This window comes from Streptomyces sp. NPDC035033 (assembly GCF_040636735.1).
In the GTDB taxonomy this organism is placed as follows: domain Bacteria; phylum Actinomycetota; class Actinomycetes; order Streptomycetales; family Streptomycetaceae; genus Streptomyces.
Genome location: NZ_JBEZUZ010000002.1, coordinates 115,344 through 172,373, shown reverse-complemented (window position 1 = coordinate 172,373; position 57,030 = coordinate 115,344). Strand labels below are relative to the sequence as shown.

The window sequence follows — 57,030 nt, the reverse complement described above, 5'->3', positions numbered from 1 at the left end:
AGTCGCCGCCCATGCCGCCGTACTCCTCCGGGAACGGCAGGCCGAACAGGCCCATGCGGCCCATCTCGGCGACGATCTCGTACGGGAACTCGTGCCGCTCGTAGTAGTCGCCGATCTTCGGCGCCACCACGTCGTGGGCGAACTGCTCGACGGTGCGGCGCAGTTCCTCGTGCTCGTCGGAGAGCCGGTGGTCGAGGGACATGGTCAGGACTCCTTGTGGGAGAGCGCGCGGACGGTACGGGACGGGCTCGGCCGGCCCAGCTGTTCGGCCATCCACCCGCTCGTGGCGGTGAGGGCGGCCAGGTCGACCCCGGTCTCGATGCCGAGGCCGTCGAGCATCCACACCAGGTCCTCGGTGGCGAGGTTGCCGGTGGCGGACTTGGCGTACGGGCAGCCGCCGAGGCCGCCCGCCGAGGCGTCCACGACGGTCACGCCGTGCCGCAGCGCGGCCAGCGTGTTGGCCAGGGCCTGCCCGTAGGTGTCGTGGAAGTGCACGGCGAGCCGGGAGACGGGCACCCCGGCCTCCGCCAGGCCGGTCAGCAGCGCGCCGACGTGGCCCGGGGTGGCGACGCCGATGGTGTCGCCGAGGCTCAGCTCGTCGCAGCCCATGTCGGCGAGGGCCTTGGTGACGCGGACGACCTGCCCGACGGGGACGGCGCCCTCCCACGGGTCGCCGAAGCACATCGACAGATAGCCGCGGACCTTCAGGCCGGTCTCCGCCGCCCGGACGACGACCGGCTCGAACATGGCGAGCGCCTCGTCGACGGTCCGGTTGAGGTTGGCCTTCGCGAAGGACTCGGTGGCGGAGGCGAAGACGGCGACCTCGCGGGCGCCGAGCGCGAGCGCCCGGTCGAGCCCCCGCTCGTTCGGCACCAGCACCGGCAGGCGTACGGGCAGGTCCCGGACGAGCGGGAACAGCTCCTCGGCGTCGGCCAGTTGGGGCACCCACTTCGGGTGCACGAAGCTGGTCGCCTCGACGGTGGAGAGCCCGGCGGCGGCCAGCCGGCGGATGAACTCCGCCTTCACCCCGGTCGGGACGGCCGTCTTCTCGTTCTGCAGCCCGTCCCGGGGGCCCACCTCGTGGATCCGGACCCGGGCGGGCAGCGCCGGATCGCGGAAGGTCATCGGCAGGGCGGTCATTCCGCTTCCTCCTCGCGGGGGGCGACCACGGCCAGGACCTGGTCCATGGCGACGGCGGTGCCGGGCGTGACGTCCAGCTCGGTGACGGTGCCGGCGTGCGGGGCGGAGATGACGTGCTCCATCTTCATCGCCTCCACCACCAGCAGGCTCTGTCCGGCCTCCACCTCGTCGCCGACCGCCACCTTCACGACGGTGACGGTGCCGGGCATCGGCGCGGCGAGCGTGTCGGCCCCGCCGTGCCGGGCCCCGGAGAGCGCGGCGGCCACCGGGTCGTGGTCCATGACGTGCCAGGAGTCGCCGTCCCGGCCGAGCCAGGCGCCGGCCCGGTGGAAGGCGTGGGTGACCCCGTCGACGGTGACGGTGACGCCGGTGGCCGTGACCCGGGCGTCCGCCGGGGCGGCGACGGTGACGGGGTCGAGCCCGGCGACGCGGACCGGGAAGGCGAGGGGCTTCGGCGCCCCGCCCAGCCGCCAGCCGCTCGGCACGTCGAACGGGTCCGTCCAGCCGTCCCGCGGCCGCGGCGCCAGCTCCGCCCCGCGTACGGCGGCGGCCGCCGCGTACACCTCGTCCGGCACGCCCCGCGGGACCAGCGACTCCGCCTCCCGCTCCACCAGGCCGGTGTCCATGGCGCCGGACACGACGTCCGGGTGGGCCAGGAGGCGGCGCAGGAAGCCCGCGTTGGTGGGGACGCCGAGGGTGACCAGCTCGGCGAGGGCCGCGCGGAGCTTCCGCAGCGCCGTCGGGCGGTCCTGCGCGTGGACGATGACCTTCGACAGCATCGGGTCGTAGAGCGAGGACACCTCGGAGCCTTCGAGGAGGCCCGAGTCGGTCCGTACGCCCCCGCCGTGCGGTTCGGCGAGCGCCAGGACCGTGCCGCCCGAGGGCAGGAAGCCCCGGGACGGGTCCTCGGCGCAGATCCGCGCCTCGACCGCCCAGCCGTCGAGCCGGACGTCCTCCTGGCCGAAGCCGAGCGGTTCGCCGGCCGCGACCCGCAGCTGCCACTCCACCAGGTCCAGGCCCGTGACGAGCTCGGTGACCGGGTGCTCGACCTGGAGGCGGGTGTTCATCTCCATGAAGTAGTACTGGGACGGGTCGCCGCCCGGCACGATGAACTCGACCGTGCCCGCGCCGACGTAGCCGCAGGACCGGGCCGCCTCCACGGCCGCCGCGCCCATCGCCGCCCGGGTCGCCCCGTCGAGGAGGACGCTGGGCGCCTCCTCGATGATCTTCTGGTGGCGGCGCTGGAGGGAGCACTCGCGCTCGCCGAGGTGCACCACGTTCCCGTGGGCGTCCGCGAGGACCTGGATCTCGATGTGCCGGGGCCGGTCGATCCACCGCTCCACGAGGAGCGTGTCGTCGCCGAAGGAGGCCCGCGCCTCCCGGCGGGCCGCCGCGATCTCGTCGTCCAGGACCGCCAGGTCCCGCACCAGGCGCATGCCCTTGCCGCCGCCGCCCGCGCTGGGCTTCAGCAGCACCGGGGCGCCCATCTCCCGCGCGGCCTCGGTGACCCGGGGGTCGGCGTCGCCCGGCACGACGGGCACGCCGGCCGCCTTCACGGTCTCCTTGGCGCGGATCTTGTCGCCCATCAGGGCGATGGCCTCGGCGGACGGGCCGATGAAGACGAGCCCCGCCTCCGCGCAGGCGCGGGCGAAGGCCGCGTTCTCCGCGAGGAAGCCGTAGCCGGGGTGGACGGCCTGCGCGCCGGTGCGGCGGGCCGCCTCCAGCAGGGCCGGGACGGAGAGGTACGACTCCGAGGCCGGCGCGGGCCCGATCCGTACCGCCGTGTCCGCCTCCCGCACGTGCCGGGCGTCGGCGTCGGCGTCGCTGTACACCGCGACCGAGCGGACGCCGAGCGCCCGCAGGGTGCGGATCACGCGGACCGCGATCTCGCCCCGGTTGGCGACGAGGACGGTGTCGAACATCTGCTGCATCGTCAGGGTCCTCACATCCGGAAGACGCCGAACTGGGGGTCCCCCAGGGGCGCGTTGGCACAGGCGGTCAGCGCGAGGCCCAGCACCTGCCGGGTCTCCAGCGGGTCGATGACGCCGTCGTCCCAGAGCCGGGCGGTCGCGTAGTAGGCGCTGCCCTGCGTCTCGTACTGCTCGCGGATCGGCGCCTTGAAGGACTCCTCCTCCTCGGCGCTCCAGGCGTCGCCGAGCTGGTCGCGCTTGACCGTGGCGAGCACGGAGGCGGCCTGCTCGCCGCCCATGACGGAGATCTTGGCGTTGGGCCACATCCACAGGAAGCGGGGGGAGTAGGCCCGGCCGCACATCGAGTAGTTGCCGGCGCCGAAGGAGCCGCCGACGACGACCGTCAGCTTCGGCACGCGCGTGGTGGCGACGGCCGTGACCATCTTCGCGCCGTGCTTGGCGATGCCGCCGTGCTCGTACGCCTTGCCGACCATGAAGCCGGTGATGTTCTGGAGGAAGACCAGCGGGACGCCGCGCTGGTCGCACAGCTCGATGAAGTGCGCGCCCTTCTGGGCGGACTCGGCGAACAGGATGCCGTTGTTGGCGACGATGCCGACCGGGTGGCCGTGGATCCGGGCGAAGCCGGTGACCAGCGTCTGCCCGTACTCGGACTTGAACTCCTGGAAGCGGGAGCCGTCCACCACGCGGGCGATGACCTCGCGCACGTCGTACGGGGTGCGGGAGTCCACCGGCACCGCGCCGTACAGGCCGTACGGGTCGACCTTCGGCTCCTCGGCCGGTTCGACCTTCCACGGCAGCGGGCCCCGCTCGGGCAGGGTCGCCACGATGTTCCGCACGATCCTGAGCGCGTGCGCGTCGTCCTCCGCGAGGTGGTCGGTGACGCCGGAGATCCGCGAGTGGACCTCGCCGCCGCCCAGCTCCTCGGCCGTGACGACCTCGCCGGTCGCCGCCTTCACCAGCGGCGGGCCGCCGAGGAAGATCGTGCCCTGGTTCCGGACGATCACGGCCTCGTCGCTCATCGCCGGGACGTAGGCGCCGCCGGCCGTGCAGGAGCCCATGACGGCCGCGATCTGCGGGATGCCGGCCCCCGACATGCGGGCCTGGTTGTAGAAGATCCGCCCGAAGTGCTCGCGGTCCGGGAAGACCTCGTCCTGCATCGGCAGGAAGGCGCCGCCGGAGTCGACCAGGTAGAGGCAGGGGAGACGATTCTCCAGCGCCACCTCCTGGGCCCGCAGGTGCTTCTTCACCGTCATCGGGTAGTAGGTGCCGCCCTTGACGGTGGCGTCGTTGGCGACGATCACGCACTCGCGGCCGCTGACCCGCCCGATGCCCGCGATGACGCCGGCCGCCGGGGCCTGCCCGCCGTACATGCCGTCCGCCGCCAGCGGCGCCAGCTCCAGGAACGGGGACCCGGGGTCGAGGAGGGTGTCCACCCGGTCGCGCGGCAGCAGCTTCCCGCGCGCGGTGTGCCGCGCCCGGGACTTCTCACCGCCTCCGAGCGCGGCCCCGGCCAGCTTGGCGCGCAGGGTCGCGGCCAGCTCCTGGTGCGCCGCCTCGTTGGCCCGCCAGGCCGGCGAGGCGGGATCCGCCGCACTCGACAGCACAGGTGCCTGCTGCATCGACCGATCTCCCTTGTTCGGTTAATGAGCGTTAACGTACGCCTCTCAGGTTAACGAGCGCTAACCGGGTTGTCTAGAATCGAATCCATGACCACGAGCCCGACCCGGACGGACGCGCCGACCCGCCGCGAGCAGATCCTCAAGGAGGCCGCCCGCCTCTTCGCCGAGCGCGGGTTCCACGGCGTGGGCGTGGACGAGATAGGGGCCGCCGTCGGCATCAGCGGTCCCGGCCTGTACCGCCACTTCCCCGGCAAGGACGCGATGCTCGCGGAGCTCCTCGTCGGCATCAGCGAGCGGCTCCTGGCCGGCGGGCGGCTGCGGGTCGCCGAGGCGGAGGGGGACCCGCGGGCCCTCCTCGGCTCCCTCATCGACGGGCACGTCGACTTCGCGCTCGACGACCGGCCGCTGATCACCCTCCACGACCGGGAGCTCGACCGGCTCAAGGACGAGGACCGCAAGCGGGTCCGGCAGCTCCAGCGGCAGTACGTCGAGCTGTGGGTGGACGTCGTCCGCGCCCTGCACCCCGCGGCCGGCGAACCCGAGGCGCGGGCCGCGGTCCACGCGGTCTTCGGCCTCCTCAACTCCACCCCCCACCTGCGCACCCCGCTGGCCCGCGCCGACCTCGAACTCCTCCTGCGCAACCTGGCCCACGGCGCGCTGAGCGCCCTGGACGCCACGGCCCCCTGAGACACCGCCCCGGCCGGGGCGGGCGCCCGGCAGAATGAGCCCCATGCCGATACTCAGCCGTGACGCCCTCGTCGACCACCTCCTCCGCAGCCGCATCGCGGGGGACGTGGCCACGCCCCGCGAGAACAACCTGGACCACTACCGGAAGCTCGCCAACGGCGACCGGCACTACTGGCTCGGTCTGGAGCTCGGCGACCGGTGGACGGACGAGCAGGACGTGCTGGCCGTGATGGCGGAGCGCTGCGGCGTCGTCGACGACCCCGCCCACCGCGCCGGCCAGGACACCATCGACCCCGAGCTGACCGTCGACGCCCTGGACCGGATGGCCGTCCGGCTGAAGCAGGCCGCCGCCGGGCGGGAGCGGGTGCTGTTCGCGACCGGGCACCCCGGCGCGCTGATCGACGCGCACAGCCGGGTCGCCGCCGCGCTGCGCGCCCAGGGCTGCGACATCGTGCGGATCCCGGGCGGGCTGATCGCCGACGAGGGGTACGTCGTGCAGTTCGCGGACGTCGCCGTCTTCGAGCGCGGCGCCAGCCTCTGGCACACCCACTCGCCGGAGCCGATGAACGCGATCCTCGACGGGCTCCAGGTGCTCGGAGAGCCCGCGCCCGACCTCGTCGTCGCCGACCACGGCTGGGCCGGCCGCGCCGCCCAGCGCGGGATCGACTCCGTCGGCTACGCGGACTGCAACGACCCGGCGCTCTTCCTCGCCGAGGCCGAGGGGACGATGAAGGTGACCGTCCCGCTCGACGACCACGTCGTCGACCCGCGCTTCTACGAGCCGCTGACGGCCTACCTGCTGAACGCCGCCGGGCTCCTCCCCTAGGACGGTCCCGGCGTCGGGTCCAGGTAGACCCGGCGCACCGAGGGGAAGCGGGCCCGCAGCCGCGCCTCCGCCCGCTCGCAGGCCCGCTCCACCTCGGCGGCCGTCACCACGTCCCGGAAGTCGACCTTCGCGGCGACCATCACCTCGCCGGGGCCCTGGATCAGGGTGATCAGGTCCAGGACGCCCACCACGTGCGGGACGGCGAGGAGTTCCTCCCGCACCTCCGCCCGCATCGCGCGCGGCAGCGGGCGGCCGATGAGCAGCTCGGCGTTGGAGCGGCCCAGGACCCAGGCGACGTACACGAGCAGGCAGCCGATGAGGAGGGAGGCGACGCCGTCCCAGACGCCGGAGCCGGTGATCTGGCCGCCGAGCAGGCCGCCGGCGGCGAGCATCAGGCCGGCGAGGGCGGCCGAGTCCTCCAGGACGACCGCCTTGACGGTGGTGTCGGGGGTGAGCCGCAGGTAGCGCGCGAAGGGCGCCCTCATCCGCTCCGCCTCCGCCCGCACCTGCTTGACGCCGGTCCGCAGGGAGAAGGCCTCCAGGACGAAGGAGACGCCGAGGACGACGTAGGAGACGAGGGGGTCGCCGAGCTCCTCGCCGTGGACGAGGGTGTGGACGCCGTCGTAGATCGCGAAGACGGCGCCGCCGACGAAGGTGGCGACGGCCGCGAGCATCGCCCACACGTACCGCTCGCCCGCGTGGCCGACGGGATGGTCCTCGTCGGCCGGCTTCTCGCTCCGCTTGAGCGCGGTGAGCAGCATGACCTCGGTGACGGTGTCGGCGACCGAGTGGGCGGCCTCCGACAGCATCGCGCTCGATCCGCTGACGACGCCGGCGACGGCCTTGGCGACCGCGATCCCGAGGTTCGCGCCCGCCGCCACGATCACCGTGAAGGTGCTCTCACCGTTGTCCGTCCGTGCCTCTGCCATGACATCGGACGGTATGTCCGGTCGTCAGCGCGGGACGCGAACGACACCCTCCTGGATGACGGAGATCGCGAGCCGTCCGTCCCGGGTCCAGATCCGGGCCTGGCCGAGGCCGCGTCCGGCGGAGGAGGACGGCGACTCCTGGTCGTAGAGGAGCCACTCGTCGGCCCGGAAGGGCCGGTGGAACCACATCGCGTGGTCGAGCGAGGCGCCGACCACGTCCCCCACGGCCCAGCCGCCGCGCCCGTGGGCGAGCAGCACCGAGTCGAGCAGCGTCATGTCGGAGACGTACGTGGCGAGCACGACGTGCAGCAGGGGGTCGTCCGCGAGCTTGCCGTTGGTGCGGAACCACACCTGCGAGCGCGGCTCGCGCGGCTCCCCGACCGAGCCCCACGGAGGGGTCTCCGCGTACCGCAGGTCGACGGCGGCGCGGGCCTCGACCAGCCGCCGGGCGACGCCCTCCGGCAGGTGCCGGGGGAGCGTCTCCTCGGCGGTCGGCAGCGTCTCCGGGTCGGGCGCGGCCGGCATCTCCGCCTGGTGGTCGAGCCCGTCCTCGTACGCCTGGAAGGAGGCGGAGAGGTGGAAGATCGGCTGTCCGTGCTGGATCGCGACGACCCGGCGGGTGGTGAAGGACCGCCCGTCCCGGATCCGGTCGACCTCGTAGACGATCGGCGCGCCCGGGTCGCCCGGCACCAGGAAGTAGGCGTGCAGGGAGTGGGCGAGGCGGTCCGGGGGGACGGTCCGGCCCGCCGCCACCAGCGCCTGGGCGGCCACCTGGCCGCCGAAGACGCGGGGGACGATCGCGGACCGGGACTCGCCCCGGAAGATGTCCCGCTCGATCCGCTCCAGGTCGAGCAGGCCGAGCAGGTCATCCAGTGCGGAGGGTGCTTCGGGCACTTACAGGCCCATGCTCTTCGCGATGATCGACTTCATGATCTCGCTGGTGCCGCCGTAGATGCGGTTGACGCGGTTGTCGGCGTACAGGCGGGCGATCGGGTACTCGTTCATGTAGCCGTAGCCGCCGTGCAGCTGGAGGCAGCGGTCGATGACGCGGTGCGCGACCTCGGTGCAGAAGAGCTTGGCGGAGGCGGCCTCGGCCGGGGTCAGCTCGCCGGCGTCCAGGGCCTCCAGGGCGCGGTCGGCGACGGCCTCGGCGGCGTCCACCTCGGCCTGGCAGGCGGCCAGCTCGAACTTGGTGTTCTGGAAGTGCGCGACCGGCTTGCCGAAGACGGTGCGCTCCTGCACGTACTCCTTGGCGAAGCGGACGGCGGCCTTGGCCTGCGCGTAGGCGCCGAAGGCGATGCCCCAGCGCTCGGAGGCGAGGTTGTGGCCGAGGTAGTAGAAGCCCTTGCCCTCCTCGCCGAGCAGGTCCTCGACGGGGACCTTGACGTCGACGAAGGCGAGCTCGGCGGTGTCGGAGGTCTTCAGGCCGAGCTTGTCGAGCTTGCGGCCGATGGAGTAGCCCTCGGACTTGGTGTCGACGGCGAAGAGGGAGATGCCGAAGCGGCGGTCGTCCTCGGACGGGGCCGAGGTGCGGGCGCAGACGATGACGCGGTCGGCGTGGACGCCGCCGGTGATGAAGGTCTTGGCGCCGTTGAGGACGTAGTGGGTGCCGTCCTCGGAGAGCTTGGCGGTGGTCTTCATGCCCGCGACGTCGGAGCCGGTGCCCGGCTCGGTCATGGCGAGCGCCCACATCTCCTCGCCGGAGACGAACTTCGGCAGGTAGCGCTTCTTCTGGTCGTCGGTGGCGAGCATCTTGATGTACGGCAGGGCGAGCAGCACGTGCACGCCGGAACCGCCGAACTGCACGCCGGCGCGGGAGGTCTCCTCGTACAGGACGGCCTCGAACTTGTGGGTGTCGAGACCGGCGCCGCCGAACTCCTCCGGCACGTTGATGCCGAAGATGCCCAGCTCGCCGAGCTTGTAGTAGAAGTCGCGGGGCGCCTGGCCGGCCGCGAACCACTCGTCGTAGACGGGCACGACCTCGGCCTCGATGAAGGCCCGGATGGTCTCCCGGAACGCCTCGTGGTCCTCGTTGAATACGGTACGGCGCACGAGCCGCCTCCTTCGTCGCTGCCAGTTGTCTAAGCGCTTGCTCAGCCTGTCGGGTCGAAGTTACCCAGCGGTCACCCGCCCTGTCCAGACTCCGGCCCTGTGATCCAGGCCCGTCCCACGGAGTCGTACCCGTAGACCGGACGCCCCTCCGTCCCGCTCGTCCGAAAGGGTTCCCCGTCCTCGTCCCCGATCACCTCCGTCCCCCGCCGGCCCTCCGCGCTCCACTCCAGCTCCAGGTACCAGCGGCAGTCGCAGCCCGCCGTCCGCGCCGACACGAGCAGCTCCTCCGGACCGGCGGCGGTGACCGCGTACGGGAAGGCGGGCGCGGGGAGCGTCCGGCCCTCCCCGGAGGCGTCGTACCCGGCCTCCGGACGGGCCACCGGACGCGGCCGGTCCAGGTCCACGGCGAACCGGCGCGGCGTCACCGCCCCGCCGCACCCGTCGTCCATCCGGTACGCCGCCCACGGCGGCGGCGTCCCCCGCTCCACCACCCGCACGTGCAGCCCCTGGAGCACCACCGCCGACGCCCCCTTCCCCTGCACCGAGACCCGCACCAGCGTCTCCCCGCCGTGCACGGCCCCGTGCCGCTCCGCCCACGCCCGCGCGTCCGCCGGGGCCGGCGGGGGCGCGGGCCTCCGCCCCACGAGGTAGGTGTGCCCGCACCCGCCCTGCCAGACGTGCGAGGCGACGGTCCACGTCAGCGGCGGGGGCGGCGGGGCCGCCGCCTCTTCCCGGGGGAGGAGTACGGCTCCGAGGGTCACCGCCCCGACGACCGCCAGCGCCCCGCCGAGCAGGCCCGCCCGCCCCCACCGGCGGCGCCCCGGCCCGGACGGGAGGCCCGGAGGGACGGCCGGCGGCACGGGCGCGGGCTCCGGTGCGGGCGCGGGGACGGGCGGGGCTTGCGGCACGGGCGGGGCTTGCGGCTCCGGCGCGGGCGCGGCGTCCGGCTCCGGCGCGGGCTCCGGCGCCGCCCCGGGGGCCGGGGCCGGGGGCCGGCGGGCCCGGTCCGCGCGGGTCCAGGCGTCCTCCAGGGAGCGGCGCTCCTCCTCGCCGGCCCCGCACAGCAGGGCCAGGCGGTCGACCACGGCGAAGTCCTCCGGGACGGTCGCCCCGGAGCAGTAGCGGTGCAGGGAGGAGGCGCTGACGTTCAGACGCCGGCCGAGCGCCTCGTAACTCCGCCCGTCCCGCGCCTTCAGCGCGCTCACCCGCGCCGCGAACTCCTCGACGTCCGCGTCCCTCGCCATCCCGACCCCCGGTCCTCGGCATCCCACCCCTGTACGTCTTCCCACGTCACCGGGGGTGGGATGGTTCCGGGACGGCGGACGGGCGCGTCGCCGTTGCCCCCGGCGGGCGGCGGCCCGACGCTGGTGGCAGCACCTGACCGAACGACCCACCGGGGGAACGAACCACCATGACCGAGTTCCGTACCGCGCTCGCCGCCACCGCCACCGCCGCCGCCCTGGGCCTCGCGGCCCTCGCCGCCGCCCCGGCGCAGGCCGCCGCCCAGCCCGCCTTCCTCGCCGCCTCCCAGATGCCGCCGTCGTCGACGCCGTGGACCGCCACGCCCGTCTTCAGCGGCGTCCCGGAGAACGGCGGCGTCCTGTGCGCCGAGTACAAGATCCCGGCCCAGAACACCCGCTACCGCGAGTTCAGCACCGAGCTCGACACCAACGGCGTGCAGGTCACCACCGTCGCCCGCACCGAGGCCGACGCGGTGAAGCTGGTCGACACCCTCCGCAAGTCGATCGCCGGCTGCGGCACCCGCCTGGAGCAGCAGAACCCGGGCCTGGAGGCCGTCAGCGCGTACCACGGCAAGCTCGCCGTCGAGGAGGGCGCCTGGGTCTACAGCCTGGACACCGCCGACCCGCAGGTCGGCAACACCGACATCCACCTGTTCTCCGTCGGCCGCGACGGCCGCACCGTCACCCTCGTCCGCTGGGGCCAGATGGGCGACTTCGAGGACGCCCCGCTGACCGCCTTCCGCACCACGACGAAGACGGCCGTGAACAAGCTCTACTGAGCGCGCAGCGCGAACCACAGCTCCATCCGCACGTCCGGGTCGTCCAGGTCGCGGTCGAGGAGGGCCGCGCAGCGGGCGATCCGCTGCCGGACCGTGTTGCGGTGGACGCCGAGCGCGGCGGCCGTGCGGTCCCAGCCGCCGTGCAGGGAGAGCCAGGTCCGCAGGGTCTCCGCCTGCGGCTCGCTGAGCGGGGCGAGCAGCACGCGCGCGTGCGCGGCGGCCTCGTCCGGGTCCACCAGCCCGGCGAGGCCGTTCGCGCGGTGCCGCGCCAGCGGGGTCCGGGTCGCCTCCGCCCGGCGCAGGGCGCGGGCGGCCTGGGCGTCCGCCGCCGGGAGCCCGTCGGGCCCGGCCGGGGCGCTCGCGCCGAGCGTCCAGCCGGGCTGGGCGGTGACCGCCGCGCCCGGCGGCACCAGGAGCCGTACCGTCGGGGCCGCGGCCGTGTCCATCAGGTCCGTGCCCAGCGCCGCCGCCAGGGTCGCCGCCGCGAACGGCGTGCCGTCGCCGCCCCGGGCGTGCACCACCGTCCACGGGCCGGGGGAGAGGGAGGCCGCCGCCTCCGCCGGGGACGCGCCGAGCAGCAGCCGGGTCAGGGCCCCGTCCCGCAGCGCCACGTCGACGGCCCGGTGCGAGGCCGTCAGCAGGGAGAGCAGCACCACCGCCACCCCGGCGACCGTGTGGTCGCCGGGGCCGCGCCGCTCCGTCGCCACCCCGAGGGCGAGCCCGTCGCCGCCGCCGAGCGCGTACGCCGCGAGCCGCAGCCCCCCGCCCTCGCCGCCCGCCGACGCCGGGCCGCCCGGCCGGGGGCCCACCACACCCGCCAGCTCCGCCAGCGCCCGGGCCGCCTCCGGCGGGATCTCGCGGCCCGCCGACGCCGACTCCGTGCCGTCCGCGCCGAAGAGGACCGCCCGGCCGCCGAGCCGGGAGGCGAGCGCCCCGAGGACCGCCGGGACCGGCGCCGGACGGGCGGCCGCCGCCGCCAGCGACTGCTGGGCCTCCGTCACCCGGCGCAGCTCGTGCAGCCGGGCCTCCGCCATCAGCCGCCACAGCGCCCGCGCCACCGCCGTGAACGGCGTCCCGGGAGGCACCTCGACCAGCGGCAGCCCCAGCCGCGCGCACGCCGCCACCAGCTCCGCCGGCACCGTGTCGTACACCGGCGTCACCCCGAAGCCGAGCGCCGCCGCCCCCGCCTCCACCACCCGCTCCGCGAACCGCGCCGGGTCCGTCAGCTGCACGCCCGCCGTCATCAGCAGCTCGCCGCCGAGCAGGTACGGGTACGGGTCCGCCATCTCCGAGGTGTGCACCCAGTGCAGCGCCACGTCGTCCGGCCCGGTGAGCAGCCGCAGCCCCAGCTCCCGGCGGGCCAGCAGTGCGGCCAGCGGCACCGGTGGCGCCGGAGGGGTGGAGCCCGGATCGGAGCGCGTCACGCCTGTGGTCCCTTCGTACATCTTCCGGCCCGACAGTGGAGGAAACGTACACTTCAATGTGGCTTTCGGGCGACTTACGGTCGAGCCGCACCCCGACGACAGCCCAGGAGGCACCGACCATGAGCAGCGACCAGAACACCCCGCGCGGCCCGATCGACTCGTCCCGCGTCCCGCGGTACGCCGGTCCCGCGACGTTCGCGCGGCTGCCGCGGCTCGACGAGGTCGGCACCGCCGACATCGCCGTGGTCGGCGTCCCCTTCGACTCCGGCGTCTCCTACCGCCCCGGCGCCCGCTTCGGCGGCAACGCCATCCGCGAGGCCTCCCGCCTGCTCCGCCCGTACAACCCGGCGCAGGACGCCTCCCCGTTCGCCCTCGCGCAGGTCGCCGACGGCGGTGACATCGCCGTCAACCCGTTCAACATCAACGAGGCCGTCGAGACCGTCGAGGCCGCCGCCGACGAGATCCTCGGCACCGGCGCCCGCATGATGACCCTCGGCGGCGACCACACCATCGCCCTCCCGCTGCTCCGCTCGGTCGCCAAGAAGCACGGCCCCGTCGCCCTGCTCCACTTCGACGCCCACCTGGACACCTGGGACACCTACTTCGGCGCCGAGTACACCCACGGCACCCCGTTCCGCCGCGCCGTCGAGGAGGGCATCCTCGACACCGAGGCCCTCTCCCACGTCGGCACCCGCGGCCCGCTCTACGGCAAGCAGGACCTCACCGACGACGAGAAGATGGGCTTCGGCATCGTCACCTCCGCGGACATCTACCGCCGCGGCGCCGACGAGGTCGCCGACCAGCTCCGCCAGCGCATCGGCGACCGCCCGCTGTACATCTCCATCGACATCGACTGCCTCGACCCGGCCCACGCCCCCGGCACCGGCACCCCCGAGGCGGGCGGCATGACCTCCCGCGAGCTCCTGGAGATCCTGCGCGGCCTCTCCTCCTGCAACCTCGTCTCCGCCGACGTCGTCGAGGTCGCCCCCGCCTACGACCACGCCGAGATCACCGCCGTCGCCGCCTCCCACACGGCGTACGAGCTGACGACGATCATGTCCCGCCAGATCGCGGCGAGCCGCACGGCACAGTAGAGGCCGACGGCGGCCCCGGCGCCGCCCGCCCGCCCCGCCCGGGGCGGGCGGGCGGCACCGGCCGCCGGCCCGCACCCGACCCCGACGCCCAGGGACCCCGACATGACCCACGACCACGACCTGGTCCTGCGCCCGACGCCCGCCCAGACCGAGGCGGCCCTCAACCCGCCCCCGGGGCGGACCGGCGGCGACCTCGTCATCGAGACCCTCGCCGGCCTCGGCGCCACGACGGTCTTCGGGCTCCCCGGCCAGCACGCCCTGGGCATGTTCGACGCCCTGCGCCGCTCGTCGCTGCGGTACGTCGGCCTCCGCGCCGAGAACAACGCGGGCTTCGCCGCCGACGCGTACGGCCGGATCACCGGCGAGGCCGCCCCGCTGCTGCTCTCCACCGGCCCCGGCGCCCTCATGTCGCTCGCCGCGCTCCAGGAGGCCGCCGCGGCCTCCGCGCCGGTCCTCGCCCTCGGCAGCCAGATCCCCGCCGCCGGGCTCGGCGGCGGCCGGCACGGCTACCTCCACGAGCTGCGCGACCAGCAGGCCAGCTTCCGGGACGTCGTGAAGTCCGTCCACACCGCCCGTACGCCCTCCCAGATCCCGTCCGCGATCGCCGCGGCCTGGGAGTCGGCGCTCACCGCCCCGCACGGCCCGGTCTGGGTCGAGATCCCGCAGGACGTGCTCACCGCGGAGACGGCGCTGCCCGTCGTCACGGCGATGGACGCGACCCCCGAGGAGGTCGTCCCGCGCCCCGAGCTGACCGCCCTCGCCGCCCACCTCCTGTCGACGGCCGAGCGCCCGGCGGTCATCGCCGGCGGCGGCGTCGTCCGCTCCGACGCCTCCGGCAAGCTCCGGGCGCTCGCCGAGAAGCTGGACGCGCCCGTCGTCACCACCTTCGGCGGCAAGGGCGCCTTCCCCTGGACGCACCCGCTCTCCCTCCAGTCCTGGCTGGAGGACCGGCACACCACCGACTTCCTGGAGGACGCCGACGTCCTCCTCGTCGTCGGCTCCGGCCTCGGCGAGCTGTCCTCGAACTACCACACCTTCGCCCCGCGCGGCCGGGTGATCCAGATCGAGGCGGACGCCGGCAAGCTGGAGGCCAACCACCCGGCGCTCGGCATCCACGCGGACGCCCGCCTCGCCCTCCAGGCGCTCCTGGAGACGGTGGAGGCCCGGACCGACGAGACCGCCCCGGCCCGGGTCCGCGCGGTCCTGGACAAGATCGCGGCCCGCCTGGACGCCCAGGACCTCGCCCTGGAGCGGCAGGTCGTCGCCTCGGTCCGCGAGGCGCTGCCGTCCCGCGCGCCGAGCTTCTGGGACATGACGATCCTCGCCTACTGGGCGTGGTCCGCCTTCGACGCCCGCCACCCCAACACGATGCACTCCGCGCAGGGCGCCGGCGGCCTCGGCTACGGCTTCCCCGCCGCCCTCGGCGCGGCCGTCGCCGACCCGACGGTCCCGGTCCTCGCGGTCTCCGGCGACGGCGGCGCGATGTACTCGATCGCGGAGCTGGCGACGGCGAAGCAGTACGGCCTCGACGTCACCTGGCTGATCGTCGACGACGGCGGCTACGGCATCCTGCGCGCGTACATGACCGACGCCTTCGGCGAGGCCACCGGCACCGAGCTCGCCCGCCCCGACTTCGTCGCCCTGGCGGAGTCCTTCGGCGTCCCCGCCGTCCGCACCACCCCCGAGACCCTCACGGCCGACCTCTCCGAGGCCCTGGCCACCCCCGGCCCCTCGGTGGTCGTCCTCCCGGCCCTCCTGAAGATGTTCGAACCGACCCACCTCTGACCGGCCCGGGGGAAACCCTTCCGCCCTCCCCTCGAACGGCCCGACCGGGCCGTTCGAGGTCCACGGCGGTCCTAGGACTTCCGTCCGGTCTTTGTTGCGGCGGGATGAAATCGCACGTCGGGCACGTTGTCGCCTTCCGGTAGACCAGGACGGACGGGAGGCGTCACGTGGTGGCGGTGGGGCGGAAACAGGGCGGGACGGAGCGGGAACAGGGGTGGGCCCGGCGGCTGTGGGCGTACGCCTGGCGGTACAAGGCGGACGTCGTGCTCGCGCTGGGGTCGTCGCTCGCCGGCATGGCGCTGCTCGCGCTGGTGCCGCTCATCACCAAGGTGATCATCGACGACGTGATCGGGGCGGGTACGCGGTCCCTCGCCGTGTGGACCGGGCTGCTGCTCGGCGCCGCCGTGCTCGTGTACGTGCTCACGTACATCCGGCGCTACTACGGCGGGCGGCTCGCGCTCGACGTGCAGCGGGACCTGCGGGACGACATGTACGGGACGATCCTGCGGCTCGACGGGCGGCGGCAGGACGAGCTGTCCACCGGGCAGGTCGTCGGGCGGGCCACCAGCGACCTCCAGCTCATCCAGGGCCTGCTCTTCATGCTCCCGATGACGATCGGCAACATCCTGCTGTTCGTCATCTCGCTGGCCGTCATGGCCTGGCTGTCGATCCCGCTGACGCTCGTCGCCCTCGCCGTCGCCCCCGCCCTGTGGTGGATCGCCAAGCGCAGCCGCACCCGGCTCCACCCGGCGACCTGGGCCGCCCAGCAGGAGGCCGCCGGGGTCGCCGGGGTCGTCGACGGGGCCGTCACCGGCGTCCGGGTCGTCAAGGGCTTCGGGCAGGAGGAGCAGGAGACCGGGAAGATCCGGGAGGCCGGGCGGAAGCTGTTCGCCGCGCGGCTGCGGACGATCCGGCTGAACTCCCTCTACACCCCCGCCCTCCAGGCCGTGCCCGCCCTCGGCCAGGTCGCCGTCCTCGCGCTCGGCGGCTGGCTCGCCTACAGGGGCCAGATCACCCTCGGCACCTTCGTCGCCTTCTCCTCCTACCTGGCCTCCCTCGTCGGCCCGGTCCGGATGCTCGCCATGGTCCTCACCGTCGGCCAGCAGGCACGCGCGGGCGTGGAGCGGGTCGTCGAGCTCATCGACACCGAGCCGGCCATCGAGGACGGGACGAAGGAGCTGCCGGCCGACGCCCCCGCCACCGTCGAGTTCGACGACGTGAGCTTCGGCTACGGGGACGGGCAGCCCGTCCTCGACGGGTTCTCGCTGGAGCTGCGGGCCGGCGAGACCGTCGCCCTGGTCGGCTCCTCCGGCTCCGGCAAGTCCACCGTCTCCCTCCTCCTGCCCCGCTTCTACGACGTCTCCCGCGGCGCCGTCCTCGTCGGCGGCCACGACGTCCGCGAGCTGACCCTGGAGTCGCTGCGGGCCGCGATCGGCCTCGTCCCCGAGGACTCCTTCCTCTTCTCCGACACCGTCCGCGCCAACATCGCGTACGGGGTCCCCGACGCCACCGACGAGCAGGTCGAGGCCGCCGCCCGGGCCGCCCGCGCCGACCGCTTCATCGCCGAGCTGCCGGACGGCTACGCCACCAAGGTCGGCGAGCACGGCCTCACCCTCTCCGGCGGGCAGCGCCAGCGCATCGCGCTGGCCCGCGCGATCCTCACCGACCCCCGCCTCCTCGTCCTCGACGACGCCACCTCCGCCGTGGACGCCAAGGTCGAGCACGAGATCCACGAGGCCCTGCGGTCCGTCATGGCGGGCCGCACGACCCTGCTCATCGCCCACCGCCGCTCCACCCTCGGCCTCGCCGACCGGATCGCCGTCCTCGACGGCGGCCGGCTCGCCGACCTCGGCACCCACGAGGAGCTCCAGGAGCGCTCCGCGCTCTACCGGCGCCTCCTCACCGACCCCGACGAGCTGGGCGGGGTCTCGCCCGGCCACCTCCCGACGACCGCCGGGGCCCCCGACGAGGACGCCGGGCTGCGGGCCGAGCTGGACGCCGAGTTCGACGCCGAGCGCGGCATCACCCCCGCCCTGTGGGTGCGCGACGAGGCCGCCGACCGCACGGCCGAGGCCGCCGGAGCCACCCCGGAACTGCTCGCCGCCGTCGCCGCCCTGCCGCCGGCCGCCGACACCCCGGACGTCGACGAGGCCCGCGCGGTGGAGCCCGAGGAGAGCTACGGGCTCCGCCGGCTGCTGCGCGGCTTCGGCGCGCCGCTCCTCATCAGCCTCGGCCTGGTCGCCCTCGACGCCGGCGCCGGCCTGCTGCTCCCGGTCCTCATCCGGCACGGCATCGACGAGGGCGTCAACCGGCTCGCCGTCGGCGCCGTCTGGGCCGCCTCCGCGCTCGCCCTGGTCACCGTCCTCGTGCAGTGGGCGGCGCAGACCGCCGAGACCCGGATGACCGGCCGCACCGGCGAGCGGGTCCTGTACGCGCTCCGCCTGAAGATCTTCGCCCAGCTCCAGCGGCTCGGCCTGGACTACTACGAGCGCGAGCTCACCGGCCGGATCATGACCCGGATGACGACGGACGTCGACGCCATGTCGACCTTCCTCCAGACGGGCCTGGTCACCGCCTTCGTCTCGGTCGTCACCTTCTTCGGGATCATGGTGGCGCTGCTGGTCCTCGACCTCCAGCTGGCCCTGGTCGTCTTCGCGACCCTGCCGGTCCTCGCCCTCGCCACGTACTGGTTCCGGCGCTCCAGCGTGAAGGCGTACGAGCTGGCCCGCGAGCGGATCAGCGTCGTCAACGCCGACCTCCAGGAGTCCGTCGCCGGCCTGCGGATCGTGCAGGCCTTCGGCCGGGAGCGGTCGGGCGCCGCGCGGTTCGCCGAGCGCGGCGGGGCCTACCGGGACGCGCGCGTGCGCGGCCAGTGGCTGATCTCGGTCTACTTCCCGTTCGTCACCCTGCTGTCCTCGGGCGCCGCCGCGGCCGTCATGATCGTCGGCGCGAACCGGATCGAGGCCGGGACGCTCACCACGGGCGCGCTCGTCGCCTACCTGCTCTACATCGACCTCTTCTTCGCCCCCGTCCAGCAGCTCTCCCAGGTCTTCGACGGCTACCAGCAGGCCGCCGTCTCGCTCGGCCGGATGCAGGAGCTGCTCCGGGAGCCGACGTCGACGGCCGCCGCGGCGGAGCCCCGCGAGGTCCTGTCGCTGCGCGGCGAGATCGCCTTCGAGGACGTCTCCTTCGCGTACGGCACCGAGGAGGCCGCCCTCAGCGGGATCGACCTGCGGATCCCCGCCGGGCAGACCGTCGCCTTCGTCGGCGAGACCGGCGCGGGCAAGTCCACCCTGGTCAAGCTGGTCGCCCGGTTCTACGACCCGACCTCGGGCCGGGTCACCGCGGACGGCACCGACCTGCGGGACCTGGACCTCACCTCGTACCGGCACCGGCTCGGCGTCGTCCCGCAGGAGGCGTACCTCTTCGCCGGGACGGTCCGCGACGCCATCGCCTACGGGCGGCCCGGCGCCACCGACGCCGAGGTGGAGGCGGCGGCCCGCGCGGCCGGCGCGCACGACATGATCGCCACCCTGGACGGCGGCTACCTCCACGAGGTCGCCGAGCGCGGCCGGAACCTGTCGGCGGGCCAGCGCCAGCTGATCGCCCTGGCCCGCGCCGAGCTCGTCGACCCGGACGTCCTCCTCCTCGACGAGGCCACGGCCGCCCTGGACCTGGCCACCGAGGCCCAGGTGAACGCCGCCACCGAGCGGCTCGCCGGCCGCCGCACGACCCTGATCGTCGCCCACCGCCTGACCACGGCGGCCCGCGCGGACCGGGTCGTCGTCATGGACCACGGCCGGGTCGCCGAGGACGGCAGCCACGACGAACTCCTCGCCCGCGACGGCCGGTACGCGGCCCTCTGGCGCACCTTCACCGGCGAGGCGGACCCGGAGCCGGAGCAGGAGGAGGAACCGGCCGCGATCTGAGGCCGCGATCTGAGTACGGGGGCTCATGCCCGGGGGCGGCGGCCGGGGTTGGATCGGTGCCATGAACGACCCCGCCCCCGGCCCCGCCCCCGTCCCGGCCCGCACCCTGCGCCGCTGCGCGCTCTGGGCCGGGCTGCTGTTCCTCCCCGCGACGCTGCTCGGCGTGGTCCTCGCCCTCGCCTCCGAGAGCGGCACGGCGTGCGTGATGCGGGGGACCTGCGGGGAGGTCCCCGGCTGGCTCTACGCGAGCACCCTGGCCGTCGCGGGCGGCGCCTGGATCAGGGCGCTCACCGTCCCGGACGGCGCCCCGCCCACCCGCGGCCGCTGGGCCGCCCTGTGGACGCTGATCGGCGCCGAGGTGACCTTCCTCGGCCTCGTCATGGCCTACTTCGCCGGGTGACCCGCGGCACGGAGGCACGCGCGGGGGCAACCGTACGGGCGTCGGAGGCGTCGTAAGCGTGTACGGCCAGAGGGAGAGCGGGGGAGGAACGGCATGTCCGGAGTCAGCGCGGTCCGACGGCTCCTCGCACGCGCGCGCGTGCACCCCGTCGCGTACGGCCTCGTCCTCGTCCTCGCCGCCGGGCTGCTGACGCTGGCCGGGCCGGGCGGGGGCACCGCCGACGCGGCCTCGGCCTGCCGGGGGCGGCCCGCCCGCACGGTCTCCTTCGCCACCGGCGAGCTGCGCCTCTACCGGACCCGGCAGTACGCCTGCGCGCTGGTCCTCGCCAAGCGGCCGGGCGCGCCCCGGCCCATGAAGGTCACGCTCCAGCCGCGCGGCGGCCGGGCCGCCGTCGTGAGCGGGCGCTGGGGCCGGCAGGCCGGGCCGGTGACCGTGCACGCGCTCAACCGCTGCGTCCGCGCCACCGCGTCCGTCTCCGGGCGCTCCACCGCCACCGGCTGGATCCTGTGCTGAGGCAGAGGTAAGGCCCGACCGGGTCTGGCGGCCCGGACGTCGGCCCCGCTAGGTTCGCGGCACCGCTGTGAACCAAGGGGAGGCTGAATTGCGTAAGACGCTGAGGCTGATGCTGTCGATATCGGTGCTCATAGGCACCGTGGGCTCCACCGGGGTGGCCACCGCCACCGCCGCCGACGCGGAGTCCCGCGGCACGGTCGCGGACGCGCCGAGCGCGGACATCAAGGACCGCCTCCTGGCGATCCCCGGGATGTCCCTGATCGAGGAGAAGCCGTACGCCGGTTACCGCTTCTTCGTCCTGAACTACGAGCAGCCGGTCGACCACAAGCGGCCCTGGGCCGGCACGTTCCAACAGCGGATCTCGGTCCTCCACAAGGGCACCGACCGCCCCACCGTCTTCCGGACCAGCGGCTACGGCCTGAGCACCACCCCGAGCCGGTCCGAGCCGACCCGGATCGTCGACGGCAACCAGGTCTCCATGGAGTACCGCTTCTTCACGCCGTCCCGCCCGGCCCCCGCCGACTGGTCCAAGCTCGACATCTGGCAGGCCGCCAGCGACCAGCACCGGATCTTCACCGCCCTGAAGAAGGTCTACGGAGAGAACTGGCTCTCCACCGGCGGCTCCAAGGGCGGCATGACCGCCACCTACTACGAGCGCTTCTACCCGCGCGACATGGACGGCGTCGTCGCCTACGTGGCCCCCAACGACGTGGTGAACAAGGAGGACTCGGCCTACGACCGGTTCTTCGCGAACGTCGGCACGAAGGAGTGCCGCGACCGGCTGAACTCCATGCAGCGCGAGGCCCTGCTCCGCCGCGCCCCGCTCCAGGAGAAGTTCAAGGCGTGGGCGGCGGCCGAGGGCGCCACCTTCAACACGGTCGGCTCGCTCGACAAGGCGTGGGAGGCGACCGTCCTCGACTTCGTCTGGGGCTTCTGGCAGTCCTACGGCGAGGGCGTCTGCGACGCGGTCCCGGACGCGAAGACCGCGAGCGACGACACCGTCTACGAGACGATCGACGCCTACGCCGGCTGGTCCGCCTACACCGACCAGGGCCTGGAGTACTACACGCCGTACTACTACCAGGCGGCCACCGAGCTCGGCTCGCCCACCATCGAGCAGCCGCACCTCGACGGCCTGAGCCGCTACGGCTACCAGCCGGCCTCGAACTTCGTGCCCCGCGAGATCCCGATGAGGTTCAAGCCGTGGGTCATGCGGGACGTCGACGACTGGGTCCGCAAGAACGCGCACCGGATGCTCTTCGTCTACGGCGAGAACGACCCGTGGGGCGCCGAGCCGTTCCGCGTCGACAAGGGCGCCCGGGACAGCTACGTCTACTACGCGCCGGGCGCCAACCACGGCGCCAACGTCGCCGGACTCGTCGAGGCCGAGCGGGAGAAGGCCACCGCCCGCATCCTCGCCTGGGCCGGTGTCGAGGCCCCCGCCGTCGAGGCGGCCCGGCCCCTGGCGCGCTTCGACGCCCGCCTGGACCGGCCGGTGGACGAGGACGTGACGCGGGGTCACGGCCTGCGGCCGTGACCCCCGGTGGGGTGCGGCCCCGCGAGGCGCCGCACCCCGCCCGTCAGGCGTACGAGAGCCCGTACCCGACCGGGTAGAGCGTCACCGCCGGGTCCTCCGCGCTCCTGACCGGCACCGGCAGCCGCCCGCGCGGCGCCGCCCGCCCGGCCAGCACCCGTACGGCCGCCCGGAGTTCGACGTCGGTCCAGGAGTACGCGGCGAGCGCGGCCCGCGGGCCGGGGAGGCGGGCGACGTCGTACGGGTTGCGGAGCGCGACCGTCACCACCGGCACCCCGGTCGCCACGAGCCGCGCCACCAGCGTCCGCTGCGGGCTGGTCGCGGAGACGTTGTACGTGCCCACCACGACCACGTCCTGCCCGGCCGCCGCCGCCACCGCCTCGTCGATCCGGGCGGCGGTCGGGGAGATCCCGGTGGAGAGCACGGTCGGGGCGAAGCCCAGCTCCCGCAGGGCGGCCCCGAGGGTGGCGGTCGGCGGACCCGTCGTCCCGGACGGGGAGGCGGGGTCGGCGCCGACGACCAGGACCTTCCCGTGCGCGGCGGGGGAGAGCGGCAGGAAGCCGTCCTCGTTGACGAGGAGGGTGGTGGTCCGCTCGGCGATCCGGTCGGCCTCGGCGAGGTGCCGGGCGGTGCCGACGGTCGCGGCCACGGCCTCCCGGGTCGTGCACGGCTCGGCGAACAGCCCGCGCCGGGCCTTCAGCCGCAGGATCCGCAGAACCGATTCCTCGATCCGCTCCTCCGTCAGCTCCCCGTCCCGGACCGCCGTCAGGACCGCGTTCCACGCCACGTCCAGCTTCGGCGGGTTGAGCAGCTGGTCCACGCCCGCCCTGAGGGCGAGCACCGGCACCCGGTCGTCGCCGTACTTGGTGCGCACGCCCTGCATGTCGAGGGCGTCGGTCACCACCACCCCGTCGTAGCCGAGCTGTTCGCGGAGGACCCCGGTGAGGATGGGGCGGGAGAGCGTCGCCGGGTCCTCGGACGGGTCGAGCGCCGGGACGACCAGGTGCGCGGTCATGATCGCGTCGATGCCGGCGGCGATCGCGGCCCGGAACGGCGGGGCGTCCAGCTCGCTCCACTGCTCGCGGGTGTGGGTGATGACCGGCAGGCCGTAGTGGCTGTCCACGGCGGTGTCGCCGTGGCCGGGGAAGTGCTTGGCGGTGGCCGCGACCCCGGCGCCCTGGTAGCCGCGGATCTGCGCGGTGACGAGCCGGGAGACCGCGTCGGGGTCGGAGCCGAGGGAGCGGACGCCGATGACCGGGTTGGCCGGGTCGACGTTGACGTCGGCGACCGGGGCGTAGTTCTGCCGGATGCCCAGCGCGGCCAGTTCGGCGCCCGCGATCCGGGCGGCCTTGCGGGTGTCGGCCGGGGAGCCGCCCGCGCCGAGCGCCATCGCGCCCGGCAGGAGGGTGGCGGGTTCGCCGACCCGGCAGACGATGCCGTGCTCCTGGTCGGTGGAGATCAGGACGGGGACCGGGGTGCGGGCGGCGAGCGCGGCGGCCTGGATGCCGTTGGACAGCTCGGCGATCTGGTGCGGGGAGCGGGTGTTGTGGGCCCAGGCGAAGTAGATGACGCCGCCGAGGCGGTAGCGCTCGACCAGTTCGGCGGCGGTGCGGACGCCGAACTCGCGGAGGTTGGCGTCGGCGTCGGCCGGGTCGGGGGCGGTGGCCGAGTGGCCGTACACCCGCGAGACGAAGAGCTGGCCGACCTTCTCCTCCAGCGACATCCGGCCGACGATCCGGCGCAGCCGCTCCTCGGTCCGGGCGTCGGTGGCGTGGGCGGGGGCGACGGCCCCCGTGGCGGCGGCGACCGCGACCGCCGTGACGGCGAGCAGGGCGCGTCGGGTGGGGTGGGGCACTGGTGCTCCTTCCGGCCGTGCGAGCGTGAAAGAAACTTCCAAGGTGAACGGATAGTCTGAAAGTAACTGCCCGGTCAAGGATTCCCGCACGAATCGCCGAGAAGAGAGCTCCGTCCCGGTTCGGACCGCGGCGACCGGCTTCAGGCCCCGCGACCGGCTTCAGGCCCCCGCCGCGATCGACGGCCACGCCTCCTGGAGCGTACGGACCGTCTCCCGGATCGCCGGGCGGCGCGCCGCGCCCGCCCGCCACAGCGCGTGCAGCCGCCGCGCCGGCGCCGGGTCGAGCCGCAGCGGCGCCACCTCCGGCGGCAGCGCCCCGCGCCCGAGCCGGGGGACCAGCGCGATGCCGAGACCGGCCGCGACCAGCGCGACCTGGGTGTGGTTCTCCTCCGCCCGATGGACGATCCGGGGCTCGGCCCCGCTCGCCCGCAGCGTCCGCACCAGCCAGTCGTGGCACACCGTCCCCGGCGGCTGCGAGATCCACCGCTCGTCCGCCAGCTCCTCCCGCCGCACCGACCGCCGCGCCGCCAGCGGGTGCTCCCGGTGCACCAGGATGTCGCAGCCGTCGTCGCCGATCACCGCCTGCTCCACCCCGGGCGGCGCCGGCAGCGGGGCGATGTCCCAGTCGTGCGCCACCGCCAGGTCGAGGACCCCGCGCGCCACCAGGTCCACCGACAGGTGCGGGTCCACCTCGGTCAGCCGGGCGTCCAGACCGGGGTGACGCAGGGCCAGGTCCGCGAGGACCCGGGGCATCAGGCCGCGCGCCGCGCTCGGGAAGCAGCCGATCGCCAGCCGCCCGGCGGGCAGCCCGCGCCGCTCCTCCAGGCGCACCTCCGCCTCCTCCACGATCGCCAGCAACCGCTGTGCCGTGGCGGAGAGTTGGCGGGCCTCGTCGGTGAGGCGGACGCCCCGCCCGCTCCGTTCGAGCAGGGTCGTGCGGGTCTCCCGCTCCAGCTTCGCGATCTGCTGGGAGACCGCCGACGGGGTGTAGCCGAGGGCGGCCGCGGCGGCGCCCACGCTGCCGTGGACGGAGACGGCGTGCAGGGCGCGCAGACGTCCGAGATCGAGCACGGGGAACCTCCGACCACCGGTCCGGATGTAGCGGTGCTTCATCCAACCATGAAGGAATCCGTGCTGGTGCTACACGGTCGGGGCCCGTCATGCTCACCACCATGCGCCCCGCACACATCGCCCTCGCCGCGCTCGTCGCCGCGGTCTGGGGGGTCAACTTCGTCGTCATCGAGATCGGGCTCGACCACTTCCCCCCGCTGCTCTTCTCCGCCCTCCGCTTCCTCGTCGCCGCCCTCCCCGCCGTCTTCCTCGTCGGCCGCCCCAAGGTCGCCTGGAAGTGGATCGTCGCCGTCGGACTCGCCCTGGGCGTCGCCAAGTTCGGCCTCCTCTTCACCGGCATGGACCTCGGCGCCCCCGCCGGGCTCTCCTCCCTCGTCCTCCAGGTGCAGGCCGTCTTCACCGCCCTCCTCGCCTTCGCCGTCCTCGGCGAGCGCCCCGGCCGGCTCACCGTCCTCGGCATGGGCGTGGCCCTCGCGGGCATCGGCGTCGCCGCCGTCGACGAGGGCGCCTCGGGCCCGGTCACCGGCTTCGTCCTGGTCGTCGCGGCCGCCGCCTGCTGGGGCGTCTCCAACGTCCTCACCCGCAAGGCCGCCCCGCCCGACCCGCTCAACTGGATGGTCTGGGTCAGCACCGTGCCCGTCCTGCCGCTGCTCGCCCTCTCCCTCCTCCTGGAGGGCCCCGAGCGGGACCTGGCGGCGCTGCGCGCCCTCGACTGGACCGGCGCCGGCGTCATCCTCTACGTCGCCTGGATCACCACCGTCTTCGGCTTCGGGGCCTGGGGCTGGCTGCTCCGCCGCCACCCCGCCTCCTCCGTCGCCCCCTTCTCCCTCCTCGTCCCCGTCTTCGGCATGTCCTCGGCCGCCCTCTTCCTCGGCGAGCCGGTCGGCCCCCTGCGCTGGCTGGCGGCGGCGCTCCTGGTCGGCGGCGTGGCCCTGACGTCGCTCGCCCCGAAGCGGCCGAGGACCGGCCCGGATGCCCCCGGGGAGGCACGGCGTCCGGTCGCTCCCCCCGCCCCCTCCGGACCACGGCCCGAGCCCGCCGTCCCGGCCCCCGCGCCCGGGAGCCCCGCACCGGCCCCCTGACGGCACGGCCGCCGCGGGGCGCCGCCCGGAGCCCTGCCGGAACGTGCGCCGCCCGCCCCTCCGGCCACCACCGGGTGGCCTCGCCCGCGCGGAGTCCGGTACGGACGGGACCGCCGTCCCCCGCGCCCCGAGCGCGCCTGCCGCCCGCCCCGGCCGCTGCCACCGGGCGGCCGGCTCCGGGGGCACGACCCTCCGGGACGTGACCGGCGACGCCCCGGGCGCCACGGGCACGGGGCGGGCGGCCGGGGAGGGCGCGGCTCGCGTACGGGGCGGGCGGGGCGGCCGGGGGCAGCGGGACCGGAGCGGGCGTACGGGCCGGGCGCACGGGCCGGCCGGTCTTCCGGCGGTCCGGTGATCTAGGGTGCCGGGCATGGATCTCGTGCCCGTCGACCGCTCCCCGTCCGCCCCCGGCGCCGTCCTGCTCAGCGGCATCCCCGGCAGCGGGAAGTCCACCGTCGCCGCCGCCCTGGCCGCCCGTTTCCCGATGTCCGCGCACATCGAGGTCGACGAGCTCCAGAACCTGATCGTGCGGGGCTGCCACTGGCCCACTCCGGACCACGACCCGGAGGCCGACCGGCAGATCTTCCTCCGGGCCCGCAACGCCTGCCTCCTCGCCGGCAGCTTCGTCACGGCCGGTTTCCTGCCGGTCGTCGACGACGTCGTGGTCCGCCGCTCCCACCTGGGCTTCTACCGCGAGCAGTGGACCGCGGGCCCGCTGCACGCCGTCTTCCTCGCCCCCGGCCCGGACAAGGCCTGGGAGCGCAACAACGCCCGCCACAAGCGCCTCACCACCAACTGGGCCTTCCTCGACGACGCCATGCGCGAGGAACTGTCCGGCGAGGGAGTGTGGATCGACAACGCCGACCAGACGGTGGAGGAGACGGTCGACGCGGTCCTCGCCGCCACGGGCCTGACGGCCCATGCGGACCCGAAGACCGGCGCGTAGCTCAGCCCTCCCCCTCCGCACGCGGGAACCCGTCCGTCTTCACGACGATCTCGCGCCCTTCGAGGGGCAGGACCAGGTCCTCGCCGAAGGGGATCTTCTCCTGCTCGGTGTAGGTGCCGGTGCGCGTCGGGCCGCTGTGTACGGTGCAGACGTCCTCCGACGGGTCGATGATCACGTAGAGCGGGATCGCGCACTCGGCGTACATCCGCAGCTTCTTCTCGAAGTCGTCGTCCCGGGTGCTGAGCGAGATGATCTCCAGCACGGCCTCCAGGCTGTGCCACTCGAAGCGACCGCGCTTGTCGCGCTCGGCCCCGGGGGCGACGATGGCGAGATCGGGGGCGTAACCCCACAGGCCGGACGGGAAGTCGATCATGACATCCGACAGGACCTTGCCCTGGCCGGCCAGCTGCTCCTTGATCTGAGGCGCGGCCTCGATCAGGACATCCGACCGGCTCTCGCCCCGCGGCGTCATGATGATCTTTCCCTCGGTGATCTCTACGCGGAAGCCGTCGGGCAGGTTGGCGCCGTCCAGGACCTCCCAGGCGCCGGCGGTGACCATCGGTACGGTCGTCACGCGATCCTCCGTGTGTCCTCGCTCACCACGACAGCGGCGGGCTACCCCCGCGGCGCCGCCGTCGAGGCGCGGACCACCAGCTCGCCCGGGACCGTCTCCGTGCCGCCCGGCGGCGCGGCCTCCGTGATCACGGCCAGACGGCCGGCCCGGGCGCCCGACTCGTGGAGGGGGAGGCGGACGGTGGTCAGCGCGGGGACCGCGTCGACCGAGAAGGGGAGGTCGTCGAAGCCGGCCACCGAGACGTCGCCGGGGATCGACAGGTCCCGCTCCCGCAGGGCCGCGCAGACGCCGAGGGCCACCGTGTCGTTGGCGGCGACGATCGCCGTCAGGCGCGGGTCGCGGGCGAGGAGCTCGGCGACGGCCGCGTGGCCGGCGGCGCGGTCGTAGGGGCCGTGGACGGTCGGCCCCTCGGCGACGCCCGCCGCCGCCAGGGCCTCCCGGTGGCCCTCCAGACGGTGCCGGGTGGTGGTGCGGTCGGCGGGCCCGGCGACGTAACCGATCCGCCGGTGGCCGAGGTCGAGCAGGTGCTCGGTGAGCCGGCGCCCCCCGGCGCGGTTGTCGAAGACGAGCGCGGCGGTGTGGGCGTCCCCGGGCGCGGGCGGCCGGCCGCACAGCACGACCCGCGTCCCCGCCTCGGCCATCCGGGAGAGCTTCGCGGCCGTCGCCGCCAGGTGCCCGGGGTCCTCCAGCGAGCCGCCCATGAGGATCACGGCGGCGGCGCGCTGCCGCTGGAGCAGCGTGAGGTAGGTGAGCTCGCGCTCGGGGGAGCCGCCGGTGTTGCAGACGACGGCCAGCTTCTCGCCGCCCGCCCGGCCCGAGGCGCTCTCGCCGATCGCGCTCTGCGCCGCGCTCGCCATGATCCCGAAGAAGGGGTCGGCGATGTCGTTGACCAGCACTCCGACCAGGTCGGAGGTGGCGGCGGCGAGCGAGCTGGCCGGTCCGTTGAGGACGTAGTCCAGCTCCTCGACCGCCTTGAGGACCCGCTCGCGGGTCGAGGCGGCGACCGGGTAGTTGCCGTTCAGGACGCGGGAGACGGTCGCGGGGGAGACCCGGGCGCGGGCGGCCACGTCCGCCAGGGTGACGGTCATCGCGTGCGTACCTCCGACATCGTGCGTGTCCCCCCTCGTGCGGGCCCCCGCCCTCGCGTGCCTCCGAGGCCGAAGGTGCGGGGCCCTTGTCCGGCGTGATGTCGGCAGGCTAGCGTCATCTGCGGCAGAAAGCGCTTTCTATCGTCGCGCCGGAAGCGCTTTCTGCCGTGCTTCCGCGCAGTGAACGAGGGCGCAGGCCCGCAGGGAGAGGACAATCCGTGACACGCAGGACCATCCGCATCGCCATGAACGGCGTCACCGGACGCATGGGCTACCGCCAGCACCTCGTCCGCTCGATCCTCGCCCTGCGCGAACAGGGCGGCCTCGACCTCGGCGACGGCGAGGTCCTGTGGCCCGAGCCGGTCCTCGTCGGCCGCCGCGAGCACGCCCTGCGCGCCCTCGCCGAGAAGCACGGCCTGACCGAGTGGTCCACCGACCTCGACGCCGTCCTCGCCGACGACTCGATCGACGTCTACTTCGACGCCCAGGTCACCTCGGCCCGCGTCGACGCCCTGACCAAGGCGATCGAGGCCGGCAAGCACCTCTACACCGAGAAGCCCACCGCCGCCGACTTCGCCGGCGCCCTCGACCTCGCCCGCCTCGCCGCGGAGAAGGGGATCAAGCACGGCGTCGTCCAGGACAAGCTCTTCCTCCCCGGCCTGCTCAAGCTCAAGCGGCTCATCGACGGCGGCTTCTTCGGCGAGATCCTGTCCGTGCGCGGCGAGTTCGGCTACTGGGTCTTCGAGGGCGACTGGCAGGAGGCCCAGCGCCCCAGCTGGAACTACCGCGCCGAGGACGGCGGCGGCATCGTCGTCGACATGTTCCCGCACTGGGAGTACGTCCTCCACGAGCTCTTCGGCCGGGTCACCTCCGTCTCCGCCGAGATCGCCACCCACGTCCCGCGCCGCTGGGACGAGCAGGGCAAGCCGTACGAGGCGACCGCCGACGACGCCGCCTACGGCACCTTCCACCTGGAGGGCGGCGCCGTCGCCCAGATCAACTCCTCCTGGGCGGTCCGCGTCCACCGCGACGAGCTCGTCGAGTTCCAGGTCGACGGCACCGAGGGCTCCGCCGTCGCCGGCCTGCGGGGCTGCCGCGTCCAGCACCGCAGCGCCACCCCCAAGCCGGTCTGGAACCCCGACATCCCCGCCACCTACTCCTTCCGCGACCAGTGGCAGGAGGTCCCCGACAACACCGAGTTCGACAACGGCTTCAAGGCCCAGTGGGAGCTGTTCCTGCGACACGTCGTCCTCGACGAGCCGTACCACTGGGACCTCCTCGCCGGCGCCCGCGGCGTCCAGCTCGCCGAACTGGGCCTGAGGTCCGCCGCCGAGGGCCGCCGCCTGGACGTCCCGGAGGTCTCGCTGTGACGCTCCACCTCCCGCTCCCGGGCGGCGGCACGCGCGCGTACGAGCCGCGCGCCGAACCGCTCGCGCCCGCCGCGGCCGGCCCGCTGACCTCCCGTACGGTCTTCTCCGCCGCGCACGTCGTCGCCGACCCGTACGCCGACACCACCCCCGACGGCCCCGCCGCCGTCGACTGGGACGCCACCCTCGCCTTCCGCCGCCACCTGTGGTCCCACGGCCTCGGCGTCGCGGAGGCCATGGACACCGCCCAGCGTGGCATGGGCCTCGACTGGGCGGGCGCGGCCGAGCTGATCCGGCGCTCCGCCGCCGAGGCGAAGGCCGTCGGCGGTGCCGTCGCCTGCGGCGTCGGCACCGACCAGCTCGCCTCGGGCTCCCTCGCCGAGATCCGCGCGGCCTACGAGGAACAGCTCGCCGTCGTCGAGGAGTCCGGCGCCCGGGCCGTCCTGATGGCCTCCCGCGCGCTGGCCGCCGCGGCCACCGGCCCCGAGGACTACCTCGACCTCTACGGCCACCTCCTGCGCCAGGCCGCCGAACCGGTGATCCTCCACTGGCTCGGCCCCATGTTCGACCCGGCCCTGGAGGGCTACTGGGGCTCGACCGACCTCGACGCGGCCACCGAGACCTTCCTGGAGGTCGTCGCCGCCCACCCCGACAAGGTCGACGGCGTCAAGATCTCCCTCCTCGACGCGGGCCGCGAGGTCGCCCTCCGCCGCCGCCTCCCCGAGGGCGTCCGCTGCTACACCGGCGACGACTTCCACTACCCCGAGCTGATCGCCGGCGACGACCAGGGCTTCAGCCACGCCCTGCTCGGCGTCTTCGACCCGCTCGGCCCGCTCGCGGCGGAGGCCGTCCGGGTCCTGGACACCGGCGACACGGCCGGCTTCCGCAAGCTCCTCGACCCGACCGTCGCGCTCTCCCGGCACCTCTTCGAGCCGCCGACCCGCTACTACAAGACGGGCGTGGTCCTCCTCGCCTGGCTCGCGGGCCACCAGGAGCACTTCACGATGGTCGGCGGCCTCCACTCCGCCCGCTCCCTGCCGCACCTGGCCCGCGCCTACGAACTCGCCGACGGCCTCGGCCTGTTCCCGGACCCGGCCCGCGCGGAGTCCCGGATGCGGTCCCTGCTCACGGTGTACGGAGTCCCCCAGTGAACCTCGACCGCTTCAGCATCAACCAGATGACGGTGAAGCAGCTCCCCCTCCCCGAGCTGGTCGCGGAATGCGTCCGCCTCGGCGTCCCCGGGATCGGCCTGTGGCGCGACCCGGTGAAGGAGTACGGCGTCGACGAGACCGCGGCCCTGGTCGAGGAGGCGGGCCTGAAGGTCACCACCCTCTGCCGGGGCGGCTTCTTCACCACCGACGGCTGGGAGGCCGACAACCGCGCGGCGATCGACGAGGCGGCGGCGCTCGGCACCGACACCCTCGTCCTGGTCTCCGGCGGCCTGCCCGCCGGCAGCCGCGACCTGCCCGGGGCACGCGCGCGCATAGCGGACGCCATCGGAGTCCTCGCCCCCTACGCGGGCGCGCGCGGGGTCCGCCTCGCCATCGAGCCCCTCCACCCGATGTACGCCTCCGACCGCTGCGCGATCTCCACCCTGGACCAGGCCCTGGACATCGCGGAGCGCTTCCCGGCCGATCAGGTCGGCGTCACCGTCGACACGTACCACCTGTGGTGGGACGAGAACGCCCCGGCGGCGGTGGAGCGCGCCGCGGCCGGCGGCCGGATCCACTCCTTCCAGCTCGCCGACTGGACGACCCCCCTCCCGGAGGGCGTCCTCAACGGCCGGGGACAGCTCGGCACGGGATCCATCGACCTCACGTGGTGGGCCGCCCTCCTCGAACGGGTCGGCTACACGGGCCCGGTGGAGGTCGAGCTGTTCAACGACGTCCTGTGGGCGAGGGACGGCGTCGAGGTCCTGGAGGAGACCCTGGAGGCCTTCCTGAAGGTCTGAGTCCTGAAGGGGTGCGGCCCTTCTTCCCGCCGGGGCCGGGAGGGAACCGGGGTGTGCGGCCCCGTCCCGCCCGGCCCCGGCCCATGGGATGGGCGGTCAAGAACGCCCTACGTCCTGCTGTTCGACCTCCTTGAGGACACGGGCGACCGTCGCGAAGTCGTTGTCCCGGTGCAGGATGGTCAGGCCGTGGTGGACCGCCGTGGCGCAGAGGAGCAGATCGACCACGCCCGCCGCGCGGTGCTGCCCTTTCAGGGTCAGCTTGTATTGGGCGGTGTCCACCCACCGCCACGCGTCCTTCGGGATGCGCACCGGTGCGAACAGGGCGGCGAGTTCCTCGTCGACGTCGTCGCGGTCGTCCGGGCCGGTGGCCGTGAAAAGCACCTCCGCTCTGGTGGCCTCGCACATGCCGATGGCGCCCGTGTCGATCTCGGCTTCCCAGCGGCGCTGCGCCAGGGGATCAGTGCTGAGGTGGACGTACGCGCTGGTGTCGATGAGGTACGTGATCACCCGGCGTCCCCGCCGTGCTGGGCGGCCTTACGGGCTTCCCAGGCCCGGCGAAGGGGTTCCAGCTCCCCTCGTGCCCCGCGTTCTGCGAGACGCTGAAAGGCCGCCCTGCGGCGGTGACGCTTGATGACCTCTTCCAGCGCCGTGTTGATCGTGTCCTTCTTCGTGGTCGTGCCGAGCAGCTTCGCCGCCTCGGCCAGTACGTCGTCGTCCACGTCCACGTTGGTCACGCTCATGACCGGCCTCCATGCATGTCATGTGGGACGAATAACCATGCTTCCCACATGGTAGGCCAGGAACGGCATCCCTGAGCGAGAGTCGTCCACAGCCCCGCCCCGTTGTCGGCGGGTTTCGCTACGGTCGGAGCATGTCCAACGAGGGTCAGCCGCACCGCCCCGCCGTCCTGGAGGGGGTGCTGGAGAGGATCACGTACGCCAACGAGGAGACCGGGTACACGGTCGCCCGGGTCGACACCGGCCGGGGCGCCGGGGAGCTGCTCACCGTCGTCGGCGCGCTGCTCGGCGCGCAGCCGGGGGAGTCGCTGCGGATGGAGGGGCGCTGGGGCTCCCACCCGCAGTACGGCCGGCAGTTCCAGGTCGACAACTACACGACCGTGCTGCCCGCCACGATCCAGGGCATCCGGCGCTATCTGGGCTCCGGGCTGGTCAAGGGCATCGGCCCCGTCTTCGCCGACCGGATCACCACCCACTTCGGCCTGGAGACCCTCGACATCCTGGAGCGGGAGCCCGGCCGGCTCATCGAGGTGCCCGGCCTCGGGCCCAAGCGGACCAAGAACATCACCGCCGCCTGGGAGGAGCAGAAGGCGATCAAGGAGGTGATGGTCTTCCTCCAGACCGTCGGCGTCTCCACCTCCATCGCCGTCCGGATCTACAAGCAGTACGGCGACGACTCGATCACCGTCGTGCGCGAGCGGCCCTACCGGCTCGCCGCCGACGTCTGGGGCATCGGCTTCCTCACCGCCGACCGGATCGCCCAGGCCGTCGGCATCCCGCACGACAGCCCCGAACGGGTGAAGGCCGGCCTCCAGTACGCCCTCTCCCAGTCCGCCGACCAGGGGCACTGCTTCCTCCCGGAGGAGCGGCTGATCGCCGACTCCGTGAAGCTCCTCCAGGTGGACACCGGACTCGTCATCGAGTGCCTCGCCGAGCTGGCCCGGGACCCCGAGGGGGTCGTGCGGGAGACCGTCCCCGGGCCGGAGGGGCAGCCGGTCACCGCCGTCTACCTGATCCCCTTCCACCGGGCGGAGCTCTCCCTCGCCGGGCAGCTCCGCCGCCTCCTGCGCGCCCCCGAGGACCGCATGCCCGCCTTCCGGGACGTCTCCTGGGACCGGGCGCTGGGATGGCTCGCGGAGCGCACGGGGGCCGCCCTGGCGCCCGAGCAGGAGCAGGCGGTCCGGCTCGCCCTGACCGAGAAGGTCGCGGTCCTCACCGGCGGCCCCGGCTGCGGCAAGTCCTTCACCGTCCGGTCCGTCGTGGAGCTAGCCCGGGCCAAGAAGGCCACGGTGGTCCTCGCGGCGCCCACCGGCCGCGCCGCCAAGCGGCTCGCCGAGCTGACCGGCGCCGAGGCGTCCACCGTCCACCGGCTGCTCGAACTGAAGCCGGGCGGGGACGCGGCGTACGACCGGGACCGGCCGCTCGACGCCGACCTCGTCGTGGTCGACGAGGCGTCCATGCTCGACCTGCTGCTCGCGAACAAGCTGGTCAAGGCGGTCGCCCCGGGCGCCCACCTGCTGCTCGTGGGGGACGTGGACCAGTTGCCCTCGGTCGGCGCCGGCGAGGTCCTGGGCGACCTCCTGGCCCCCGGCAGCCCCGTCCCCGCCGTCCGGCTGACCCGGATCTTCCGCCAGGCCCAGCAGTCCGGCGTCGTCGTCAACGCCCACCGGATCAACGAGGGCGTGCCGCCCCGGACCGAGGGCCTGCCGGACTTCTTCCTCTTCGCGGAGGAGGAGACGGAGGACGCGGCCCGGGTCGCCGTCGAGGTCGCCGCCCGGCGCATTCCGGCCAGATTCGGTCTCGATCCGCGCCGGGACGTGCAGGTCCTGGCCCCGATGCACCGCGGTCCGGCCGGCGCGGGCGCGCTGAACGGGCTGCTCCAGCAGGCCATCACCCCCGCCCGCCCGGACCTCCCGGAGAAGCGGTTCGGCGGCCGGGTCTTCCGGGTGGGGGACAAGGTCACCCAGATCAGGAACAACTACGAGAAGGGGGCGAACGGCGTCTTCAACGGCACGGTCGGGGTGGTGACGGCGCTGGACCCCGTCGAGCAGCGCCTCACCGTCCGGACGGACGAGGACGAGGAGGTGCCGTACGCCTTCGACGAGCTGGACGAGCTGTCCCACGCGTACGCGGTCACCATCCACCGTTCGCAGGGCAGTGAGTATCCGGCGGTGGTGATCCCGGTCACCATGAGTGCGTGGATGATGCTCCAGCGGAACCTGCTCTACACGGCCGTGACCCGGGCGCGGAAGCTCGTCGTGCTGGTCGGTTCGCGTCGCGCGATCGCCCAGGCGGTCCGGACGGTCTCGGCGGGACGGCGCTTTACCGCACTGGCCCACCGGCTGACAGAGGGCGCCCTCGTGTGAAAGATCACGAGGGACTACCGGAACCGGGGCGAAGGGGGCAGGATGTGCAGGTTGGCGGCACTGAGTGCCGCTGATTGGCCCAATGGCGACCCCGAGTGCACTCTCCTGAGCCGAGTGGGGGATGGTAGAGACAGTCAGGGCACCTCGAAGAAGAGGCACTACGTCGGTGAGGGATGACGTGAGCGACAACTCTGTAGTACTGCGGTACGCGGACGGTGAATACACCTACCCGGTGGTCGAGAGCACCGTCGGCGACAAGGGCTTCGACATCGGAAAGCTGCGAGCCCAGACCGGTCTGGTCACCCTGGACAGCGGATACGGCAACACCGCCGCCTACAAATCCGCGATCACCTACCTCGATGGTGAGCAGGGCATCCTGCGGTACCGCGGCTACCCCATCGAGCAGCTGGCCGAGCAGTCCACCTTCCTGGAGGTGGCCTACCTGCTGATCAACGGTGAGCTGCCGAAGGCGGACGAGCTCTCCGTCTTCCAGAACGAGATCACCCAGCACACGCTGGTCCACGAGGACGTCAAGAACTTCTTCCGCGGCTTCCCGCGGGACGCCCACCCGATGGCGATGCTGTCCTCCGTGGTCTCCGCGCTGTCCACCTTCTACCAGGACAGCCACAACCCGTTCGACGAGCGCCAGCGCCACCTGTCGACGATCCGGCTCCTCGCGAAGCTGCCGACGATCGCGGCGTACGCGTACAAGAAGTCGATCGGCCACCCGTTCGTCTACCCGCGCAACGACCTCGGCTACGTCGAGAACTTCCTGCGGATGACGTTCTCGGTCCCGGCCCAGGAGTACGAGCTCGACCCGGTCGTCGTCTCGGCGCTGGACAAGCTGCTGATCCTGCACGCGGACCACGAGCAGAACTGTTCGACCTCGACCGTGCGTCTGGTCGGCTCCTCGCAGGCGAACATGTTCGCCTCGATCTCCGCGGGCATCTCCGCCCTGTGGGGCCCGCTGCACGGCGGCGCCAACCAGTCGGTCCTGGAGATGCTGGAGGGCATCCAGGCCAACGGCGGCGACGTCGACTCCTTCATCCGCAAGGTGAAGAACAAGGAGGACGGCGTCCGCCTGATGGGCTTCGGCCACCGGGTGTACAAGTCCTTCGACCCGCGCGCCAAGATCATCAAGGCGGCGGCGCACGACGTCCTCTCGGCCCTCGGCAAGTCCGACGAGCTGCTGGACATCGCGCTCAAGCTGGAGGAGCACGCGCTCTCCGACGAGTACTTCGTCTCGCGCAACCTCTACCCGAACGTGGACTTCTACACGGGCCTCATCTACCGCGCGATGGGCTTCCCGACCGAGATGTTCACCGTGCTCTTCGCCCTCGGCCGCCTTCCGGGCTGGATCGCCCAGTGGCACGAGATGATCAAGGAGCCGGGTTCCCGCATCGGCCGTCCGCGCCAGATCTACACCGGCGAGGTCCTCCGCGACTTCGTCCCGGTCGACGAGCGCTGAGCCGGTCCCGCACAGACCGGCTGAGGCCGGCGGCGCACCGCCGCTGAGGCCGCGAGGGCAGACAGAAGCGCCCCGCTCTCCGATCCCCCCACGGGTCGGCGAGCGGGGCGCTTCCCATATCCCCGGTGCGGATTCCCCCCACGGGATCCGGGCCGGGCGTCCGGTGCGCGGTCTGCCGGGGTACGTACGGGAGGGCCGCTCAAAGCTCCCCGGTGCACGTGCCCCGGCCGCGCTTGCCTGTCGGGACGTCCCCCAAGACCTCCCGGCGAACGTCCCCCAAGACGTTCTGGCATCGCCCACTTAGACTCGCGAACAGCCCAGATGGTTACCCCCCAATATCTGTGATCTAGGTCTCTTTGTGAAGGACTTGTGCGTCACGTGTAGGTGAAATCAACGGAACCGCCGCAGGCGCAGGCTGTTGGTCACCACGAAGACGGACGAGAAGGCCATGGTCAGGCCCGCGATCATCGGGTTGAGCAGACCGGCCGCGGCCAGCGGCAGGGCGGCGACGTTGTAGCCGAAGGCCCACGCCAGATTTCCCTTGATCGTGGCCAGGGTCCGCCGGGAGAGCCGGATCGCGTCGGCGGCGGCCCGCAGGTCGCCCCGGACGAGGGTGAGGTCGCTCGCCTCGATCGCCGCGTCCGTGCCGGTGCCCATCGCGAGGCCCAGGTCGGCGGTGGCGAGGGCGGCGGCGTCGTTCACCCCGTCGCCGACCATGGCGACCGTACGGCCCTCGTCCCGGAGCCGCCGGATCACCCCGGCCTTCTCCTCCGGCAGCACCTCGGCGATCACCTCCTCGACGCCGACCTCGGCCGCGACGGCCTCCGCGACGGCCCGCCGGTCGCCGGTGAGCAGCACCGGCCGCAGCCCGAGGGCGCGGAGCCGGGCGACGGCCTCGGCGCTGGTGTCCCTGACGGCGTCGGCGACGGCGAGGGAGCCGCGGTAGACCCCGTCCCAGGCGACCAGCACGGCGCCGTCCGCCGCGTCCGCCGGCACCGGCACCTCCTCGGCGGCGAGCAGCGCGGCCCGGCCGGCGAGGACCAGGTGGCCGTCGACGGAGCCGCGCACGCCGAGGCCGGGCACGTTCTCGAACCCCTTGGGGACGGGCAGCTCGCCGGCCGGGACGCCGAGGCGGTCGGCGGCGCCGGCGGCGACGGCCCGGGCGACCGGGTGCTCGGAGGAGTGCTCCAGGGCGCCGGCGAGCCGCAGCAGCAGCCGCTCGTCGGTGCCGTCGGCCGGGTGGACGCCGGTGAGCGTCATCCGGCCGGTGGTGACCGTGCCGGTCTTGTCGAGGACGACGGTGTCGACCCGGCGGGTGGACTCCAGGACCTCGGGGCCCTTGATGAGGATGCCGAGCTGGGCGCCCCGGCCGGTGCCGACGAGCAGCGCGGTCGGGGTGGCGAGCCCGAGCGCGCAGGGGCAGGCGATGATCAGGACGGCGACGGCGGCGGTGAACGCGGCGGTCGCGCCCGCGCCGGCGCCGAGCCAGAACCCGAGGGTGGCCAGGGCGAGCAGCAGGACGACGGGGACGAAGACGGCGGAGACCCGGTCGGCGAGCCGCTGCACCCCGGCCTTGCCGCTCTGGGCCTCCTCGACGAGCTTCGCCATCCGGGCGAGCCGGGTGTCGTCGCCGACCCGCTCGGCCCGCACGACCAGCCGGCCGGAGACGTTGAGGCAGCCGCCGGTGACGGGGTCGCCGGCGGTGACGTCGACGGGCAGGGACTCGCCGGTGAGCAGCGAGGCGTCGACGGCCGAGGCGCCCTCGGCGACGGTGCCGTCGGTGGCGATCTTCTCGCCGGGGCGGACGACGAAGAGGTCACCGGCCCGGAGGGCGTCCACCGGCACCCGCACCTCGGCGCCCGCGCGCAGGACGGCGACGTCCTTGGCGCCGAGCTCCATCAGGGCCCGCAGCGCGGCCCCCGCCTTCCGTTTGGCGCGGGCCTCCAGCCAGCGGCCGAGGAGGAGGAAGACAGTGACGCCGGCGGCGACCTCCAGGTAGACCGTGGCGGCGCCGTCGGCGCGGTCCGCGGTGAGGTCGAAGCCGTGGCGCATCCCGGGCGCGCCGGCGTCGCCGAGGAAGAGGGCCCACAGCGACCAGCCGTACGCGGCGAGGGTGCCGACCGAGACGAGGGTGTCCATGGTGGCGGCGCCGTGCCGGAGGTTGGTCCAGGCGGCCCGGTGGAAGGGGAGGCCGCCCCAGACGACGACGGGGGAGGCGAGGGCGAGCGAGAGCCACTGCCAGTTGTCGAACTGGAGCGCGGGGACCATGGCGAGCAGGACCACGGGGGCGGCGAGGACGGCGGAGACGACCAGCCGCCGGCGCAGGGCGGCGAGCTCGGGGTCGGCCTCCGGTTCCGCCGCCGCCTCGGGCTCCGGCGGCGCGGGCTCCTCGGCGGTGTAGCCGGTCCTCACCACGGTGGCGATGAGCTCGTCGACGCCGACCCCGGGCACGTGCTCGACGCGGGCCTTCTCGGTGGCGTAGTTGACGGTCGCGGTGACGCCGTCCATCCGGTTGAGCTTCTTCTCGACGCGGGCCGCGCAGGAGGCGCAGGTCATCCCGCCGATGATCAGCTCGGTGACGGTGGTGCTGGGCATGTGCGGTTCCAAAAGGGGAGCAGGGCCGTACCAGGCAACGGTACGGCCCTGCGGTGCCGGTGCGGCGGGTGGTCAGACCAGCTCGTAGCCGGCCTCGTCGACGGCGGCGGCGACGGCCTCGCGGTCGAGCGGGGCGGCGGAGACCACGGTGACCTCGCCGGTCTTGGCGACGGCGGTGACCGAGGTGACGCCGGGGATGGCGGAGATCTCGCCGGAGACGGCGCCCTCGCAGTGGCCGCAGGTCATGCCCTTGACCTGGTAGACGGTGGTGAGTTCGGTCTGCGTCTCGGCGGCCATGGCGTTCTCCTCATTCGGTTCGGAGCCTTACGTGGCCGACTCTATACCCCTAGGGGGTATGAAATCCAGTCGTGTCCGGCGCGCGTCGGGCGAGCGATCCCAGCCACGCCAGCCCCACCAGTGTCACCAGGACCAGCCCGCCCACCGAGAAGAGGGTGAAGAGGTGCTCCTGCTCGGACGTGGGGCTCGGGAGGTACCCCTGGGCGAAGAGCGAGCGGTCGAGGTCGGTCGCGGTCAGCCGCAGCACCAGCCAGAGCGCGATCCCGTGCATCGAGTCCCACAGGGCGTGCAGCACCGCGACCCCCAGGTAGGCGCCGACGACCGGACCGGCGAGGCGGAAGCGGCCGTCGGGGCGGCGGAAGGAGAAGAGCACCGCGCCCGCGATCGCCGTCCACAGGCCGTGCCCGAAGGGGGCGAGGACCCCGCGCAGGATCTCCGTCTCCAGCAGGGAGCGCAGGTCGATGCCGTCCAGGGTGACCGCCGCGTTGAAGGCGTACCCCGCGCTCTCGAAGGCGGCGAAGCCGAAGCCGACCGACCCGCCGAGCACCAGGCCGGCCCGCAGGCCGCGCAGGTGCGGGCGGCGGCGGACGACGAACACCAGGGCGGCGAGCTTCACCGCCTCCTCGATCAGCCCCACCCCGAGGAACATCCACAGGGAGGGGTGGAGCAGGTAGTACTCCATCACCGAGGCGCCCAGGACGCCGAGGACGCCGCCGGTGACGAAGCAGCCGAGGATCACCGGCAGGCCGAGGTCGCGGCCGTGCCGCTCGTACGCCCACAGGACGAAGACGCCCGGGACGAGGAAGCTGCCCAGCAGGATCAGGGTGGGCAGCAGGGTGGTGTTGGCGGTGGCGTACGTGACCACCGCGGTGAGCGCCCACAGGGCCAGGCCGCCGCCCAGGCAGCGCTTCCACAGGCCGGGACGCGGCCCGGCGGGCCCGGCGGGCGCCGGGGGCGGGGGAGGGGGCTCGGTCGTGGGCCGGTACTCGTGCATCCGCGGGCCTCCAAGTCCCTCCGCCGACGGGGCGTCTGACCGGAGCTTATGGTAGATACCCGATATGTCGCATTCGGGGACCACGCTCGTCCTGATCATGGTGATCGCCGTCCTGGCGCCGCTGCTGGCCTACTGGGCGGGGCGCCGCGTCCCCGTCCCGCTCGCCGTCTTCGAGATCCTCCTCGGCATCGTCATCGGCCCCGACGTCCTCGGCTGGGCCCACTCCGACGAACTGATCGACGGCCTCTCCGAACTCGGCCTCACCATGCTGATCTTCCTGGCGGGGTACGAGATCGAGTTCGGCAAGGTCCGCGGCGACACCCTCCGGCGCTCGGTGTGGGCCTGGCTGGCGGCGCTCGCCCTCGGCCTCGCCGCCGGCGTCCTCCTCGGCGGCGGCTACGCCACCGGCGTCTTCATCGGCGTCGCCCTCACCAGCACCGCCCTCGGCACCGTCCTGCCCGTGCTGCGGGACTCCGGCGGGCTGCGCGGCCGCTTCGGCTCGGTCGTCATGGCCTTCGGCGCGGTCGGCGAGTTCGGCCCGATCATCGCCATGGCGCTGCTGCTCAGCGGACGCACCGCCGCCGAGTCCACCGTGCTGCTCGCGGTCTTCGCCGCGCTCACCGCGGCCGCCGTGTACTGGGCGCTGCGGCCGCGCCCGCCGTGGTTCTCCGCCGTCATCGCCCGGACGCTGCACACCAGCGGCCAGTTCGCGGTCCGCTTCGTCTTCCTGCTGCTCGCGCTGATGCTCGGCGCCTCGACGGCGCTCGGCCTCGACGTGCTCCTCGGCGCCTTCGCCGCCGGGCTCATCACCCGGCTCGTCCTCACCGGGGCGGCGCCCGAGGCCGGCCCGGAGATCCTGGAGAAGGTCGAGGGCGTCGGCTTCGGCTTCCTCGTGCCGGTCTTCTTCGTCGTCACCGGCATCGAGTTCGACCTCGACTCGCTGCTCTCCGGCGGCCGGGCGCTGCTGCTCCTGCCGGTCTTCCTGCTGCTCTTCCTGGTGGTGCGCGGCGGCCCGGTCTGGTTCCTGGCCCCGCGCGACCTCGACCGGAAGGACCGGGGCGCGCTGGTGCTGTACGGCTCCACCGCGCTGCCGCTCGTCGTCGCCATCACCACCATCGGCCTCGACGACGGGGCCCTGGCGGCGGGCGAGGCGGCGGCGCTGGTCGGCGCCGGGATGGTCTCCGTCCTGGCCTTCCCGCTGCTCGCGCTGCGGCTGCGGGCGGGCCGGGAGGAGGCGCCGGAGGAGGGGGAGGCGACGGTCGGCGGCGGGTCGGAGGCGTGGTGAGCCCCGCGCCCGGCCGCGGGGAGGACCCGTTCGGGCCGGGACGCGCCGCGGCGCCGCCCCCGGACTCCACCGGAGGGCGGCGCCGCGCGGGCGGACGGGCGGCTCAGTCGCGGCGGCCCCGGTTGCCCGGCCGGCTCGCGACCCAGGCGCGGACGGTGTCCGCGTACCAGAAGGGCTTGCCCGACTCGACGTGGTCGGGCGGCGGGAGGAGCCCGTGCTTCCGGTAGGAGCGGACCGTGTCCGGCTGGACCCGGATGTGCGCCGCGATGTCCTTGTACGACCAGAGGCTTCTGTCCGTCATGCCTGTACCTCCCTCACGCCCCGTACCGCGCAGCGGTGGCGGGGGATGCCGTTCGGGGGCGCTGCGGGCGGTGGCGTCGGTGATCACTGAGCCTGTGCCCCGAGAACGAGCCGCCCGGACGGCCGGAGAGCGCCTGTCGAACTCCTGTGACGCGGAACCCGCGTAACCGCGACATGTGTGACGGGGGCGCGAACCCCGTGACGGAAGTGACGAACGGTCACAACGGCGCGCCCGCGTGCGCCGGAGCGCCCGGGGGCTCACGGACCCCGGGGAGCCGCCCCCGGCGCCGGACCGGCTACAGGCCGCAGGAGCGGAGGTAGCCGCGGGTGCGCAGGGCGATCGGATAGGGGGCGTCCGGCTCGCAGGGGTACATGTCCTGCTCCACGATCGCGAAGAGCTCCGCGTCCAGCGCCGCCGCGGCCGCGAGCACCGGCTCCAGGGCCGGCACCCCCGACGGCGGCTCGCACATCACGCCCCGCGCCACCGCCGGGCCGAACGGCAGCCCCTCGGCCCGCACCACCGCCAGCACCGCCGGGTCCACCTGCTTCAGATGGAGGTAGCCGATGCGCTCCCCGTAGGTCTCGATCAGCTTGACGCTGTCCCCGCCCGCGTACGCGTAGTGCCCGGTGTCCAGGCAGAGCGCCACCGCCTCCGGATCGGTGGCGTCGAGGAAACGGGTCACGCTCTCCTCGTCGTCGAGGTGGGTGTCGGCGTGCGGGTGGACCACGATCCGCAGCCCGTACCGCTCCCGCACCTCCCGCCCGAGGCGCTCGGTCAGCGTCGTCAGGTGCCGCCACTGCTCCGCCGACAGCACCCGGTCCTCCAGCACCTCGCCGGTCCTGTCGTCCCGCCAGAAGGAGGGGATCACCACCAGGTGCCGGGCGCCCACGGCCTCGGCCAGCGCCGCGTTCTCCGCGACGTGCGCCCAGGTCCGCTCCCACACCGCGGGCCCGTGGTGCAGGCCGGTGAAGACCGTGCCCGCCGACACCCGCAGCCCGCGCCGGGCGGTCTCCTCGGCGAGCAGCGCCGGATCGGTGGGCAGATAGCCGTACGGGCCGAGCTCGATCCACTCGTAGCCGGCCCCCGCCACCTCGTCGAGGAACCGCTGCCACGGCACCTGCCGGGGATCGTCCGGGAACCACACCCCCCAGGAGTCCGGGGCGGAACCGATCCGGATGCGGGAGGGCGACGGCGACGGCGGCTTCGTCATGCCAGCCACCTTGACCGCGCCCCGGAGCAGCGTCAAGACGGCCGCCGGACCCGCCGGGCACGCGTCCGAATGTCCGGACATGTCGTTGACACGCCTCCCGGCGGACGACTAGACCTGGGAACGGGCGCCGGAGTCGAGAGGTGGCACGGGTGGAGTCGGAGCCGTACGACCTGATCACCATGGGGCGGCTCGGCGTCGACCTCTACCCCCTCCAGAGCGGGGTCGGACTCGACCGGGTCGAGACCTTCCGGCGCTTCCTCGGCGGCTCCCCGGCCAACGTGGCCGTCGCCGCCGCCCGCCTCGGCCGCCGCACCGCCCTCGTCAGCCGCACCGGCGCCGACCCCTTCGGCGCGTACCTCCGGCGCGAGCTGAAGGAGTTCGGGGTCGACGCCCACTGGGTCACCGAGGTCCCCGACCACCCCACCCCCGTCACCTTCTGCGCCCTCTTCCCGCCCGACGACTTCCCCCTCACCTTCTACCGCCGCCCCAAGGCCCCCGACCTGGAGATCCACCCCGGCGAACTGGACCTCGACGCGGTCCGCGCCGCCCGCGTCCTGTGGACCACCGGCACCGGCCTCAGCGAGGAACCCAGCCGGGCCGCCACCCTCACCGCCCTGCGGGCCCGCTCCGGCCGCGCCCCCACCGTCCTCGACCTGGACTGGCGCCCCGCCTTCTGGCCCGACCCGGCCACCGCCCGCCCGCACTACGCCGAGGCCCTGCGGCACGCCACCGTCGCCGTCGGCAACGCCGAGGAGTGCGAGGTCGCCACCGGCGAACGCGACCCCGAGGCCGCCGCCCGCGCCCTCCTCGGCCTCCTCGCCCCCGGCACCCCCGGCGACCCCGCGGCCGTCCCGCTCGCCGTCGTCAAACGCGGCCCCGAGGGCGTCCTCGCCCTCGCCGCCGACGGGCGCCGCGCCGCCGTCCCCCCGCTGCCGGTCGACGTCGTCAACGGCCTCGGCGCCGGCGACGCCTTCGGCGGCGCCCTCGTCCACGGCCTCCTCGCCGGCCTCCCGCTGGAGGAGACCCTGCGCCGCGCGAACGCCGCCGGAGCCATCGTCGCCGGCCGCCTCGGCTGCGCCCCCGCCATGCCCGACGCCGCCGAGATCGACCGCGCCCTCGCCACCGGCTCCGGCACCCTCCCGCCGAAGGACCCCCGCACGTGACCACCCCCGGCCCCCGCCTCCACCTCCCCGCCGGGACCGCCGCCCGGGGCCCGTACGCCCTGGACGTCGACCCCGGCACCGCCGGATGGAGCCGTTCCGCGCTCCGCGTCCTCGACCTGCCGCCCGGCGCGGAACACACCTTCGACAGCGCGGATGCCGAATGGGTGGTGCTTCCCCTCGCCGGGGCCTGTACCGTGCGCGTCGACGGGGAGTTTTTCGAACTCGGGGGCCGCGAGAGCGCGTTCGCCTCCGTGACCGACTTCGTCTACGTACCGCGCGACGCCCACGCCCAGATCGCCTCCGGCGCGGGAGGCCGCTTCGCTTTGGCAGGAGCGAACTGCGAGCGACGACTCCCCGCCCGCTACGGCCCCGCGCCGGAGGTTCCCGTCGAGACCCGCGGCAGCGGCGGGACCACCCGCCTCGTACGGAACTTCGCCTCCGCCGACGCCTTCCCCTGCGACCGGCTGATCGCCGTCGAGGTGATCACCCCCGGCGGCCACTGGTCCTCCTACCCGCCGCACAAGCACGACGAGCACCGCCCCGGGACCGAGTCCGTCCTGGAGGAGATCTACTACTACGAGATCGCGGACCCGCGCGGCCGCGCCTACCAGCGGATCTCGCCCTCGCGGCCCGGCGGCGCCGACCTGCTCGCCGAGGTCCGGCACGGCGACGCCGTCCTCGTCCCCGACGGCTGGCACGGCCCCTCGATCGCCCAGCCGGGCCACGACCTCTACTACCTCAACGTCATGGCGGGACCCGGACCCGAGCGGGAATGGAAGATCAGCTTCCACCCGGACCACACGGAGGGATACGCATGAGGCTCACCGTGGCCCAGGCGCTCGTCCGCTTCCTCGCCGTCCAGTACGCCGAACGGGACGGCGAGCGGCACCGGCTCATCGCCGCCACCTGGGGCGTCTTCGGCCACGGCAACGTCGCCGGGGTCGGCCAGGCGCTGGTCGAGGAGGACGGCATGCCCTTCCACCAGGGCCGCAACGAACAGGCCATGGTGCACGCCGCCGTCGGCTACGCCCGCCAGTCGAACCGGCTCTCCGCGCACGCCGTCACCACCTCCATCGGCCCCGGTGCCACCAACCTCGTCACCGGCGCCGCCCTCGCCACGATCAACCACCTCCCGGTCCTCCTCCTGCCCGGCGACACCTTCGCCACCCGCCCCGCCGACCCCGTCCTCCAGCAGCTCCAGGTGCCGTACGCCGGCGACGTCTCCGTCAACGACTGCCTGCGCCCCGTCTCCCGCCACTTCGACCGGATCGTCCGCCCCGAGGCCCTGATCCCCGCCGCCCTGGAGGCGATGCGGGTCCTCACCGACCCGGCCGCGACCGGCGCCGTCACCCTCGCCCTCCCGCAGGACGTGCAGGCCGAGGCGTACGACTGGCCCGAGGAGTTCTTCGCCGAGCGGACCTGGCGGATCCGCCGCCCGCGCCCCGACCGGGCCGAACTGGACGCCGCCGCGCGGGCCGTGCGGGAGGCCGCCCGCCCCCTGCTCGTCGCCGGCGGCGGGGTCCGGCACAGCGCCGCCGAGGACGCCCTGCGGACCTTCGCCGAGCGCGCGGGACTGCCCGTCGCCACCACCCAGGCCGGCAAGGGCGCCCTCCCGCACACCCACCCGTGCGAGGTGGGCGGGCTCGGCCACACCGGCACCGCCACGGCGAACGACCTGGCCCGCGCCGCCGACCTGGTCATCGGCGTCGGCACCCGCTACACCGACTTCACCACCGCCTCCGGCACCCTCTTCGCCCCGGGAGCCCGCTTCCTCAACCTCAACGTCACCGGTTTCGACGCCCACAAGCAGGCCGCCCGGCTGCCGCTCGTCGCCGACGCCCGGGAAGGGCTCGCCGCCCTCACCGAGGCCCTCGGCGACCACCCGCCGCGCCCGTTGACCTGGGCCTCCGCGAAGGCCGCGTGGGAACGCCGGGTGGACGCCGCCCACGCGGCCCCCGACGAGACCGCCCGCCCCACCCAGGTCCAGGTCCTCGGCGTGCTCGACACCCTGGTCGACACCACCGACATCCTGATCAACGCCGCCGGCTCGCTCCCCGGCGACCTCCACAAGCTGTGGCGGACCCGCTCCCGCGACCAGTACCACGTCGAGTACGGCTACTCCTGCATGGGCTACGAGATCCCCGCCGCGATCGGCGTCCTCCTCGCCGCCCCCGGCCGGCCCGTCTGGGCGCTCGTCGGGGACGGGACGTACCTGATGAATCCCACCGAGATCGTCACCGCCGTCCAGGAGCGGCTGCCGCTGAGGCTGATCGTCCTCCAGAACCACGGGTACGCCTCCATCGGCGGACTCTCCGAGGCGGTCGGCGGCGAGCGGTACGGCACCGACTACCGCTTCCGGGACGCCGACGGACGCTTCACCGGCCCCCCGCTCCCCGTCGACCTCGCGGCCAACGCGGCCTCCCTCGGGATGCGGGTGCTGCGCCCCCGCACCATCCGTGACCTGCGGGAAGCCCTCGCGGACGCCCGGAGCGCCACGGATCCCACATGTGTCTACGTCGAGACCGAAACGGCAGACAGTGTGTCGGGCGCGCCCCCGGCGCAGGCGTGGTGGGATGTGCCCGTGGCCGAGACCTCGACCCGCCCGTCGGCGGTCAAGGCCCGCGAGGAGTACGACCGGCACGTCACCGCCCGGCGCCGCCATCTCTGAAGGCCCTGAAGGAGTAACTCGTCATGACGAAGAGCGTCCACCACTGGATCGGTGGCAAGACCGTCGAGGGCACGTCGGGCAACTGGGGCCCGGTCACCGACCCGGCCACCGGTGCCGTCACCACCCGGGTCGCCCTCGCCTCGGCGGAGGAGGTCGACGCGGCCGTCGCCGCCGCGAAGGACGCCTTCGCCACCTGGGGCACCTCCTCGCTGGCCCAGCGCACCACGATCCTCTTCAAGTTCCGCGCGCTGCTCGACGCCAACCGCGACGCCATCGCCGAGCTGATCGTCGCCGAGCACGGCAAGGTCCACTCCGACGCGCTCGGCGAGGTCGCCCGCGGCCTGGAGATCGTCGACCTGGCCTGCGGCATCACCACCCAGCTCAAGGGCGAGCTGTCCACCCAGGTCTCCAACCGCGTGGACGTGGCGTCGATCCGCCAGCCCGTCGGCGTCGTCGCCGGCATCACGCCCTTCAACTTCCCGGCCATGGTGCCGATGTGGATGTTCCCGATCGCCATCGCGACCGGCAACACCTTCGTCCTCAAGCCCAGCGAGAAGGACCCCTCGCCGTCCCTGAAGATCGCCGAACTGCTCGCCGAGGCCGGCCTGCCGGACGGCGTCTTCAACGTCGTCCACGGCGACAAGGTCGCCGTCGACCGCCTCCTGGAGCACCCGGACGTCGCCGCGATCTCCTTCGTCGGCTCGACCCCGATCGCCAAGTACATCCACACCACCGCCTCCGCCAACGGCAAGCGCGTCCAGGCGCTCGGCGGCGCCAAGAACCACATGCTGGTCCTCCCGGACGCCGACCTCGACGCCGCCGCCGACGCCGCCGTCTCCGCCGCGTACGGCTCCGCCGGCGAGCGCTGCATGGCGATCTCCGCCGTCGTCGCCGTCGGCGCCGTCGGCGACGAGCTGGTCGAGAAGATCCGCGAGCGCGCCGAGAAGATCAAGATCGGTCCCGGCACCGACCCGACCTCCGAGATGGGCCCGCTCATCACGGCCGCCCACCGCGACAAGGTCGCCTCCTACGTCACCGGCGCCGAGGCCGAGGGCTGCACGGTCGTCCTCGACGGCACCGGGTACACCGTCGAGGGCCACGAGAACGGCCACTGGATCGGCCTCTCCCTCCTGGACCACGTGCCCACCACGGCCCAGGCCTACCGGGACGAGATCTTCGGCCCGGTCCTGTGCGTGCTGCGCGCCGAGACGTACGAGGAGGGCCTCGCCCTCATCAACGCCTCGCCGTTCGGCAACGGCACCGCGATCTTCACCCGCGACGGCGGCGCCGCCCGCCGCTTCCAGCTGGAGGTCGAGGCCGGCATGGTCGGCGTCAACGTGCCGATCCCGGTGCCGGTCGGCTACCACTCCTTCGGCGGCTGGAAGGACTCGCTCTTCGGCGACCACCACATCTACGGCAACGACGGCGTGCACTTCTACACCCGCGGCAAGGTCGTCACCACCCGCTGGCCCGACCCGGCCGACGCCCCCGCCGGCGTCGACCTGGGCTTCCCGCGCAACCACTGACCCGGCGCCGGAACACGGGACGGCCCCCGGGACGCGGAGCACCGCGCCCCGGGGGCCGTCGGGCGTGCGCCCCGCCCCCTCAGGCGGGCGGGGCGAAGGACCAGGCGCGGATCGCGCACACGCCCTCGTCGGCCGCGCCCGCCGCGCGGTAGGTCGCCAGGGCCGGGCCGTTGTCGGTGTCCACCGGGACCCAGACGCCCGCGCAGCCGCGCCGCCGGGCCGCCGCCACGAGCGCTTCCGCGAGGGCCCGGCCGAGGCCGCGGCGGCGGTACGGCCCGTCGACGCCCAGCTCGTACAGGCAGAGTTCGGCGCCCTTGTCCGGATGGACCATCTCGACGCCCGTCACGAAGCCGGCGGGGGTGCCGTCGGCCGCGTACCCGATCAGCATCAGGTGACCGGGGGAGGCGAGGAAGCGCTCCGCCCACTCCGGCCGCGCCGGACCGTCGTACAGGTGCTCCGCGGCGAGGAGTTCGGCCACCGTCCGGGCCGGCCTGATCTCGAAACCGCCCGCTCCGCCCATGCCGCCTCCAGGTCCCCGCGTACCGCGACCGCTGTACGCGGACCGTACCGCGTACGACTCCAGGAGGCCGCGGAACTCCGTCCGGGGGCCGCCCCCGCGCACGGCCGGCCCGCCTACGCTCGGGGGCATGCGACTCCGACTTCCCCGGTGGGCCGCGGCCACCGCCGCCCTCGCCGTCCTCGCGGGCGCGGGCGCCTGGACCGCCGCCGCGCTGGACGACCCGCCGCCCGTCCACCGCGAGGACCGGGCCCTCACCCTCGACGGGGTGCGGATCGACACCTCGTACTTCACCGCCGGCGGGGGCGGACGGCGGCCCGCCGTGCTCGTCGGGCACGGCTTCGGCGGCTCCAAGGACGACGTCCGGGCCCAGGCGGAACGGCTCGCCCGGGACGGTTACGCCGTGCTCACCTGGTCCGCGCGCGGCTTCGGCGCCTCCGGGGGAAGGATCGGGCTCAACGACCCCGACCACGAGGTGAAGGACGTGCGGCGGCTGATCGACTGGCTCGCCGCCCGGCCCGAGGTGCTGCTCGACGGAAAGGGCGACCCGCGCGTCGGCGTCACCGGCGCCTCCTACGGCGGCGCGATCTCCCTCCTCGCCGCCGGCCACGACCCGCGCGTCGACGCGATCGCCCCGCAGATCGCCTACTGGAACCTCGCCGACGCCCTCTTCCCCGCGGGCGTCCACAAGAAGCTGTGGTCCGGCATCCTCTTCTCGATGGGCACCGGACCGGGCGGCGACGCCTGCGGCCGGTTCGCGCCCGAGGTCTGCGCCCTCAAGGACCGCGTCGCCGTCTCCGGCGTGCCGGACGCCGGGGCCCGCGCGCTCCTGGAGGCCCGCAGCCCCTCCGCCGTCGGCGACCGGATCAAGGTCCCCGCCCTGATCGTCCAGGGCCAGACCGACTCCCTCTTCACCCTCGACCAGTCCGACGCCATGGCCCGCGCCCTCGCCGCCAACGGCGCCCCGGTGGCGGTCGACTGGGCCGCCGGCGGCCACGACGGCGGCGACCGCGAGGCCGGGCGCGTCGAGGACCGGATCGGCGCCTGGTTCGACCGCTGGCTGAAGCGGGACGCCTCCGTCGACACCGGCCCCGCCTTCCGGGTCAGCCGCACCGGCGGCGTCGACTCCACCGACGGCCGCGCCACCCTCCGCGCCGCCACCGCCGACCGCTACCCGGGGCTCCGCGAGGGCACCCGCGACCTCGCCCTCGCCGGGCCGCCGCAGCGCTTCACCAACCCGGCGGGCGGCGCCCCGCCCGCCCTCTCCGCCGTCCCCGGCCTCGGCGGCGGCCTCTCCGGCCTCTCCTCCTCCCTCGGCGTGGGCCTCGCCCTCGACTTCCCCGGCCAGCACGCCCGCTTCGACGCGGCCCCGCAGACCGCGCCGCTCCGGATCACCGGCACCCCGACCGTCCGCGTCAAGGTCACCTCCACCGCCGCCGACGGCTCCGCCGTCCTCTTCGCCAAGGTGTACGACGTAGGGCCCGACGGGCGTCAGCAGGTGCTGCCCGCCCAGCTCGTCGCCCCGGTCCGCGTCGAGGACGCCGCGAAGGGCCGGCCGGTCACCCTGACCCTGCCCGCGATCGACCACGAGGTGGAGGCCGGCCACCGGCTCCGGCTCGTCGTCTCCGCCACCGACCTCGGCTACGCCTCCCCGGCCGCCACCGCCGGCTACACCGTCGCCGTCGAGGGCCCCCTCACCGTGCCCACCGCCCCCGCCGTCGCCACCCAGGCCGCCGCCCTGCCCCGGTGGGTGTGGGGTCTGCCGCTCGCCGGCCTCGCCGTCGCCGCCGCGCTCCTGCTGACCGCCCGCCGCCGCACGGCGACCCCGGCCCCGGACCCCGGACTCGCCGCCGTGCCCCTCCAGATCACCGGCCTGTCGAAGAAGTACAAGGGCGGCGAGCGGTACTCGGTCCGCGAGCTCTCCTTCCGCGTCGAACAGGGCCAGGTCCTCGGCCTCCTCGGCCCCAACGGGGCGGGGAAGACCACCACCCTGCGCATGCTGATGGGCCTGATCACCCCCGACGAGGGCGAGATCCGCGTCTTCGGCCAGGCGATCCGCCCCGGCGCCCCGGTCCTCTCCCGCGTCGGCTCCTTCGTCGAGGGCGCCGGTTTCCTGCCGCACCTCACCGGCCGGGAGAACCTGGAGCTGTACTGGAAGGCCACCGGCCGCCCCGCCGAGGACGCCCACCTCGACGAGGCCCTGCGCATCGCCAACCTGGGCGGCGCCCTCGAACGGGCCGTCCGCACCTACTCGCAGGGCATGCGGCAGCGGCTCGCCATCGCCCAGGCCATGCTCGGCCTGCCCGACCTCCTCATCCTCGACGAACCCACCAACGGGCTCGACCCGCCGCAGATCCGCGAGATGCGGGAGGTGATGATCCGGTACGCGGCCGGCGGCCGCACCGTCATCGTCTCCAGCCACCTCCTCGCGGAGGTCGAGCAGTCCTGCACCCACCTCGTCGTCATGGACCGCGGGCGGCTCGTGCAGGCCGGGCCGGTCGCCGAGATCACCGGCGCCGGCGACACCCTGCTCGTCACCCTCGCCGCGCCCGTCCCCGACGCGCTCGTCGAGAAGGTCGCCGTCCTGCCGGGCGTCGCCTCCGCCGTCCGCGCCGAGGACGGCCTCCTCGTCCGCCTCGACGCCCCCGCCGACGCGACCGCGCTGATCGGCGACCTCGTCCGCCTGGACGTCCCGCTGACCGGGGTCGGCCCGCACCGACGCCTGGAGGACGCCTTCCTGACCCTGATCGGAGGATCCGCATGACCGCGACGGCCACCGGCCCCCGCCCCGGACCCGGCTCCGGTCCCGAGGCCCTCGCCCCCGGCTACCGCCCCGGCCGCACCCTGCCGCTGCGCGTCGAGGCCCTGCGCCAGTGGAAGCGCCGCCGCACCCTGGTGATGGCCGGGGTGCTCGCCGCCCTGCCGTTCGTCCTGATCGTGGCCTTCGCCATCGGCGGCCCCGACGCCGACGACCGCGGCGGCCGGATCACCCTCATCGACACGGCGACCGCCTCGGGCGCCAACTTCGCGGCGACCTGCCTCTTCGTCTCGGCCGGTTTCCTCCTCGTCATCCCCGTGGCGCTGTTCTGCGGCGACACCGTCGCCTCCGAGGCCGGCTGGTCCTCGCTCCGCTACCTGCTGGCCGCCCCGGTCCCGCGCTCCCGGCTGCTCGCCGCCAAGCTGACGGTCGCGCTCGGCTACAGTGCCGCGGCGCTCTTCCTCCTCCCGCTCCTCGCCCTCGCCGCCGGCACGGTCGCCTACGGCTGGGGCCCGCTCCAGCTGCCCGCCGGCGGCTCGCTCCCGGCGGGGGAGTCCGTCCTCCGCCTGGGCATCGCCACGGCCTTCGTCCTCGTCTCCCAACTGGTCACCGCGGGCCTCGCCTTCTGGCTCTCGACCCGCACCGACGCCCCGCTCGGCGCGGTCGGCGGAGCCGTCGGCCTGACCATCGTCGGCAACGTCCTGGACGCGGTCACCGCCCTCGGCGACTGGCGCGACCTCCTCCCCGCGCACTGGCAGTTCGCCTGGATCGACGCCCTCCAGCCCCGGCTGGAGTGGGGCGGCATGATCCAGGGCTCGGCGGTCTCCGTCACCTACGCCCTGGTCCTCTTCGCCCTCGCCTTCCGGGGCTTCGCCCGCAAGGACATCGTGTCGTAGACCCCGGCCCGCCCGGTCTCACAACCACCCCCTCCGAGGGGGGGGGGGGGCCCCCGCCGCCGGCGGGCCGGGGCGCCCCGCCGCGCCCCCCGCCCCCCCCCCCCGCCCCCCGCCCGCGCCGCCGGGCACGCGGCTCGTCGTCCCCAGGGCGGCCAGCAGCTCGCCCACCCGCCGGCTGTACGTCCGCCCCGACATGCCCAGCCGGGCCGCCGCCGCCTCGTCCGTCAGCCCCGACAACAGGGCCTCCAGGACCGGCCGCAACTGCTCCGGCGGCCCGCTCGCCGGCCGGGGCGGCGGGACGCGCCCCAGCTCCTCGGCCGCCGCCCAGAAGGCGTGGTGCGCCCGCACCAGGGCCTGCACCACCACCGGGTCCCGGATCAGCAGCAGCCCGTTGTACAGCAGCTCCAGATCGAGCGGGACCGCCGCCACCGTCCGGTCCACCACGATCAGCTTGAACGGGATCGCGTCGGCGCACCGCGCCCGCCCGGGTATCCGCGGCCCGTCCTCCAGCCGGGGCAGCGCGTGCCGGGGCACGATCCGCCGCACCTCCCCGGCCCGCTCCGCCGCCGCGCGCATGCACGCTCCCGCCAGCTCCAGGAACGGCTCGGGGATCGCGCGGTCCGCCGAGGCCACCGGATCGTCGAAGGTCAACAGCTCGTACCGGGTCGAGGCGGCCAGCCCGGCGAGCGCCGCGCTGATGCGCCGCGCGCCCCGGACCGGGCGCCCCGCCGGCCGCTGTCCCTCGGTCGCGGCCCGGTTCATCGCCGAACGGGCGAGCACCACGGAGCCCGCGCTCTCTGCCACCGCTGACCACCCCCGCCCGATCGATGTCCACTCCATGTACTCATGCGAATCCGCACGGTGACAACCCCTGTGGACAAACCTGGCGTCTCCATGCCACTGCCCCCCCGTTCCGGTCTCCGTTGCCACATCGAGATCCATCCGCAACTCCTTCGCGGGGTCCGCGGAGCCCGTCCGTTCGTCACAGTCGCAGGAGCCGGGCGCGGCTCCCGCCGAGCCCGGCGCCGACCCGCGCCCGGAACGAGTTCCGTACAGAAACGGGGAGTCGACCATGAAACGACCTCAGGGACCGAGGAGGATCCGCGCCGCCGTCCTCGCCGGGACGCTCGCCGCCGGCCTCGTCCTCGCCGGCTGCTCCGGCGGCACGGCGGAGCGGACGTCGGGCGACCGCGGGAAGGCCGCGCCGCTGCTCCCCGACGGGAGCCGCACCGCCGCGCCGTCCCCGGCCGACGGGGCCACGGACGCGCCCGAGGGCGAGCAGCGGGCCCCGAGCCGGGCCCCCGACTACCTCTCCACCTTCGCCCTCGACGTCGACACCGCCTCCTACGGCTACGCCCGCCGCGCGCTCGCCGAGGGCCGGCTGCCCGACGCCTCGACCGTGCGCCCCGAGGAGTTCGTCAACAGCTTCCGCCCCGACTACCCGCGCCCCGCCGACGACGGCTTCAGCGTCACCGTGGACGGCGCCCGCACGGGGGCCGAGGGGTGGTCGCTGGTCCGGGTCGGGCTCGCCACCCGGGAGGCGGACCGCGCCGGCGAACGCCCGCCCGCCGCCCTCACCTTCGTCGTCGACGTCTCCGGCTCGATGAGCGGGCCCGGCCGCCTCGGCCTCGTCCAGCACTCCCTGCGGCTCGCCGCCGAGGAGCTCCGCGACGACGACTCGGTCGCCCTGGTCGCCTTCAGCGACGGGGCCGAGACCCTGCTGCCGATGACCCGGCTCGGAGACGCCCGCGAGCGGGTCCGCGAGGCCGTCGACTCGCTCGCCGTCCGCTCCTCCACCAACCTGGAGGCCGGCCTGCGCACCGGCTACGACGTCGCCGCCGAGGGACACCGGAAGGGCGCCGTCAACCGGGTCGTGCTGCTCTCCGACGCCCTCGCCAACACCGGCGAGACGTCCGCCGACGCCCTCCTCGGCCGCGTCGAGGAGCAGCGCAGGGAGCACGGCATCACCCTCTTCGGGGTGGGCGTCGGCAGCGAGTACGGCGACGCGCTGATGGAACGTCTCGCCGACCGGGGCGACGGCCAGACCACGTACGTCTCCACCCAGGAGCAGGCCCGCAAGGTCTTCGTCGACCAGCTGCCCGCCCAGGTCGAGCTGCGCGCCCGGGACGCCAAGGCGCAGGTCGCCTTCGACCGGGCGACCGTGGAGCGGTTCCGGCTGATCGGGTACGAGAACCGCGCGGTCGCCGACGAGGACTTCCGCGACGACCGGGTCGACGGCGGCGAGGTCGGCGCCGGTCACACCGTCACCGCCCTGTACGCGGTGAAGACCCGACCGGGCGCGAGCGGCCGGATCGCCACCGCCACCGTCCGCTGGCTCGACCCCGAATCCCGCTCCCCGCAGGAGCGTTCGGGCACCGTCGAGTCCGGCGCGCTGCACGCCGGGCTCTGGGGGACCGGTCACGACAGCCTGCAACTCTCGGCGATCTCGGCCTACTTCGCGGAGGCGCTGCGCGGCGGTTCGCTGCCGGGCGCGCCGCGCCTCGCCGAACTGGCCGCGTACGCCGACGGGATCCGGGGCCGCTCCGGCTCCGCGGTGGTCGGGGAGCTCGCCGACGCGGTGCGCCAGGCGGACCGGCTGATGGGCGAACAGCCCGCCCCGGAGGGTGAGTTCACCTCCGCCGACCCGTACGCCTGAGCCGTCGGGCCCGGACGCACCGGCCCGTGCGTCCGGGCCTGCCAGTCCCCGCCACGCGCGCGTGGCGGGAGCCGGCGGAGGGGAACGGGCCCCTCCGCCGGAGGGGCGGGCATCATGACCCCATGGCCACCCTGCTGCTCGCCCTCGCCGTCGGAAGCACCGGCCTCTACGCCGGTTTCCTCCTCGTCTTCCTCACCGGGATCATGCCCGCCCTGGGCCGCCTCTCCGACGCCGCGTTCGTCACCGCGATGCGCCGCGTGAACGAGGCGGTGCCCAGGGCGGTCTTCATGACCGTCTTCCTCGCCTCCGCCGTCCTCCCCGTGGCCGCCTACCTGGTGCCGGTGGACGGCCGGACCGGCGCGCAGCGCTGGCTGGTGCTCGCCGGATTCGTCTGCGCGGTCCTCAACCACCTGGTCACCGTCGTCGGCAACGTCCCCCTCAACACCGCGCTCGCCGCCGCCGAGGGGCCCGACGAGGACCCGGCCGCGAGCCGCGCCGCCTTCGAGCCGCGCTGGAACGCCTACCACCGGATCCGTACGGCCCTGATCCTCGCCGCCTTCGGTCTGCTCACCGCGGCAGCCGTCGGCTGAACCCGCGGCCGCCGCCGGCCGGGCCGGGCGCCCGCGCCGGCCGGCCCGGGCCCGGCGGGGAAACCGACCGGGGGGTCCGCTTGGCTCCGAGGATGGCGCGATCTCGTCGAAGATCACCCCCTCCGCATCCGAAGGGAACCTTCAAAACCAAACTACCGAGTCCGAAACATGCTGCTGGCATGCATCGACTTCCGGCCTCTGGCCGAAAGGTGCCGTCCTTATATCCCCTCAAAGAGGGTGAATGAGCCCGATTTCAGGGACCCGGATTCCAGACCTTCCGGTTTCTTATTGACATGACACGGGGGGTCTTTTTTTAATCAACCCAGGATCCGCCTGCGCACACACCGAGGGGGCATCGTGGACGTCCACATCCTGGGGGGACTGTCGGTCCGTGAGAACGGGGTCTCGATCGCCCCGACCGCGGCCGCGCCGCGCCAGGTGCTCGCGCTGCTCACCGCCTTCGCGGGCCAGGTCGTCCCCGTCACCGTCCTCACCGAGGAGCTGTGGCCCTCCGGCGCCCCCCGCGGCGCGCGGACCGAACTCGCGACCCACATAGCCGAGCTGCGCGCCCTCATCGCCCGCGCCCTCCACGCGTCCGAGGCGGACGGCGTGCCGGGCGGCTGGGCCGAGCGGCGCACCGCCGACGCGGTCCTCGTCTCGCTCCCCGGCGGCTACCGGCTCGACACCGGCGGCGGCGTCCACGACATCGGACAGTTCGAGCGCGCGGCCGGCGCCGGCTACCGCGCCATGGACGCCGGCGACCTGACCCGCGCCTCGCTGCGGCTCGGCGAGGCCCTCGCCCTCTGGCGCGGCGAGCCCTACGCGGGCGTGGCGGCGGGCCCCTGCCTCCTCCGCGAGATCGAGCGGCTGGAGTGCGCCCGGCTCAGCGTCCTCGACCAGTGGGTCGAGGCCCAGCTCGGCCTCGGCCGGCACGAGGAGATCCTCTCCGAACTCCCCGGCCTCGCCGCCCGCTACGCCACCAACGAACCCCTCCAGGCCCACCTCATGGTCGCCCTGCTCCGCTGCGGCCGCCACGAGGAGGCCCTCGCCGTCTACGAGCGGCTGCGCGCGACCCTCCACCGGGAGACCGGCATGGAGCCCTCCGCTCGCCTCCGCAGGCTCCAGCACTCGGTCCTCGCCCTCCGCCACACGCGCGTGGGCGCCGCCGGCCGGGCGTCCCGCCCCG

At 74.4% G+C, this 57,030-nt stretch carries 48 protein-coding genes (2 of these 48 running past the window's edge); 26 read left to right on the top strand and 22 right to left on the bottom strand.

Annotated features, from left to right (window positions below; all coding sequences use genetic code 11):
- The 4 genes in view from AB0E83_RS02160 to AB0E83_RS02145 are tightly spaced (at most 11 nt apart) and all read right to left on the bottom strand, a layout consistent with a single transcriptional unit that may run on beyond the window.
- Positions 1-202: the start of an acyl-CoA dehydrogenase family protein gene (locus AB0E83_RS02160; RefSeq protein ID WP_362104510.1), read on the bottom strand. It extends 959 nt beyond the left edge of the window; only the first 202 of its 1,161 coding nucleotides appear in the window; it begins with the start codon at positions 200-202; the stop codon falls past the left edge of the window.
- A 2-nt stretch (positions 203-204) separates the two neighbouring features.
- Entirely contained in the window at positions 205-1,140 is a 936-nt protein-coding gene (locus AB0E83_RS02155; RefSeq protein ID WP_362104508.1) for a hydroxymethylglutaryl-CoA lyase, read from the bottom strand.
- Positions 1,137-3,071, bottom strand: coding sequence for a biotin carboxylase N-terminal domain-containing protein (locus AB0E83_RS02150; protein WP_362104506.1), 1,935 nt, complete (start codon positions 3,069-3,071; stop codon positions 1,137-1,139). Before AB0E83_RS02150 ends, AB0E83_RS02155 begins: the two co-directional genes overlap by 4 nt.
- Before the next feature lie 11 nt (positions 3,072-3,082).
- Positions 3,083-4,690 (bottom strand): carboxyl transferase domain-containing protein, encoded by a 1,608-nt coding sequence (locus tag AB0E83_RS02145; protein ID WP_362104505.1) that lies wholly within the window; start codon positions 4,688-4,690, stop codon positions 3,083-3,085.
- Positions 4,691-4,777: 87 nt separating this feature from the next.
- Here AB0E83_RS02145 and AB0E83_RS02140 point away from each other — a divergent pair, with 87 nt between their 5' ends.
- Together AB0E83_RS02140 and AB0E83_RS02135 are read left to right on the top strand one after the other, a co-directional pair.
- Complete coding sequence (locus AB0E83_RS02140) at positions 4,778-5,377, top strand: TetR/AcrR family transcriptional regulator (RefSeq protein WP_362104503.1); 600 nt, start codon at positions 4,778-4,780, stop codon at positions 5,375-5,377.
- Positions 5,378-5,420: 43 nt separating this feature from the next.
- Positions 5,421-6,203, top strand: a complete 783-nt coding sequence (locus AB0E83_RS02135) for a phosphatase (protein ID WP_362104501.1) — start codon at positions 5,421-5,423, stop codon at positions 6,201-6,203.
- Here the strand turns inward: AB0E83_RS02135 and AB0E83_RS02130 are convergent.
- The 4 genes from AB0E83_RS02130 to AB0E83_RS02115 form a co-directional block, all read right to left on the bottom strand.
- Positions 6,200-7,132: a cation diffusion facilitator family transporter gene (locus AB0E83_RS02130; RefSeq protein ID WP_362104499.1), complete on the bottom strand. Its 933-nt coding sequence runs from the start codon at positions 7,130-7,132 to the stop codon at positions 6,200-6,202. The genes AB0E83_RS02135 and AB0E83_RS02130 overlap by 4 nt on opposite strands.
- A gap of 24 nt (positions 7,133-7,156) precedes the next feature.
- Positions 7,157-8,026, bottom strand: a complete 870-nt coding sequence (locus AB0E83_RS02125) for an acyl-CoA thioesterase II (RefSeq protein ID WP_362104497.1) — start codon at positions 8,024-8,026, stop codon at positions 7,157-7,159.
- Positions 8,027-9,184 carry an acyl-CoA dehydrogenase family protein gene (locus tag AB0E83_RS02120; RefSeq protein ID WP_362104495.1) on the bottom strand — a complete coding sequence of 386 codons (1,158 nt, stop codon included), beginning with the start codon at positions 9,182-9,184 and terminating at the stop codon, positions 8,027-8,029.
- A gap of 71 nt (positions 9,185-9,255) precedes the next feature.
- Positions 9,256-10,428, bottom strand: coding sequence for a helix-turn-helix transcriptional regulator (locus AB0E83_RS02115; protein ID WP_362104494.1), 1,173 nt, complete (start codon positions 10,426-10,428; stop codon positions 9,256-9,258).
- Between the two features lie 167 nt (positions 10,429-10,595).
- Between AB0E83_RS02115 and AB0E83_RS02110 the strand changes: the two genes are divergently transcribed.
- On the top strand, positions 10,596-11,204 hold the full coding sequence (locus AB0E83_RS02110; protein ID WP_362104492.1) for a hypothetical protein: 609 nt from the start codon (positions 10,596-10,598) through the stop codon (positions 11,202-11,204).
- Here the strand turns inward: AB0E83_RS02110 and AB0E83_RS02105 are convergent.
- Entirely contained in the window at positions 11,198-12,649 is a 1,452-nt protein-coding gene (locus tag AB0E83_RS02105; RefSeq protein ID WP_362104490.1) for a PucR family transcriptional regulator, read from the bottom strand. The genes AB0E83_RS02110 and AB0E83_RS02105 overlap by 7 nt on opposite strands.
- Positions 12,650-12,747: 98 nt before the next feature.
- On the opposite strand from AB0E83_RS02105, the gene speB reads away from it, so the two are divergent.
- From speB to AB0E83_RS02075, 6 genes are all read left to right on the top strand, one after another.
- Positions 12,748-13,722 (top strand): agmatinase, encoded by a 975-nt coding sequence (speB, locus tag AB0E83_RS02100; protein ID WP_030493955.1) that lies wholly within the window; start codon positions 12,748-12,750, stop codon positions 13,720-13,722.
- Positions 13,723-13,824: 102 nt separating this feature from the next.
- Complete coding sequence (locus AB0E83_RS02095) at positions 13,825-15,507, top strand: thiamine pyrophosphate-binding protein (protein ID WP_362104488.1); 1,683 nt, start codon at positions 13,825-13,827, stop codon at positions 15,505-15,507.
- A gap of 176 nt (positions 15,508-15,683) precedes the next feature.
- A complete protein-coding gene (locus AB0E83_RS02090) occupies positions 15,684-19,436 on the top strand; it encodes an ABC transporter ATP-binding protein (RefSeq protein WP_362104486.1) in 3,753 nt (1,250 codons plus the stop codon).
- A 61-nt stretch (positions 19,437-19,497) separates the two neighbouring features.
- Positions 19,498-19,836, top strand: a complete 339-nt coding sequence (locus AB0E83_RS02085; protein WP_362104485.1) for a hypothetical protein — start codon at positions 19,498-19,500, stop codon at positions 19,834-19,836.
- A 93-nt stretch (positions 19,837-19,929) separates the two neighbouring features.
- A complete protein-coding gene (locus AB0E83_RS02080) occupies positions 19,930-20,349 on the top strand; it encodes a hypothetical protein (protein ID WP_362104483.1) in 420 nt (139 codons plus the stop codon).
- Between the two features lie 88 nt (positions 20,350-20,437).
- Positions 20,438-21,886 carry an aminopeptidase gene (locus tag AB0E83_RS02075; RefSeq protein WP_362104481.1) on the top strand — a complete coding sequence of 483 codons (1,449 nt, stop codon included), beginning with the start codon at positions 20,438-20,440 and terminating at the stop codon, positions 21,884-21,886.
- Positions 21,887-21,929: 43 nt separating this feature from the next.
- Here AB0E83_RS02075 and AB0E83_RS02070 read toward each other — a convergent pair whose 3' ends face one another.
- Positions 21,930-23,738 (bottom strand): glycoside hydrolase family 3 protein, encoded by a 1,809-nt coding sequence (locus AB0E83_RS02070; protein ID WP_362104479.1) that lies wholly within the window; start codon positions 23,736-23,738, stop codon positions 21,930-21,932.
- Between the two features lie 159 nt (positions 23,739-23,897).
- Positions 23,898-24,809, bottom strand: a complete 912-nt coding sequence (locus AB0E83_RS02065) for a LysR family transcriptional regulator (protein ID WP_362104477.1) — start codon at positions 24,807-24,809, stop codon at positions 23,898-23,900.
- A gap of 101 nt (positions 24,810-24,910) precedes the next feature.
- Between AB0E83_RS02065 and AB0E83_RS02060 the strand changes: the two genes are divergently transcribed.
- Together AB0E83_RS02060 and AB0E83_RS02055 are read left to right on the top strand one after the other, a co-directional pair.
- Complete coding sequence (locus AB0E83_RS02060) at positions 24,911-25,891, top strand: EamA family transporter (protein WP_362104475.1); 981 nt, start codon at positions 24,911-24,913, stop codon at positions 25,889-25,891.
- Between the two features lie 370 nt (positions 25,892-26,261).
- The gene (locus tag AB0E83_RS02055; RefSeq protein ID WP_362104473.1) at positions 26,262-26,837 is read left to right on the top strand and encodes an AAA family ATPase; all 576 of its coding nucleotides are present in this window, start codon (positions 26,262-26,264) and stop codon (positions 26,835-26,837) included.
- A 1-nt stretch (position 26,838) separates the two neighbouring features.
- Here AB0E83_RS02055 and AB0E83_RS02050 read toward each other — a convergent pair whose 3' ends face one another.
- Positions 26,839-27,411, bottom strand: a complete 573-nt coding sequence (locus AB0E83_RS02050) for a Uma2 family endonuclease (protein WP_362104471.1) — start codon at positions 27,409-27,411, stop codon at positions 26,839-26,841.
- Positions 27,412-27,452: 41 nt separating this feature from the next.
- A complete protein-coding gene (locus AB0E83_RS02045) occupies positions 27,453-28,499 on the bottom strand; it encodes a LacI family DNA-binding transcriptional regulator (RefSeq protein ID WP_362104470.1) in 1,047 nt (348 codons plus the stop codon).
- A 218-nt stretch (positions 28,500-28,717) separates the two neighbouring features.
- Here AB0E83_RS02045 and AB0E83_RS02040 point away from each other — a divergent pair, with 218 nt between their 5' ends.
- The 3 genes from AB0E83_RS02040 to AB0E83_RS02030 are packed head-to-tail and all read left to right on the top strand — an operon-like array spanning position 28,718 to position 31,817.
- The gene (locus AB0E83_RS02040; RefSeq protein ID WP_362104468.1) at positions 28,718-29,869 is read left to right on the top strand and encodes a Gfo/Idh/MocA family oxidoreductase; all 1,152 of its coding nucleotides are present in this window, start codon (positions 28,718-28,720) and stop codon (positions 29,867-29,869) included.
- Entirely contained in the window at positions 29,866-31,017 is a 1,152-nt protein-coding gene (locus AB0E83_RS02035) for a dihydrodipicolinate synthase family protein (RefSeq protein WP_362104466.1), read from the top strand. The genes AB0E83_RS02040 and AB0E83_RS02035 overlap by 4 nt, the downstream gene beginning before the upstream one ends.
- The gene (locus AB0E83_RS02030; protein WP_362104464.1) at positions 31,014-31,817 is read left to right on the top strand and encodes a sugar phosphate isomerase/epimerase family protein; all 804 of its coding nucleotides are present in this window, start codon (positions 31,014-31,016) and stop codon (positions 31,815-31,817) included. The genes AB0E83_RS02035 and AB0E83_RS02030 overlap by 4 nt, the downstream gene beginning before the upstream one ends.
- 96 nt (positions 31,818-31,913) lie before the next feature.
- On the opposite strand, the gene AB0E83_RS02025 is transcribed toward AB0E83_RS02030, so the two are convergent.
- A complete protein-coding gene (locus tag AB0E83_RS02025) occupies positions 31,914-32,324 on the bottom strand; it encodes a PIN domain nuclease (protein WP_362104462.1) in 411 nt (136 codons plus the stop codon).
- Positions 32,321-32,557, bottom strand: coding sequence for a type II toxin-antitoxin system VapB family antitoxin (locus AB0E83_RS02020; RefSeq protein WP_362104460.1), 237 nt, complete (start codon positions 32,555-32,557; stop codon positions 32,321-32,323). The genes AB0E83_RS02025 and AB0E83_RS02020 overlap by 4 nt, the downstream gene beginning before the upstream one ends.
- Positions 32,558-32,688: 131 nt before the next feature.
- Between AB0E83_RS02020 and AB0E83_RS02015 the strand changes: the two genes are divergently transcribed.
- Positions 32,689-34,920, top strand: a complete 2,232-nt coding sequence (locus AB0E83_RS02015; protein ID WP_362104458.1) for an ATP-dependent RecD-like DNA helicase — start codon at positions 32,689-32,691, stop codon at positions 34,918-34,920.
- A gap of 178 nt (positions 34,921-35,098) precedes the next feature.
- A complete protein-coding gene (locus AB0E83_RS02010; RefSeq protein ID WP_362104457.1) occupies positions 35,099-36,388 on the top strand; it encodes a citrate synthase in 1,290 nt (429 codons plus the stop codon).
- A 390-nt stretch (positions 36,389-36,778) separates the two neighbouring features.
- Here AB0E83_RS02010 and AB0E83_RS02005 read toward each other — a convergent pair whose 3' ends face one another.
- The 3 genes from AB0E83_RS02005 to AB0E83_RS01995 all read right to left on the bottom strand — a co-directional run bounded on the left by AB0E83_RS02005 (position 36,779) and on the right by AB0E83_RS01995 (position 40,274).
- The gene (locus tag AB0E83_RS02005; protein WP_362104455.1) at positions 36,779-38,983 is read right to left on the bottom strand and encodes a heavy metal translocating P-type ATPase; all 2,205 of its coding nucleotides are present in this window, start codon (positions 38,981-38,983) and stop codon (positions 36,779-36,781) included.
- 72 nt (positions 38,984-39,055) lie between these two features.
- Positions 39,056-39,280, bottom strand: coding sequence for a cation transporter (locus AB0E83_RS02000; protein WP_362104453.1), 225 nt, complete (start codon positions 39,278-39,280; stop codon positions 39,056-39,058).
- A gap of 49 nt (positions 39,281-39,329) precedes the next feature.
- On the bottom strand, positions 39,330-40,274 hold the full coding sequence (locus AB0E83_RS01995) for a PrsW family intramembrane metalloprotease (protein ID WP_362104451.1): 945 nt from the start codon (positions 40,272-40,274) through the stop codon (positions 39,330-39,332).
- Positions 40,275-40,338: 64 nt separating this feature from the next.
- Between AB0E83_RS01995 and AB0E83_RS01990 the strand changes: the two genes are divergently transcribed.
- Entirely contained in the window at positions 40,339-41,559 is a 1,221-nt protein-coding gene (locus AB0E83_RS01990; protein WP_362104449.1) for a cation:proton antiporter, read from the top strand.
- Between the two features lie 103 nt (positions 41,560-41,662).
- Here AB0E83_RS01990 and AB0E83_RS01985 read toward each other — a convergent pair whose 3' ends face one another.
- Positions 41,663-41,860: a MerR family transcriptional regulator gene (locus AB0E83_RS01985; RefSeq protein ID WP_362104447.1), complete on the bottom strand. Its 198-nt coding sequence runs from the start codon at positions 41,858-41,860 to the stop codon at positions 41,663-41,665.
- Positions 41,861-42,155: 295 nt separating this feature from the next.
- Positions 42,156-43,070 (bottom strand): sugar phosphate isomerase/epimerase, encoded by a 915-nt coding sequence (locus AB0E83_RS01980; protein ID WP_362104445.1) that lies wholly within the window; start codon positions 43,068-43,070, stop codon positions 42,156-42,158.
- Between the two features lie 179 nt (positions 43,071-43,249).
- On the opposite strand from AB0E83_RS01980, the gene iolC reads away from it, so the two are divergent.
- The 4 genes from iolC to mmsA are packed head-to-tail and all read left to right on the top strand — an operon-like array spanning position 43,250 to position 48,427.
- Entirely contained in the window at positions 43,250-44,233 is a 984-nt protein-coding gene (gene iolC, locus AB0E83_RS01975) for a 5-dehydro-2-deoxygluconokinase (protein ID WP_362104612.1), read from the top strand.
- The gene (iolB, locus tag AB0E83_RS01970) at positions 44,230-45,051 is read left to right on the top strand and encodes a 5-deoxy-glucuronate isomerase (protein ID WP_362104443.1); all 822 of its coding nucleotides are present in this window, start codon (positions 44,230-44,232) and stop codon (positions 45,049-45,051) included. Before iolC ends, iolB begins: the two co-directional genes overlap by 4 nt.
- Entirely contained in the window at positions 45,048-46,901 is a 1,854-nt protein-coding gene (gene iolD / locus AB0E83_RS01965; protein ID WP_362104441.1) for a 3D-(3,5/4)-trihydroxycyclohexane-1,2-dione acylhydrolase (decyclizing), read from the top strand. Before iolB ends, iolD begins: the two co-directional genes overlap by 4 nt.
- A gap of 23 nt (positions 46,902-46,924) precedes the next feature.
- The gene (gene mmsA, locus AB0E83_RS01960; protein ID WP_362104439.1) at positions 46,925-48,427 is read left to right on the top strand and encodes a CoA-acylating methylmalonate-semialdehyde dehydrogenase; all 1,503 of its coding nucleotides are present in this window, start codon (positions 46,925-46,927) and stop codon (positions 48,425-48,427) included.
- A gap of 79 nt (positions 48,428-48,506) precedes the next feature.
- Here mmsA and AB0E83_RS01955 read toward each other — a convergent pair whose 3' ends face one another.
- The gene (locus tag AB0E83_RS01955) at positions 48,507-48,947 is read right to left on the bottom strand and encodes a GNAT family N-acetyltransferase (RefSeq protein WP_362104437.1); all 441 of its coding nucleotides are present in this window, start codon (positions 48,945-48,947) and stop codon (positions 48,507-48,509) included.
- Between the two features lie 127 nt (positions 48,948-49,074).
- Between AB0E83_RS01955 and AB0E83_RS01950 the strand changes: the two genes are divergently transcribed.
- Positions 49,075-51,708 carry an alpha/beta fold hydrolase gene (locus tag AB0E83_RS01950; protein ID WP_362104435.1) on the top strand — a complete coding sequence of 878 codons (2,634 nt, stop codon included), beginning with the start codon at positions 49,075-49,077 and terminating at the stop codon, positions 51,706-51,708.
- The gene (locus tag AB0E83_RS01945) at positions 51,705-52,598 is read left to right on the top strand and encodes an ABC transporter permease (RefSeq protein ID WP_362104433.1); all 894 of its coding nucleotides are present in this window, start codon (positions 51,705-51,707) and stop codon (positions 52,596-52,598) included. The genes AB0E83_RS01950 and AB0E83_RS01945 overlap by 4 nt, the downstream gene beginning before the upstream one ends.
- An 18-nt stretch (positions 52,599-52,616) precedes the next feature.
- Here the strand turns inward: AB0E83_RS01945 and AB0E83_RS01940 are convergent, their stop codons facing one another.
- Positions 52,617-53,402, bottom strand: coding sequence for a DNA-binding response regulator (locus AB0E83_RS01940; protein ID WP_362104431.1), 786 nt, complete (start codon positions 53,400-53,402; stop codon positions 52,617-52,619).
- 268 nt (positions 53,403-53,670) lie between these two features.
- On the opposite strand from AB0E83_RS01940, the gene AB0E83_RS01935 reads away from it, so the two are divergent.
- From AB0E83_RS01935 to AB0E83_RS01925, 3 genes are all read left to right on the top strand, one after another.
- On the top strand, positions 53,671-55,254 hold the full coding sequence (locus tag AB0E83_RS01935) for a von Willebrand factor type A domain-containing protein (protein WP_362104429.1): 1,584 nt from the start codon (positions 53,671-53,673) through the stop codon (positions 55,252-55,254).
- Between the two features lie 122 nt (positions 55,255-55,376).
- A complete protein-coding gene (locus tag AB0E83_RS01930; RefSeq protein ID WP_362104427.1) occupies positions 55,377-55,844 on the top strand; it encodes an anthrone oxygenase family protein in 468 nt (155 codons plus the stop codon).
- Positions 55,845-56,201: 357 nt separating this feature from the next.
- A protein-coding gene (locus tag AB0E83_RS01925; RefSeq protein ID WP_362104425.1) for an AfsR/SARP family transcriptional regulator crosses the window boundary here: on the top strand, positions 56,202-57,030 show its 5' portion. Its footprint extends 185 nt past the window's final position; 829 of the gene's 1,014 nt are visible here — the first part of the coding sequence; the start codon lies at positions 56,202-56,204; its stop codon lies off the right edge, out of view.

Excerpts from the sequence above, each read along its gene's own strand:
- AB0E83_RS02155 (WP_362104508.1), bottom strand. The coding sequence starts at position 1,140 with ATGACCGCCCTGCCGATGACCTTCCGCGATCCGGCGCTGCCCGCCCGG.
- AB0E83_RS02150 (WP_362104506.1), bottom strand. The coding sequence starts at position 3,071 with ATGCAGCAGATGTTCGACACCGTCCTCGTCGCCAACCGGGGCGAGATC.
- AB0E83_RS02145 (WP_362104505.1), bottom strand. The coding sequence starts at position 4,690 with ATGCAGCAGGCACCTGTGCTGTCGAGTGCGGCGGATCCCGCCTCGCCG.
- AB0E83_RS02140 (WP_362104503.1), top strand. The coding sequence starts at position 4,778 with ATGACCACGAGCCCGACCCGGACGGACGCGCCGACCCGCCGCGAGCAG.
- AB0E83_RS02135 (WP_362104501.1), top strand. The coding sequence starts at position 5,421 with ATGCCGATACTCAGCCGTGACGCCCTCGTCGACCACCTCCTCCGCAGC.
- AB0E83_RS02130 (WP_362104499.1), bottom strand. The coding sequence starts at position 7,132 with ATGGCAGAGGCACGGACGGACAACGGTGAGAGCACCTTCACGGTGATC.
- AB0E83_RS02115 (WP_362104494.1), bottom strand. The coding sequence starts at position 10,428 with ATGGCGAGGGACGCGGACGTCGAGGAGTTCGCGGCGCGGGTGAGCGCG.
- AB0E83_RS02110 (WP_362104492.1), top strand. The coding sequence starts at position 10,596 with ATGACCGAGTTCCGTACCGCGCTCGCCGCCACCGCCACCGCCGCCGCC.
- AB0E83_RS02105 (WP_362104490.1), bottom strand. The coding sequence starts at position 12,649 with ATGTACGAAGGGACCACAGGCGTGACGCGCTCCGATCCGGGCTCCACC.
- speB (WP_030493955.1), top strand. The coding sequence starts at position 12,748 with ATGAGCAGCGACCAGAACACCCCGCGCGGCCCGATCGACTCGTCCCGC.
- AB0E83_RS02095 (WP_362104488.1), top strand. The coding sequence starts at position 13,825 with ATGACCCACGACCACGACCTGGTCCTGCGCCCGACGCCCGCCCAGACC.
- AB0E83_RS02085 (WP_362104485.1), top strand. The coding sequence starts at position 19,498 with ATGAACGACCCCGCCCCCGGCCCCGCCCCCGTCCCGGCCCGCACCCTG.
- AB0E83_RS02080 (WP_362104483.1), top strand. The coding sequence starts at position 19,930 with ATGTCCGGAGTCAGCGCGGTCCGACGGCTCCTCGCACGCGCGCGCGTG.
- AB0E83_RS02060 (WP_362104475.1), top strand. The coding sequence starts at position 24,911 with ATGCGCCCCGCACACATCGCCCTCGCCGCGCTCGTCGCCGCGGTCTGG.
- AB0E83_RS02055 (WP_362104473.1), top strand. The coding sequence starts at position 26,262 with ATGGATCTCGTGCCCGTCGACCGCTCCCCGTCCGCCCCCGGCGCCGTC.
- AB0E83_RS02045 (WP_362104470.1), bottom strand. The coding sequence starts at position 28,499 with ATGACCGTCACCCTGGCGGACGTGGCCGCCCGCGCCCGGGTCTCCCCC.
- AB0E83_RS02020 (WP_362104460.1), bottom strand. The coding sequence starts at position 32,557 with ATGAGCGTGACCAACGTGGACGTGGACGACGACGTACTGGCCGAGGCG.
- AB0E83_RS02015 (WP_362104458.1), top strand. The coding sequence starts at position 32,689 with ATGTCCAACGAGGGTCAGCCGCACCGCCCCGCCGTCCTGGAGGGGGTG.
- AB0E83_RS02005 (WP_362104455.1), bottom strand. The coding sequence starts at position 38,983 with ATGCCCAGCACCACCGTCACCGAGCTGATCATCGGCGGGATGACCTGC.
- AB0E83_RS02000 (WP_362104453.1), bottom strand. The coding sequence starts at position 39,280 with ATGGCCGCCGAGACGCAGACCGAACTCACCACCGTCTACCAGGTCAAG.
- AB0E83_RS01995 (WP_362104451.1), bottom strand. The coding sequence starts at position 40,274 with ATGCACGAGTACCGGCCCACGACCGAGCCCCCTCCCCCGCCCCCGGCG.
- AB0E83_RS01990 (WP_362104449.1), top strand. The coding sequence starts at position 40,339 with ATGTCGCATTCGGGGACCACGCTCGTCCTGATCATGGTGATCGCCGTC.
- AB0E83_RS01985 (WP_362104447.1), bottom strand. The coding sequence starts at position 41,860 with ATGACGGACAGAAGCCTCTGGTCGTACAAGGACATCGCGGCGCACATC.
- AB0E83_RS01980 (WP_362104445.1), bottom strand. The coding sequence starts at position 43,070 with ATGACGAAGCCGCCGTCGCCGTCGCCCTCCCGCATCCGGATCGGTTCC.
- iolC (WP_362104612.1), top strand. The coding sequence starts at position 43,250 with ATGGGGCGGCTCGGCGTCGACCTCTACCCCCTCCAGAGCGGGGTCGGA.
- iolD (WP_362104441.1), top strand. The coding sequence starts at position 45,048 with ATGAGGCTCACCGTGGCCCAGGCGCTCGTCCGCTTCCTCGCCGTCCAG.
- mmsA (WP_362104439.1), top strand. The coding sequence starts at position 46,925 with ATGACGAAGAGCGTCCACCACTGGATCGGTGGCAAGACCGTCGAGGGC.
- AB0E83_RS01955 (WP_362104437.1), bottom strand. The coding sequence starts at position 48,947 with ATGGGCGGAGCGGGCGGTTTCGAGATCAGGCCGGCCCGGACGGTGGCC.
- AB0E83_RS01950 (WP_362104435.1), top strand. The coding sequence starts at position 49,075 with ATGCGACTCCGACTTCCCCGGTGGGCCGCGGCCACCGCCGCCCTCGCC.
- AB0E83_RS01945 (WP_362104433.1), top strand. The coding sequence starts at position 51,705 with ATGACCGCGACGGCCACCGGCCCCCGCCCCGGACCCGGCTCCGGTCCC.
- AB0E83_RS01935 (WP_362104429.1), top strand. The coding sequence starts at position 53,671 with ATGAAACGACCTCAGGGACCGAGGAGGATCCGCGCCGCCGTCCTCGCC.
- AB0E83_RS01930 (WP_362104427.1), top strand. The coding sequence starts at position 55,377 with ATGGCCACCCTGCTGCTCGCCCTCGCCGTCGGAAGCACCGGCCTCTAC.